General features: G+C 46.2%; 46 protein-coding genes (1 of these 46 running past the window's edge). 15 read left to right on the forward strand and 31 right to left on the reverse strand.

Annotated elements, in window-relative coordinates; genetic code table 11:
- Nucleotides 1–90: IS3 family transposase (locus KDM92_RS10725; protein WP_212683795.1), on the forward strand; the 90-nt coding region annotated here is incomplete at its 5' end.
- A 143-nt stretch (nucleotides 91–233) separates the two neighbouring features.
- Here KDM92_RS10725 and KDM92_RS10730 read toward each other — a convergent pair.
- Nucleotides 234–1,403: a tetratricopeptide repeat protein gene (locus KDM92_RS10730; RefSeq protein WP_212684357.1), complete on the reverse strand. Its 1,170-nt coding sequence runs from the start codon at nucleotides 1,401–1,403 to the stop codon at nucleotides 234–236.
- Nucleotides 1,404–1,607: 204 nt separating this feature from the next.
- The gene (locus tag KDM92_RS10735) at nucleotides 1,608–2,246 is read right to left on the reverse strand and encodes an NAD(P)-dependent oxidoreductase (RefSeq protein ID WP_212684358.1); all 639 of its coding nucleotides are present in this window, start codon (nucleotides 2,244–2,246) and stop codon (nucleotides 1,608–1,610) included.
- Between the two features lie 251 nt (nucleotides 2,247–2,497).
- Here KDM92_RS10735 and KDM92_RS10740 point away from each other — a divergent pair, with 251 nt between their 5' ends.
- Entirely contained in the window at nucleotides 2,498–3,412 is a 915-nt protein-coding gene (locus tag KDM92_RS10740; RefSeq protein ID WP_212684359.1) for a LysR family transcriptional regulator, read from the forward strand.
- Between the two features lie 109 nt (nucleotides 3,413–3,521).
- On the opposite strand, the gene KDM92_RS10745 is transcribed toward KDM92_RS10740, so the two are convergent.
- The 8 genes from KDM92_RS10745 to KDM92_RS10780 form a co-directional block, all read right to left on the reverse strand.
- A complete protein-coding gene (locus KDM92_RS10745; protein ID WP_212684360.1) occupies nucleotides 3,522–4,559 on the reverse strand; it encodes a DUF475 domain-containing protein in 1,038 nt (345 codons plus the stop codon).
- 156 nt (nucleotides 4,560–4,715) lie between these two features.
- Nucleotides 4,716–7,490 (reverse strand): nitrate reductase, encoded by a 2,775-nt coding sequence (locus KDM92_RS10750; RefSeq protein WP_212684361.1) that lies wholly within the window; start codon nucleotides 7,488–7,490, stop codon nucleotides 4,716–4,718.
- A gap of 34 nt (nucleotides 7,491–7,524) precedes the next feature.
- Nucleotides 7,525–7,869, reverse strand: coding sequence for a nitrite reductase small subunit NirD (nirD, locus tag KDM92_RS10755; RefSeq protein WP_212684362.1), 345 nt, complete (start codon nucleotides 7,867–7,869; stop codon nucleotides 7,525–7,527).
- 223 nt (nucleotides 7,870–8,092) lie between these two features.
- Nucleotides 8,093–10,522, reverse strand: a complete 2,430-nt coding sequence (gene nirB / locus KDM92_RS10760) for a nitrite reductase large subunit NirB (RefSeq protein ID WP_212684363.1) — start codon at nucleotides 10,520–10,522, stop codon at nucleotides 8,093–8,095.
- Between the two features lie 39 nt (nucleotides 10,523–10,561).
- A complete protein-coding gene (locus tag KDM92_RS10765; RefSeq protein ID WP_212684364.1) occupies nucleotides 10,562–11,392 on the reverse strand; it encodes an ABC transporter ATP-binding protein in 831 nt (276 codons plus the stop codon).
- Between the two features lie 2 nt (nucleotides 11,393–11,394).
- Nucleotides 11,395–12,123 (reverse strand): nitrate ABC transporter permease, encoded by a 729-nt coding sequence (gene ntrB / locus KDM92_RS10770; protein WP_438947465.1) that lies wholly within the window; start codon nucleotides 12,121–12,123, stop codon nucleotides 11,395–11,397.
- Between the two features lie 213 nt (nucleotides 12,124–12,336).
- Complete coding sequence (locus KDM92_RS10775; RefSeq protein WP_230408318.1) at nucleotides 12,337–13,521, reverse strand: CmpA/NrtA family ABC transporter substrate-binding protein; 1,185 nt, start codon at nucleotides 13,519–13,521, stop codon at nucleotides 12,337–12,339.
- A gap of 458 nt (nucleotides 13,522–13,979) precedes the next feature.
- On the reverse strand, nucleotides 13,980–14,627 hold the full coding sequence (locus tag KDM92_RS10780) for an ANTAR domain-containing response regulator (RefSeq protein WP_230408295.1): 648 nt from the start codon (nucleotides 14,625–14,627) through the stop codon (nucleotides 13,980–13,982).
- Nucleotides 14,628–14,858: 231 nt separating this feature from the next.
- On the opposite strand from KDM92_RS10780, the gene KDM92_RS10785 reads away from it, so the two are divergent.
- Both KDM92_RS10785 and KDM92_RS10790 read left to right on the forward strand, forming a co-directional pair.
- Nucleotides 14,859–15,251, forward strand: a complete 393-nt coding sequence (locus tag KDM92_RS10785) for a hypothetical protein (RefSeq protein ID WP_212684367.1) — start codon at nucleotides 14,859–14,861, stop codon at nucleotides 15,249–15,251.
- A 9-nt stretch (nucleotides 15,252–15,260) separates the two neighbouring features.
- Nucleotides 15,261–15,968, forward strand: a complete 708-nt coding sequence (locus KDM92_RS10790) for a transposase (RefSeq protein ID WP_212684368.1) — start codon at nucleotides 15,261–15,263, stop codon at nucleotides 15,966–15,968.
- A gap of 92 nt (nucleotides 15,969–16,060) precedes the next feature.
- On the opposite strand, the gene KDM92_RS10795 is transcribed toward KDM92_RS10790, so the two are convergent.
- From KDM92_RS10795 to KDM92_RS10810, 4 genes are all read right to left on the reverse strand, one after another.
- Nucleotides 16,061–16,771: a hypothetical protein gene (locus KDM92_RS10795; RefSeq protein WP_212684369.1), complete on the reverse strand. Its 711-nt coding sequence runs from the start codon at nucleotides 16,769–16,771 to the stop codon at nucleotides 16,061–16,063.
- Nucleotides 16,772–16,943: 172 nt separating this feature from the next.
- On the reverse strand, nucleotides 16,944–17,471 hold the full coding sequence (locus tag KDM92_RS10800) for a GNAT family N-acetyltransferase (RefSeq protein WP_212684370.1): 528 nt from the start codon (nucleotides 17,469–17,471) through the stop codon (nucleotides 16,944–16,946).
- Nucleotides 17,472–17,475: 4 nt separating this feature from the next.
- Nucleotides 17,476–18,636, reverse strand: a complete 1,161-nt coding sequence (locus KDM92_RS10805) for an MBL fold metallo-hydrolase (protein WP_212684371.1) — start codon at nucleotides 18,634–18,636, stop codon at nucleotides 17,476–17,478.
- Between the two features lie 106 nt (nucleotides 18,637–18,742).
- Nucleotides 18,743–19,333: a DUF4256 domain-containing protein gene (locus KDM92_RS10810; RefSeq protein WP_230408296.1), complete on the reverse strand. Its 591-nt coding sequence runs from the start codon at nucleotides 19,331–19,333 to the stop codon at nucleotides 18,743–18,745.
- Between the two features lie 312 nt (nucleotides 19,334–19,645).
- Between KDM92_RS10810 and KDM92_RS10815 the strand changes: the two genes are divergently transcribed.
- Nucleotides 19,646–23,287 (forward strand): hybrid sensor histidine kinase/response regulator, encoded by a 3,642-nt coding sequence (locus KDM92_RS10815; protein ID WP_212684372.1) that lies wholly within the window; start codon nucleotides 19,646–19,648, stop codon nucleotides 23,285–23,287.
- Nucleotides 23,288–23,404: 117 nt separating this feature from the next.
- Here the strand turns inward: KDM92_RS10815 and KDM92_RS10820 are convergent, their stop codons facing one another.
- Nucleotides 23,405–24,697 carry a hypothetical protein gene (locus KDM92_RS10820; RefSeq protein ID WP_212684373.1) on the reverse strand — a complete coding sequence of 431 codons (1,293 nt, stop codon included), beginning with the start codon at nucleotides 24,695–24,697 and terminating at the stop codon, nucleotides 23,405–23,407.
- A gap of 181 nt (nucleotides 24,698–24,878) precedes the next feature.
- Between KDM92_RS10820 and KDM92_RS10825 the strand changes: the two genes are divergently transcribed.
- Together KDM92_RS10825 and KDM92_RS10830 are read left to right on the forward strand one after the other, a co-directional pair.
- Complete coding sequence (locus KDM92_RS10825; RefSeq protein ID WP_212684374.1) at nucleotides 24,879–25,559, forward strand: response regulator transcription factor; 681 nt, start codon at nucleotides 24,879–24,881, stop codon at nucleotides 25,557–25,559.
- Complete coding sequence (locus KDM92_RS10830; protein WP_212684375.1) at nucleotides 25,495–27,399, forward strand: sensor histidine kinase; 1,905 nt, start codon at nucleotides 25,495–25,497, stop codon at nucleotides 27,397–27,399. Before KDM92_RS10825 ends, KDM92_RS10830 begins: the two co-directional genes overlap by 65 nt.
- A gap of 34 nt (nucleotides 27,400–27,433) precedes the next feature.
- Here the strand turns inward: KDM92_RS10830 and KDM92_RS10835 are convergent, their stop codons facing one another.
- The 7 genes from KDM92_RS10835 to KDM92_RS10865 form a co-directional block, all read right to left on the reverse strand.
- On the reverse strand, nucleotides 27,434–27,835 hold the full coding sequence (locus KDM92_RS10835; RefSeq protein ID WP_212684376.1) for a glutaredoxin family protein: 402 nt from the start codon (nucleotides 27,833–27,835) through the stop codon (nucleotides 27,434–27,436).
- 166 nt (nucleotides 27,836–28,001) lie between these two features.
- Entirely contained in the window at nucleotides 28,002–28,214 is a 213-nt protein-coding gene (locus KDM92_RS10840; protein ID WP_212684377.1) for a hypothetical protein, read from the reverse strand.
- Between the two features lie 421 nt (nucleotides 28,215–28,635).
- A complete protein-coding gene (locus KDM92_RS10845) occupies nucleotides 28,636–29,757 on the reverse strand; it encodes a DUF4214 domain-containing protein (protein ID WP_212684378.1) in 1,122 nt (373 codons plus the stop codon).
- Between the two features lie 276 nt (nucleotides 29,758–30,033).
- On the reverse strand, nucleotides 30,034–30,375 hold the full coding sequence (locus tag KDM92_RS10850; RefSeq protein WP_212684379.1) for a YciI family protein: 342 nt from the start codon (nucleotides 30,373–30,375) through the stop codon (nucleotides 30,034–30,036).
- Nucleotides 30,376–30,457: 82 nt separating this feature from the next.
- Entirely contained in the window at nucleotides 30,458–31,027 is a 570-nt protein-coding gene (locus KDM92_RS10855; protein ID WP_212684380.1) for a hypothetical protein, read from the reverse strand.
- A 100-nt stretch (nucleotides 31,028–31,127) separates the two neighbouring features.
- Nucleotides 31,128–31,799, reverse strand: a complete 672-nt coding sequence (locus tag KDM92_RS10860) for a hypothetical protein (RefSeq protein ID WP_212684381.1) — start codon at nucleotides 31,797–31,799, stop codon at nucleotides 31,128–31,130.
- A gap of 199 nt (nucleotides 31,800–31,998) precedes the next feature.
- Entirely contained in the window at nucleotides 31,999–32,367 is a 369-nt protein-coding gene (locus KDM92_RS10865) for a hypothetical protein (protein WP_212684382.1), read from the reverse strand.
- Between the two features lie 110 nt (nucleotides 32,368–32,477).
- Here KDM92_RS10865 and KDM92_RS10870 point away from each other — a divergent pair, with 110 nt between their 5' ends.
- Complete coding sequence (locus KDM92_RS10870) at nucleotides 32,478–33,560, forward strand: IS110 family RNA-guided transposase (RefSeq protein WP_212684383.1); 1,083 nt, start codon at nucleotides 32,478–32,480, stop codon at nucleotides 33,558–33,560.
- 309 nt (nucleotides 33,561–33,869) lie between these two features.
- Here the strand turns inward: KDM92_RS10870 and KDM92_RS10875 are convergent, their stop codons facing one another.
- Nucleotides 33,870–34,424, reverse strand: coding sequence for a hypothetical protein (locus tag KDM92_RS10875; protein WP_212684384.1), 555 nt, complete (start codon nucleotides 34,422–34,424; stop codon nucleotides 33,870–33,872).
- A gap of 526 nt (nucleotides 34,425–34,950) precedes the next feature.
- Between KDM92_RS10875 and KDM92_RS10880 the strand changes: the two genes are divergently transcribed.
- Complete coding sequence (locus tag KDM92_RS10880) at nucleotides 34,951–39,633, forward strand: glutamate synthase-related protein (protein WP_212684385.1); 4,683 nt, start codon at nucleotides 34,951–34,953, stop codon at nucleotides 39,631–39,633.
- A 252-nt stretch (nucleotides 39,634–39,885) separates the two neighbouring features.
- The gene (locus KDM92_RS10885) at nucleotides 39,886–41,349 is read left to right on the forward strand and encodes a glutamate synthase subunit beta (RefSeq protein WP_212684387.1); all 1,464 of its coding nucleotides are present in this window, start codon (nucleotides 39,886–39,888) and stop codon (nucleotides 41,347–41,349) included.
- A gap of 224 nt (nucleotides 41,350–41,573) precedes the next feature.
- On the opposite strand, the gene KDM92_RS18870 is transcribed toward KDM92_RS10885, so the two are convergent.
- A complete protein-coding gene (locus tag KDM92_RS18870; protein WP_212684388.1) occupies nucleotides 41,574–45,503 on the reverse strand; it encodes an ATP-binding protein in 3,930 nt (1,309 codons plus the stop codon).
- 439 nt (nucleotides 45,504–45,942) lie between these two features.
- On the opposite strand from KDM92_RS18870, the gene KDM92_RS10895 reads away from it, so the two are divergent.
- Nucleotides 45,943–46,395 carry a hypothetical protein gene (locus KDM92_RS10895; protein WP_212684390.1) on the forward strand — a complete coding sequence of 151 codons (453 nt, stop codon included), beginning with the start codon at nucleotides 45,943–45,945 and terminating at the stop codon, nucleotides 46,393–46,395.
- A 13-nt stretch (nucleotides 46,396–46,408) separates the two neighbouring features.
- On the opposite strand, the gene KDM92_RS10900 is transcribed toward KDM92_RS10895, so the two are convergent.
- The 7 genes from KDM92_RS10900 to KDM92_RS10930 form a co-directional block, all read right to left on the reverse strand.
- Nucleotides 46,409–47,755 (reverse strand): hypothetical protein, encoded by a 1,347-nt coding sequence (locus KDM92_RS10900; RefSeq protein WP_212684392.1) that lies wholly within the window; start codon nucleotides 47,753–47,755, stop codon nucleotides 46,409–46,411.
- 2 nt (nucleotides 47,756–47,757) lie between these two features.
- Nucleotides 47,758–48,711, reverse strand: coding sequence for an ABC transporter ATP-binding protein (locus KDM92_RS10905; RefSeq protein WP_212684394.1), 954 nt, complete (start codon nucleotides 48,709–48,711; stop codon nucleotides 47,758–47,760).
- Nucleotides 48,698–49,093 (reverse strand): GntR family transcriptional regulator, encoded by a 396-nt coding sequence (locus KDM92_RS10910; RefSeq protein WP_212684395.1) that lies wholly within the window; start codon nucleotides 49,091–49,093, stop codon nucleotides 48,698–48,700. Before KDM92_RS10910 ends, KDM92_RS10905 begins: the two co-directional genes overlap by 14 nt.
- 162 nt (nucleotides 49,094–49,255) lie before the next feature.
- Complete coding sequence (gene lpdA / locus KDM92_RS10915) at nucleotides 49,256–50,665, reverse strand: dihydrolipoyl dehydrogenase (protein WP_212684673.1); 1,410 nt, start codon at nucleotides 50,663–50,665, stop codon at nucleotides 49,256–49,258.
- Nucleotides 50,666–50,879: 214 nt separating this feature from the next.
- Nucleotides 50,880–52,199, reverse strand: a complete 1,320-nt coding sequence (locus tag KDM92_RS10920; protein ID WP_212684396.1) for a dihydrolipoamide acetyltransferase family protein — start codon at nucleotides 52,197–52,199, stop codon at nucleotides 50,880–50,882.
- A 1-nt stretch (nucleotide 52,200) separates the two neighbouring features.
- Nucleotides 52,201–53,238, reverse strand: a complete 1,038-nt coding sequence (locus tag KDM92_RS10925; RefSeq protein WP_212684397.1) for an alpha-ketoacid dehydrogenase subunit beta — start codon at nucleotides 53,236–53,238, stop codon at nucleotides 52,201–52,203.
- Nucleotides 53,239–53,262: 24 nt separating this feature from the next.
- Nucleotides 53,263–54,495, reverse strand: coding sequence for a 3-methyl-2-oxobutanoate dehydrogenase (2-methylpropanoyl-transferring) subunit alpha (locus KDM92_RS10930; protein ID WP_212684398.1), 1,233 nt, complete (start codon nucleotides 54,493–54,495; stop codon nucleotides 53,263–53,265).
- 429 nt (nucleotides 54,496–54,924) lie between these two features.
- Here KDM92_RS10930 and KDM92_RS10935 point away from each other — a divergent pair, with 429 nt between their 5' ends.
- From KDM92_RS10935 to mlaE, 4 genes are all read left to right on the forward strand, one after another.
- On the forward strand, nucleotides 54,925–55,557 hold the full coding sequence (locus tag KDM92_RS10935; RefSeq protein WP_212684399.1) for an immunity protein Imm33 domain-containing protein: 633 nt from the start codon (nucleotides 54,925–54,927) through the stop codon (nucleotides 55,555–55,557).
- A gap of 62 nt (nucleotides 55,558–55,619) precedes the next feature.
- Nucleotides 55,620–55,910 (forward strand): helix-hairpin-helix domain-containing protein, encoded by a 291-nt coding sequence (locus tag KDM92_RS10940; RefSeq protein ID WP_212684400.1) that lies wholly within the window; start codon nucleotides 55,620–55,622, stop codon nucleotides 55,908–55,910.
- A 522-nt stretch (nucleotides 55,911–56,432) separates the two neighbouring features.
- A complete protein-coding gene (locus KDM92_RS10945; RefSeq protein WP_212684401.1) occupies nucleotides 56,433–57,248 on the forward strand; it encodes an ABC transporter ATP-binding protein in 816 nt (271 codons plus the stop codon).
- Nucleotides 57,248–57,671, forward strand: partial view of a lipid asymmetry maintenance ABC transporter permease subunit MlaE gene (mlaE, locus tag KDM92_RS10950; protein WP_438947466.1) — the 5' portion only. The gene runs 353 nt beyond the window's last position; only the first 424 of its 777 coding nucleotides appear in the window; the start codon lies at nucleotides 57,248–57,250; its stop codon lies beyond the right edge, outside the window. The genes KDM92_RS10945 and mlaE overlap by 1 nt, the downstream gene beginning before the upstream one ends.

Below are 57,671 nucleotides of genomic sequence, written 5' to 3' on the forward strand. Positions count from 1 at the left end.
TACATTCACTACTATAATCATGAGCGAATCAAACTAAAACTAAAAGGGCTGAGTCCTGTTCAATACAGAAATCAGCCCTCCTATGCATAACTAACAAACTGTCCAACTATTTGGGGTCACTTCACAAGTTTGGCAGTTTTTTGTTTATCAACGAACACCAGCGAATACTCGAACACTAGGACACACTAAGCAATGATGGCCTAGTCTCCTGAGATAGTCAGAAGTCGAACATCCTATTGGTTCACATTGAGTGCATTCAGATAATTCAGTTTAGCGGCATATAAGGCATAGTCTTTTTGATTGATGCTATTTTGTTTAGCTAAATTCAGTTCTTTTTCCGCATCAGCTAATTCACCTAGGCGAAAGTGCGCTAAACCGAGCCAGAAATGAAACTCATGATAATCCGGCGCACGTTTTAGTTCTCTTTGAAACATCGCCTTCGCCGCGACAAAATCGTTTTTATTCATCGCCGCCAAACCTAATTGGAAGAAGTGAAACGGTGGGTGCGGTTGCAAGTCCAATAGCCGTTGGCTTAATTGCGAGGCTTCCGCCACGCGATTAAGATTATTCAGTGCTTGTACCATGTTTGACATAGTCACCAAATTCTTAGGGTTAAGGATCAACGCTGTGCTTAGCGCACGATAGCCTTGCTCGTGATAGTTGCGTTGCATGTAGATCACGCCTAGCGTGTTATAGGCCGCAGCAAATTGATCATCTGCTTGAATTGCCGCCCGCGCAGACCAATATGCTTGGTTGTAATCCTTGCGCACTAGCGCTTCCGCTGCGCGATTATTCATGAACATGGCAACGATGGTATTTTCATCGATTTCTATCGAGCGCAAATTGGCGGCCTCACCACGTTGCAAGAAATCGACCACCATGGTTTCTGGCCCAGTACTATCGTTATAGAGTTTTAGTCTTTTTTGTCCAAGCACGACGTTGACGTGTTCACTCGCAAAATAGAGTTCACCGGCACGACTCCATTCCTCCTCCAGAAATACTTTTTGATAGCTCGTCGTTAATCCCATTGCCTTCGCGAACGCCGCGGTCATAATTACTAAGGATAAGCAATTGCCAGATCGAGACTCAAAAGTGTCTGAGGCATTGCGGGTGTAACTCGCATCGTAACGTAATTGCAGTTTGCCCTCATCGTAGAGCGCCATATACAGAGCACGTTGGTCGCTGTGTATTCTTGATTGTTTACGGATTTCACGATCAAGAAATTGTTGCATCGAGGGACTAAGCTGGAAGATACTCTCGGCACTGACAAGATCGGTAGGTGCAGCGAACAGCTCGTCATGAAACAGATTGTCGTTGGTCAGTGCCACTGGCTTGGTCACACATCCACCGATCAGCAACAACTGGCTACAACACAATACGATACGTATCAAAAAACTTCGCATAATCGCCCATCCAAATTCTTGTGATGAAGATTTGCAGAATAGCTTTTGATTCTGTTACTAGCAAGTTGTTCTTGATCTGGGATGGATGTATTGCGCTTATTCTTTACTTTTATTGATTAATTCACACAGCGGGGCGAGATCGACGCAACTCGAATAGCATTGTGATGCGCAGAATCTAGCATCGTTCTCGCCCAAAGGATGTGCTTAGTAAGCTAGAGTGAATCGTTGCTTGAGGTGTTGTGGATGCTCTAATTCATCCACCATCGCCACCGCATAGTCTTCTACCGAAATATGGCTCTTGCCGTCTGCGTCGGTAAGAAGTTGATCTTTGCCGAGGCGAAATTGAGCAGTGCGTTGCCCCGGCGCGATCACGCCTGCGGGACTCAGCATAGTCCAGTTCAGTTCTGTCTCTGCGCGCAGTAAATTCAAAGCTTGACGCGCACCTTCTGCAGTTGCTTTATAAGCTGCAGGAAATTCAGGTGTATCAATTAACTGCAAACCTGGTGCGATTTCGAGTGAGCCAGCACCACCAACTACCAGCAAACGCGGCACTTTGGCCGACTTACTTGCTTGAATAATATTCTTGATGCCAGATACATAGTAATCAAGTGTATTCGCTTGCGCATGCCCGCTAAATGCGCTGATCACCGCATCGAAATTGACAAGCTGTGTGCGCAAGCTCGCTAAATCTTGTACGTCGGTCGCTTCAACGCGCAAGTTTTCTTGTGCCGCTAATTTGGCTGGCTGGCTGATGAATGCCGTGACTTGATGTCCGCGGCTAAGTAATTCTTGGCGTAATGCGGAACCAATAAAGCCTGACGCGCCGATGAGTGCGATATTCATGATGAAGTCCTTGTTAAGTCGTAGATGTATGGAGAATTTGTGCTCGTCTGTATTACAGAACTCAGCATGGGACGCAGTATGGGCGAATTAATTGACTAGATAAACCACTAAATCTACAATTAATTGTTCTCAATTTCTTATCAATGATGATTCGATTTTGAAATCTGAAACGGATGAAGTGACTTCTGTCGTTGCAATCTCCAAAGAAGCAAACATTCAAACCACAAATAAACCACAAATACGGAGCCATCATGCCGACTCTCGATCAAATTGATCTCAATGCGCTCGGAATTTTCGACGCGGTGGTCGAAGCAGGCAGCTTTACTGCAGCGGCACATCGATTGAATGTGGCGAAGGCAAAAATCAGCGTGCAAATTGCACGTCTAGAACAGCAATTGGGCACCGCTTTATTCACCCGCACCACGCGACGACTGAGTCTAACTGATGCCGGGCGTCAACTGCATGAACAATGCCAACCGGCTCTATTGGGATTGCAAGATGCGATCTTACAAGTGGGGGCAGCGAATAAGGCGCTGACGGGAGTGTTAAGAATTGCGACCAGCGTCATGCATGCCAGTCAATCCTTGGCACCAGCAGTGGCGCGCTTTGCATCCTTACATCCCGACTTGCGTATTGATTTGCGCAGTAACGACCGCATTAGTGATCTAGTCACTGATGGCATCGATTTATCGTTTCGTATGGGTTGGCTGCGTGATTCTTCACAGCGGGCGATTAAGTTGAGCGAGTTTGATCAAATCTTACTAGCTGCACCTGCCTATTTGAAAAAACATGGGCATCCTCAATTACCACAAGACTTGCGCAATCATGCCTGGATTGCTTTAAACCTTTTGCCCACGCCATTAACTTGGCAGTTCAGTCATGTCGATGGCGAGATGCAGACGGTACATATGCGGTCCCGCTTACAAGTTGATGCGCCAAGTAGTTTATTGGCTTTGTTGCAGCAAGGTGCGGGGATTTCGGTGATGGATTCAATGAGTGCAAAATCAGAAATGCAGACTGGGAAGTTACAACAGTTACTGCCCGAATGGCGGCTACCATCCGGTGGCATTTATGCAGTATTACCACCGGGTCGTCATGTGCCACACAAGGTGAGAGCATTTATTGATTTTTATCGGGAACAGCTACAAGACTATAGCGCGAGTTAATGCCCGGCCGAATTATGAATTAGTGATGCGCTTTATGTCCTCATTCTTCGTGGGCAGAGATGTGATTTGTTCTACGTCCCTGCCTCATTTTAGTGCTTAGCATCACTTTCTAGCGCGTATGCTCAAGTCGTTTATGTTTCAATGAGGACCAAAACGACGCCACGATGAATGCAACGCCAATCAATCCGGTAAAGATTTCTGGAATATGGAATTTCATACTTGCAAACATGATTAAGGCTAAAATACCAATCGCATAATGTGCACCATGTTCAAGATAAACATACTCTTCGAGTGTGCCTTGGCGCACTAAATACACAGTCATTGAACGAACAAACAAAGCACCGATTGCTAGTCCCAACATAATAATGACCACGTCGCTGGTGATAGCAAATGCACCTATCACGCCATCAAATGAGAACGACGCGTCGAGCACTTCTAAATATAAAAAGCCACCAATTCCTCCAGTTTTTACAACTGCGCCGACATTGACATCTGTTGCTTCTTCTTTTTCTAGCAAGCTGCTAATGAAGTCAACACCAACGTACACGATGATGCCCCACACTCCCGACAACAAGACAGCATATTGTTGGGAAGCTTCGACCAAACTGACGCTACTAACCACGACACCAAGTGCAATCAACACGGGGATGGAGCCGATACGACCAAAGCTGGCGATTTTGGCTTCAACATTGCCAAGCCAGTGCATTTCTTTTTCGTCATCCAACAAGAAATTGAGAAATACCAGCAATAAGAAAACACCACCAAAAGCAGCTACTTCAGCATGATGATTAATCAAATGTGTGGAGAATTCTTTAGGATTGTCGATCGCTAGGTTCCAAACTTCAGCCAGCCCCAAATCCGCAGCCACGGCCACGATCACCAGAGGGAAAACCAAGCGCATACCAAAAACCGCGATGATAATACCCACTGTTAAAAACAGAGTTTGCCAAAACGCATCCCAATTTTTTAAGACAGAAGCATTGACGACGGCATTATCAAATGACAGCGAGATTTCTAATATCGCCAAAATCATCGCAATACCAAGCGCACTGGCTGCCGCAGTGACACCGCCATGGGTGTAACCCCAATAGGTTGCGATGCCTAAGCAAATCAGAGAAATAAGAATAGATAATCGAAAATGTTGCATACTTGTTTAGTCCAAATAGAAAAGTCCGACGCATGTGAGGTCGGACAGAAAATGAACTGCGAGAGTGCCACACAATGGGATGCTGGTGCAAGCTGTAATCAACCGATGGTGGGATAAAAAAGCAGAATTTGACTTAGAAGTTTAATCATTAGAAGTTTAATCAGTAAGCGCGGCCTCGCGCACGAACTGCTTTAGTTGAGGTATGCAAGATCCGCAATTGGTACCACACGCTAAAGTTTGCTGTAAGTGACTTAGCCGTTGTTTCTCATCTCCGTTATGTGAGCTTAGCGAATGTTTGATTTGTTGCGCCTTGATATTGAAACATGTACACACGACTTGATTTTCTTGTTGAGTACTTGAGCCCCTGCCAATGGCGGGCTGAGATCGGGCGAGCAAGGTGGGAGTAATCGTTAGCGGTTCTTCATCTAATAGCAATTGTTTGAGCCAATTTTCTGCTGCAATATCGCCTGCTAAAGAAAAACCTGCAATACATTTTTGCGGAAGTGTAGTTTGTTTTGACTCAACCAAAATCTTGCGCCCAGTCCCACGTTTGATATCGTCGTATTGCAAGACAAATTCGCCATGCAAGCCAAGTAGGCGTTCAATCGCGTGTATAAGTTCCGCTGCAACCGCAATGCTATGCGCAGCACGAAATAATAGAGCTTGACGCTCGCGTCCAAATAGCACACAACTCGCGTAAGTGAAGTGGGGATAATAGCGGCGTAGCGCTTGTTGTACATTCAAGATCTGCGAGGAATCAACCCAAGCACAAGCAAGAAATTGCCATACCAAGTCAACTTTGGCGATTTTAACCGTGCTGTGTTTTAGCTCAGGCTGTTTGGAAATAGGATCAAAGCGCGGATTGCATAAGCTATTCACACCGAATAAGGCATGATTCGCTTGGCTACCCGAGACAAATTCTTCGCCCCAATGCATAGCAATAAAGCTCTGCCCAGTCTTGAGTTGCTCACTCGCTTTCGCGATCAGGATTTGTGTCCCTCGCTGATTACTGACCTCGACAAAATCACCATCATTGATGAAGCGGCGTAGCATATCTTGGCTTGCCATTTCTATGCATGGTTCGGGCGCATGCGCATACAGTTGGGCGACCAAACCGGTGCGACTCATGCCATGCCATTGATCGCGCAGGCGTCCAGTATTTAAGGCGAATGGATGACGAGGCGTGATCTTTTCTGCAGGTGCTGCATAACTGCAATTGATAAAACGCGCTTTGCCATTCGTGGTGGCAAATAGACGGTCTTGATATAGACGATTTTTACCTGCTGTGGCACCCGTAGGAAATGGCCATTGTTGCGGTCCATTTTCTTCTAACCATGCATACGATAAACCGGTGATGTCGAGATCACGCCCCGCCGTACTATCACGGTGCTCATTCCAAATGGCCTCAGGATGATCGTAAGTAAAATCGGGCTTTGTTTTATTTAATTTCTTTGCTAATTTCTGCGCAAACAGGGTGGCGATTTGCCAATCATGGCGGGCTTCGCCAAGTGCTGGTATCGCTGCACGCACACGTGAGATTCTGCGTTCAGAGTTGGTTACGGTGCCGGATTTTTCTGACCAGGTCGAAGCAGCCAAAAGTACATCGGCATACGCCACCGTCGCGGTGTTGTGATATGCCTCTTGCACGATCACCAGCTCGGCTTTTTCCAATGCTGTGCGTATTAAATTTTGATCTGGCATCGATTGCGCTGGGTTAGTGCAAACGATCCAGATGATTTTGATTTCACCAGTGCGCACAGCTTCAAATAATTCGACTGCGGTTTTGCCGGGTTGATCAGATACGCTAGGAATATTCCACAGTGCAGCGACTTCAGCTCTATGTTCGGAATTACTCAGGTCACGATGCGCTGACAGTAAATTTGCCATACCACCTACTTCACGCCCACCCATCGCATTCGGTTGTCCAGTTAACGAGAAAGGGCCTGCACCGGGTTTGCCGATTTGCCCTGTCGCCAGATGCAGATTAATCAAGGCACTGTTTTTGGCTGTACCTGCGCTCGACTGATTTAAGCCTTGGCAATACAGTGATAGCGCCGCTTTGCTTTGCCCAAACCAACGCGCAGCTTGGACCAAATCTTTTTCAGCGATGCCGCAAATTTGCGCAGTAAATGCGGGCGTAAAATCACGCACGGTTTGTTTGAGTTCAGCAAAACCTTCAGTATGTTCTGCGATAAATTGGGTATCGATTAAATCTTCCCATAAACACAAATGCAACATGCCGTGAAACAGCGCCACATCAGTGCCGGGCAAAATCGCCAGATGCAAATCAGCGTCTCGAGCGGTATCGGTACGACGCGGATCAACTACGATGACTTTGAGAGCGGGATTGTTCTCACGCGCCTGTTCTATGCGGCGATATAAAATCGGATGGGCATACGCTGTATTCGAACCAGCGATGAAAATTAAATCTGAGAGTTCAATGTCTGCATAACTGCAAGGTGGCGCATCGGCACCCAAACTTTGCTTATAGCCAGCGACTGCGCTTGACATACAGAGTCGTGAATTGCTGTCGATATTATTGGTACCTATCAGGCCCTTTGCTAGCTTGTTGAAAACGTAGTAATCCTCGGTCAGTAACTGGCCGGAGATGTAGAAGCCGACACTATCTGCACCATGCGTTTGTATGCAATCCGCAAATTTATCTGCCAACGTTTCTAAACAAACATCCCAATCCACAGGCTGTCTTTCCTGATTGCGTGCAGTACGCATTTCTGGATACAGCGCGCGTACTTGCTGTTGCAATAGTGGCTGAGCCGTCAAATGTAAATTACTACCCTTGCTGCACAGTTTGCCAAAATTCGCAGGATGCGCCGGATCGCCACGCACACCGATAACTTGAGCGCCATCGGATTCGATGATCACACCGCAACCAACGCCGCAATAGCAACAAGTAGATTTGGTTTCTAGCATCGCATTTAACCTTGATCGTGGGCGTTGATAGACGTTAAGAATCGATCGCTAAAGTGAGCAATTCCCGCGTACATAAATACACTTGATCGGCTTCCACTTTGACACTAAATTTTTGCGTACAACCTTCGTCAGGTGACACTGCGCAACCAGTTGGTAATTCGATATTCCAGTTGTGCAAAGGGCAGGCGACTTTTTCACCGAAGACGATGCCTTGCGATAAGGGGCCGCCTTTGTGTGGACACTTATCCAATAATGCGAAGACTTTGTCTTCCTTGTTTCTGAAGACGGCGACATCGGTTTGCGCTTGTCGTTTGACGATACGCGCACCGAGGACGGGAATGTCGTCTATGTGACAGATGACTTGCCATTCTTTGGACATGGGTTTTCCTTTGTTTTAGGTTCCCTTCTCCCACAAGCGGGAGAAGGGCTAGGGATGAGGGCGCTTGGAGTGCTGCAGACAAAATCACAATTCATACAGGCAACTGATGCAAGTGCTTTGAATTAAGTCTTTGCGTTGTTGAACCGCCCTCACCCCAACCCTCTCCCGCTTGCGGGAGAGGGTGCTTGTTATCGAAATCGATTCATAAATGGTATTTTGAGAATTACCCTCCTATTCGCTCAAATTGCCGCGTATCCACTTGCGCCTTCTCCGGTTCATGCCAAGGATCCACTTCACCTTCCAGCGCGAACAGCAAACGTTGATACAGTTCTTCACGTCGCACAGCATTTTCCAAAACTTGTTGTTTGACGTAGTCAAGACCAACGCGAGCGATGTAGTGCACTGTGCGCTCTAAATACCAACCTTCTTCGCGATACAGTTGTAAGAACGCGCCGGTATATTCCATGACTTCTTGGTGGGTTTTTAGCTTGACTAAGAATTGCGCGACTTCCGTTTTGATGCCGCCATTCCCGCCCACATACACTTCCCAACCAGAATCGACGCCAATCACGCCGACGTCTTTGATCCCGGCTTCAGCACAATTACGTGGGCAACCGGATACCGCGAGTTTGACTTTGTGTGGCGCGTACATGCGTGCTAATTCGCGTTCTAATTGTTGTCCCATCAACGTCGAATTTTGTGTGCCGAAGCGGCACCATTCGCTGCCCACGCAAGTTTTCACTGTACGCAATCCTTTGGCATAGGCGAGGCCGGATGGCATGCCCAGATCTTGCCAAACGGCGGGTAGATCCTCTTTTTTCACGCCGAGTAGGTCGATACGTTGACCGCCGGTGACTTTGACGGTCGGAATCTTGAATTTATCGACCACGTCGGCAATTCGGCGTAATTCGGAAGCATTGGTTTCGCCACCCCACATACGCGGAATGACCGAGTAAGTCCCATCTTTTTGGATATTCGCATGCGAGCGTTCGTTGATGTAACGCGATTGCGGATCATCGATGGCTTCTTTCGGCCAAGTCGAAATCAGATAGTAATTCAACGCAGGGCGGCAACTCGCGCAACCATTTGGTGTGCGCCATTCCATGAATTGTTGAACCGCTGCCACGGTCAATAAATGATTGGCTTTGATTGCTTCACGCACGGCATGATGCGAGTGGTCGGTACATGAGCACATGGCCTTGGCTTTCGGTGTAGCTGAATAATCGCCACCTGCCGTGAACATAATGATTTGTTCGACCAAGCCTGTGCACGAACCGCACGAGGCAGAGGCTTTAGTGTGTTTGCGTACATCTTCTAAGGTGAATAGGCCTTTTTCTTTAATCGCTTTGACGATCGTTCCTTTGCACACGCCATTGCAACCGCAGACTTCAGCATTGTCTGGCATGGCGGCTGCTTTAGTGTGACCTTCATGGCCGACGTCGCCTGTATTTGATTCGCCGAACATCAGCGAATCACGAATCTCTGCAATGTTTTTACCCTCGCGTAGCAACTTAAAATACCAACTGCCATCGACCGTATCGCCATACAAGCAGGCGCCTATGAGTTTGTCGTCTTTCAACACAAGTTTTTTGTAGACGCCGCCGATAGGGTCGGACAAGATAATTTCTTCGGTATCTTTACCACCTGAGAAGTCACCCGCAGAAAATAAGTCGATGCCAGTCACTTTCAGTTTGGTGGACGTCACAGAACCTTGATATCGACCGATGCCGAAGTTCGCCAAATGATTTGCGCAAACTTTTGCCATCTCGAATAAAGGTGCGACCAAGCCATACACAGTGCCGCGATGATTTACGCATTCACCGACAGCATAAATGCGCGGGTCGTAAGTTTGCATGGTGTCATTCACGATCAGACCGCGATTGCAATACAGCCCGGCGGATTCAGCTAAGGCAGTGTTGGGGCGTATCCCAACTGCCATGATGACGAGTTGTGTAGGAATTTCTAAGCCATCAGAAAAACGGATGGCTTTGACGCGACCGTTTTCATCACCAAGTAGAGCTTCGGTATTTTTCTCTAATAAGAAATTGAGACCGCGATCTTCTAAGGATTTTTGCAGCATCTTGCCTGCGGTTAGATCGAGCTGCCTATCCATCAGCCATGCGGGCAAATGCACGACTGATACGTTCATGCCACGCATCTTTAGGCCATTTGCAGCTTCTAGACCGAGCAGCCCGCCACCGATGACAACCGCATGGGTATGCTCGGCCGCTGCAGCGATCATGGCATTGGTGTCATGGATGTCGCGGTAGGCAATCACGCCTTGTAAATCTTTGCCCGGCACGGGCAACATGAATGGCGTAGAGCCAGTGGCGATCAGTAATCGATCGTACTCGGTTTCCATACCGTCTTCGGCGATGACCACACGTTTGTAGCGATCAATTTTGACGATTTTTTTGCCTAGATGTAGGGTGATATTGTTTTCTGCATACCAGTCGACATCATTGAGCATAATGTCTTGAATGGTTTGCTCGCCTGCTAATACGGGCGATAACAAAATGCGATTGTAGTTGGCGTAAGGTTCCGCGCCAAAGACTGTGATGTCGTACAAATCGGGCGAAATTTTCAGCAATTCTTCCAAGGTGCGTACACCTGCCATTCCATTGCCGACCACGACGAGTTTGAGTTTTTTCATGATGTTTTCTCTTGGTAATTCGGGTCTAGTGTGACTGGTTTAAGCGACTTCTTTACTAGGATGCGATTGGCGGTGATACAAAAATTCGAGCACTGCGCTGCGATATTTTGCGTATTGAGCATCGTTGGCTAGCGCGACCCGTTCACGTGGTCGTGCTAATTCCACCGATAACACTTCTCCGATAGTTGCGGCAGGGCCGTTAGTGAGCATCACGATTTTGTCCGAGAGGAGTACAGCTTCATCGACATCATGCGTGACCATCACCACCGTCGATTGCGTCTTGGCGACGATCTTGAGCAATTCGTCTTGTAGGTGCGCGCGGGTGAGTGCATCGAGCGCGCCGAAAGGCTCATCCATCAATAGAACTTTCGGTTCGATTGCCAAAGCACGGGCGATGCCAACGCGTTGTTTCATGCCACCCGAGATTTCATGTGGGCGCTTTTTATCAGCCGCAGTCAAACCTACGAGCGCTAAGGCGTTGCGGGTGCGATTGATTAATTCCGCTTTATTTTCTGTGGCTGCGAACACGCGTTCCACTGCTAAATAGACGTTTTCAAAACAGGTGAGCCAAGGAAGCAGCGAATGATTTTGAAACACCACACCGCGTTCAGGCGATGGCCCGGCGATTTCACGATGCGCGCATAACAGAGCACCAGAAGTCGCAGTAGTTAAACCCGCAATCAAATTGAGTAAAGTGGATTTGCCGCAACCAGAGTGACCAATCAGGGTAATGAATTCACCTTTCGCAATCCGCAGATTGATATCGCGTAGCGCATGAAAGCTGCCCTTCTTGGTGTCGAAACGCATCTCTACATGTTGGACTTCGATATACTTTTTATCGTTTGTCTCTGCAGTGTTTAGCTTATCCATATTCACGCTCCTGTTTCTTCATAGGTGACAGCACGCGCCATCGCCACCAGCGCTTGTTCTAATAACAGACCGACGAATCCAATCACCACAATCGCAATAATGATGTGCGGTACGTTTAAGTTATTCCATTCATCCCACACCCAGAAGCCGATACCGACGCCACCGGTGAGCATCTCCGCTGCCACGATCACCAACCACGCAGTGCCAATCGCCAGACGCACGCCGGTCAACATATAGGGCAGCACGCTAGGTAACAAAATCCGCGTCAGAATCTTCCACTCAGACAGATTTAAAACGCGTGCGACATTCATATAATCTTGTGGCACGCGTTGCACACCAATCGCGGTGTTGATGACCATAGGCCAAATCGAGCAAATAAAAATCGACCAAATCGCTGCTGGATGCGCGGCTTTGAACACCAACAGTCCTATCGGCAACCACGCCAAGGGTGAGACCGGTTTGAGCAAGCTAATAATCGGATTAAACATGCCCGCCATAAAACTAAAGCGACCAATCATGAAACCAAGTGGAATGCCAATCGCAGCGGCAAGACCAAAGCCCACCGCGACGCGTTTTAAGGACGCATAGATATTCCAACCTATGCCTTGATCATTCGGCCCATTTTGATAGAAGGGATCTGAGAAGAGCTTGATCGCTTCTTGTAAAGTAAGCAAAGGTGAGGGCAGCGAGGTATTTTTCTCTGCAATAATTTCCCAGATCAACACCAGCATTGCTAAGCCTAGAAATTGCGGTAAGAGCTTGAAGGCGAGCGCTTTGAGTTTGATCGTAAGAGTTGCGAATACTGAGGGCTTGGCCATCATTGTTTCCTTCTTGAGTGCTAGTGCGCTTGCGGTTGCAGCTTTGGGTTTCTCCACTGCGCTGGCATCTGCATTGGCGGAATCGCCAGCTGAATAAGTTGAAAGCAGAGTAGTCATCACTAATCCTTATGCTTTGATCTTAAATGCAGCGGCATACGCAGCAGGATTTTGTCCATCCCATACCGTGCCATCAATGAGCTTGCTCTTACGCATAGGGTCTTTTGGTACATTGACTTTCGCCAGTGTTGCGCCATCTTTGTAAATGTCGATACGATTGACGGCTTTTGCTACGGCTAAATAGTCGGGATCTGCTTTGAGTAAACCCCAACGTTTGTGCTGGGTTAAGAACCACATACCGTCTGATAAGTAAGGAAAATTCACCGTACCATCATTAAAGAATTTCATGTAGTGAGGATCATCCCAAGTCTTGCCTAAACCATTTTGATAGCGTCCCATAATCCGTTGGTTAATCACATCGACGGAAGTGTTGACATAGGATTTCTCAGCGATGATTTCTGCCATTCTCTGTTTATTCATGAGCGAGGCATCTATCCAGCGACTGGCATCGAGAATCGCGGCGATCAAGGCGCGTGCGGTGTTCGGATATTTTTGTGAAAATTCTGCGGTGCAACCTAAGACTTTTTCTGGATGATCGCGCCAAATATCTTGCGTAGTTGCAGCAGTAATGCCGATGCCATCTGCAACCGCACGATGATTCCAAGGCTCACCAACGCAATAGCCATCCATATTATCGACCCGCATATTCGCCACCATTTGTGGCGGTGGTACGGTGATCACTTTCGCGTCTTTCATAGGATTGACACCATGTGCCGCTAACCAGTAATACAACCACATTGCGTGAGTGCCGGTAGGGAAGGTTTGCGCGAAGGTGTATTCCCGCTTTTCACGCGCCATGAGTTTTGCAAGACCTGCACCGTCGACGGCGCCTTTGTCAGCAAGCTTTTTCGATAATGTGATCGCTTGACCATTATTGTTGAGCGTCATCAGGATACTCATATCCTTTTTCGGGCCGCCGATGCCGAGTTGTACGCCATACACGAGACCATATAAAACGTGCGCTGCATCGAGTTCGCCATTGACCAATTTATCGCGCACGCTGGCCCAAGAGGATTCTTTGCTCGGCACGATTTTGATGCCGTATTTTTTATCGAAACCCATCACGGCAGCGATCACCACCGAGGCGCAATCGGTGAGCGGAATGAAGCCAATTTTGACTTCTTCTTTTTCTGGCTTGTCTGAACCGGCTGCCCATGCGGTAGTTGCCGTGCCGATAGAACTTAGACCTAACATGCTACTTGCTCCAAGACCAACCACGCTGCTGGCACTTTGTATAAACTCACGGCGAGTTTGATTTTTGGCTGAGAATTCGGTCTTGTGTTCTGTGGCAGAGTTTTCATTGAGAGCACCTGTTTTATTCGTTTTGAGGATGGACTTATTTTGCTTATGCATGATCAGACTCCAGCGTGATGGTATTCAAATGATAAATTTCAAAGTCAGAACGAAAAAAGGCGTCTTACTACCGCACTCTGTCGAGTAGGTAGGAAGACGCCTTTGTCTTGTGAAAATTGCCGCCGTTAGCAAGTTTTCGCGGTGTACCAAAACGGTACTTAAGCTTTTCTTTGCAAGTTGTGTGCCAACTGGTTCTGTCGGAGTTTCAGCTTAAAAGGGTGCTGTTGATAAAAATTTTACTATCTTACTGCACTGCTTTGGATGCCAAATTGGTGCATTGCACCAAACTGTGTCACCGCTTATCCCAATAAATCAGCGACATCTAAGATACGTTGTGCCAACTCAACGAGCTTCAGATTTTTTTCCATCGCTTGCTTACGCAGGCGTTGATAGGCTTCGTTCTCACTGAGTTGATGGCGCGCCATCAGCAAGCCTTTGGCACGTTCTATGGTCTTGCGTTCCGCCAGTTTATTTTTGGTATCGTGCAGTTCTGTGCGTAATTTTTGATCAGCTTGAAATCTTGCAACAGCGACTTCCAGCACAGGTTTGACGCGTTCAACTTGTAGCCCTGCGACGACGTAAGCCGAGACGCCAACTGCCATTGCGGACGCCAGTTGTGAGGGATTGTCCTCTTCGGTAAATAAGACGATAGGACGTGGCGCATCGCGACTGACCAACACTAATTCTTCCAATACATCGCGTGCATCGGATTCAGCATCAATAATGATCATATCGGGTTGCAGCTGCGTTAAACGGTCAACTAAATACATATCGCCGGGGATAGACGCAATGATGTTATAACCAGCTTGTAACAAGCCTATACGCAAATCGCGCGAGCGCGTTATTTGTCTTTGTAATGCGATCGCATCTTGATCGTGTTGCTCAGATGCTGACGTTACCGTATTAATGACGACTATTTTTAAACTTGAAGTATGTGGATCAGACAAGTATGACTCCAAAGCTGGATCGAGACGGCACATTCAAAACGAGATATGCGAAGTTTGATGCAATATTCGCGCCAACTTAACTTGAGTATCTTCGCGCTCTAAGTAAGGTCTGAAAATTTAGATATATCGATTTGCAAACACAATGCAAGCTCACTCCAAGCTCACAGCAAACACATCGTTTTATCACATAGGTTTTCTATAGTTCCTGTCTATTTATCTTAAAGGTGCTTTATGAAAACAAAGATCCTATTGATTGTGCCGCCGCAAACAGAACTTGGTCAGCGCTTGTTAACATCGACAGCGTCGAATCAAGAAAGTATGTCGCTAGGCAAGTGGCGAGATTCTGCCTATGTAGTTGAGTGTTTGGATGCAGAGAAGGTACGATTAACCCTGTTTGATATCGTGCGTGAAACGCGTAGACGGGCTCCTAACTATGTGTGGATAAAGCGACCCGAGGTTGGCACTGCGAGTGCATTAACTTTTATATTGATTGCTATGTTAAGAGCGGCTTTGCCGACTATGCCTATCCTTCACGAGCAGGATGTCTTTGGCGCTGATGTTGACCCGTGGCGAGCATTTTCTACTACAATGTCCCCAATTAAATCGGCTTTACAAAATACTTAAATACTTATCATGGCAAGACTTCCGCGTCTGGTAATTCCACATCAGGCTCATCACATTACCCAAGCTGGTATCGATAATAAAATCATTTTTGTCGACACTGCGGATTACCAGGTTTTTTTAGATTGGCTCAAGTCAGGTGCGAAACAATTCGCGGTACAAGTTCATGCCTACACGATATTGCCGAATCGTTTTCATTTATTGGTGACACCCACGGATGAACTTGGCTTGGGAAAAATGATGCAGTGGTTAGGAAGATATTACGTGCCTTACTTTAATGCGAAGTATCAGCGTAGTGGTTTGCTGTGGCAGGGTAGATTTAAGGCGACGGTGTTGGAATCAAGCCAATACTTTTTACCGTGTTGTGTCATGTTGGAAGAGATGGCGGTTCGTCAGCATTTGGTGCAAGAGCCGAGCAGTTATTGGTGGTCGAGTTGCCAGCATCATTTGGGGATGCGTACCGATCCATTGTTGGCCGATCATGCGATGTATTGGGGCTTGGGGAATACGCCATTTGAACGCGAAGCGGCCTACCGTCAATTGCTTGAGAACGGTTTGTCGTCAACACTTTTGCAAGCGATTAATGATGCGACGAATAAAGCATGGGTTCTCGGTTCTGCCAACTTCAAGGCAGAAATGGCGAAACTAACTGAACGGCGCGTTGAACCGGTATCACGAGGACGGCCTAGAAAGCACGCAGTGATTTCGACATCAAGCTGATTCGCGATTGCTAGAGATACTGTCAGCGAGTGACGCTTACGCCTCTGCAGGTGCAAGAGGCGTAGATACGCTAGCGAGTCACTCACACATACTTATTCGCCGACTAATTGCACCGCGTCGATTGTTTTGTAACCGCGTTCTAAGTTATTCGCAATCGTTACTTTGACTGCTTTGACTTTGTAATCAGTTTTGTCAAAGCTACGCACGAACCAAGTACGGTTGCCGCGGCGATCTGCTTTTTGGTCGCTGATGCCATCCCAAACGGTATTCCATTTTCCATCAATGCTTTGCAATTCGATTTTGTTAATCGACTCAACCCCTTTGCCATCATCAAAGACAATCCGTACTTCAGTCGCTGCGACGGGTTTGTCGTAATTGACTTCTAGCCAGTCAAAACCAATATCTTGACGACCGTTAGTCCATGCTTTGCCATCGACACCGCCTTTGGCATTGCTCGCGACATTGTATGGCGAAGGTCCAGAGCTACCTTCTTCACCAAATGTAGAACTCGCTTTTGCACTACTCGCCCATTGCGCCTTGGCGTCATTCAAATATTGATCTTCCATCTTGGCGTAATCCATCAAGGCTTTCTTTTTTTCTTGTTCGCGTTGTTCAGCAGTTGGCTCGCTTGAAATCGGTTCGGCCTTCTTTGGCGCGGATGCTGGTACGGTTGTGCTTGCTACTGCTGCGACCTCAGTTGCCGCAACTTCGGCAGAGGCTTCGGGTGCTTTCTTGCTACAGCCTAGTGCCAGTGCGCAGCTCAATGCCATCAATAAATACGAAGCATGGGAAACTTTTTTCATAGGAAGCTCATTTTAAAAAAGATAAATGAAAAATCATGTTGAATAAACATGAAACGAAGTTGGCATTTTATGCGAGTTCGGCCAGAAGTCTGTGAGAAATTGTAAATATGATTTTTGTCTGCAATTGTGATCAACATCCAAGCGGATCTACTGCAACTGTTTTTCCTCTTCTTTATTTTTTACGGTTTGCGTATTCAAGTGCGGTGATGCGATAAATCAAGCTCGGTTCTTGATCTGGCACGTCCTTGCAAGTGTCGAATGCAAGCATTCCGACTTTTTCAAGTGTTTTGCGTGATGGCAGATTTTTGGGTCTGACCAGCCCTAATACAGCATCTCTATGCTGTTGAACAAAGGCTTGATCAAGTCCAGCTTCCGCGATGGCGGTACCAACGCCAATTCCCCAAGCTGTTGGAGACAGGCGAAAATACAAATTTAAACCGACCTGCGTTCCAACCATGGTATCCATCACGCCACCAAAGCCAATTATTTGTTTTGGCGCTTGAATTAAACTAACAGCCCAATAGCCAAAGCCGTAGTTTTCCCAATGCGAAATCCAATCATGTAAGGCTTGTTCAAAACGCTTCGGAGTCGGTGGCCCAAATGGATTAAATCGATGGGTTTCTGGATTGCAATGTATCTCCAGACCCGCTTCCAGATGGTCTTTTGTCACTGGGTGCAAAATAATAGGGGTAGTGTTCATCAATTTATGGCCTAACTTCCTCGCCCTCATTCAAGATCAACAAAGGTACTTTGCCTTCCGGTTTGTCTTGAATTCGTTGACGTACGGTTAACAAGCGTTGTAAGGCTGAATGGCTGCTGTGGTCGCCCATTTTCCAGCTAGCATTACCATAGCCCCAAGGAATCATCACTTTGCAGCCAAGCTCAACCGCGGCGCTGAGCGCATCCTCGGGTGTGGTGTGAACACTGCGGTAGCGAGCGCCGTCTTCTTTGTGATAATACGAGGCAATCGGCAACAGGCACACGTCGATAGCACCGTAACGTTGACGGATATCTTTAAAGTGCTGTGAATAACCCGTATCGCCGGCGAAGAACAATGATTTGCCGTGTGATTGAAGAAGCCAGCCATTCCAAGCGCTTTTCGCAAAATCTTCGTATACCAGCGGTACTAAAATGCGATTGCTGAAATGATGTGCGGGTACGGCATGAATTTGTAGTGATGAAAAATTTTGCTGACTATACCAAGCCATTTCATTGATTCGATATGCGCCTTTAGGGAAATGATCAGAGAAGCCAAGTGGTACCAAGTAGTCTGGCTTGTTACCGATTCGTTCGATGTCTGCTTTGTTGAAATGATCGTAGTGGATATGTGAATACAAGACTACATTCGCGTTCGATAAAATTTGATCGTTTAATCCTTGCGGCAATCCACGACTAAATCCGCGCAACAAATGAAAACCCCAATTCACTGGCCAATCAAATTGTTCAGTGACTGGATCGAGCAAAATTTGTTGACCATCGCTAGTACTGATTTGAAAACTCGCATGACCAAACCATCGTACTTTAAAACCACTGGTATTTTCTATGTTGGCTTGTGGACCAGTGTAGCGACATTGTTCAGCTGGGCTATCGCTTTGACATTGCAATGTTGCTTGCGCTTGATAACAATCCGCTTCGCAAGTGAACGGATAGTTTTGTTGGCCAGGATACGTATTTTGATAGCGTCCTTCTTTGCTGATCGGTTGTTTGTAATCAGGCGCGTGATGGATTTTGACGATGTTGGGATGTCCGCAAGCAGTCAGAAGTAAGGGCAATAAGGCTAGCGCTGGTAGTGCGATTCGCGGTATGCCGAGGAATTCTGAATTGGTTTGCGATGAATTTTTTTGTGAAGAAATTTTTGCGCGCATAAGTGTCGATTAAATTCAGTGGAGAAGTTGCAATGAGAGCTTGAGTATAAATGGCTTCTCATAATCGCGCAGGCGATGGCTTGATCAAGCTCGCCGCTATGATTTTTCACAACTTAAGCACCCCACGAAACCCGCGCGCAGCATAGTAAGATTGCGCGCCATTGTGATAAACAAAGACATGATCGTAGCGACGATCGCAAAACAGTGCGCCACCTAATTTTCTGATATTGCTAGGTGTTTGAATCCAACTAGATGTTTTTAAATCAAACTCACCGAGACTTTGCAGCAATCGATACTGTTGTTCGTTCATTAGCTCGACTCCCATCGCGGTCGCCATCTCGACCGCACTGTTATGCGGTTGATGTTCTTTGCGTGCTTGTAAGGCAGCGAGATCGTAGCAAACACTGCGACGACCAGTCGGGCTTTCAATCGAACAGTCACAAAAATAGTAAGTATCTGTCGTCGCGTCGTATGCAAATACATCAGGCTCGCCACCGGTTTTTTCCATTTCCGCCAGGCTGGCTAACTTTTCTGGAAATTGTTTTAAACGAAGTGTAATCATTTGCCAATCGATATTGGGATGGCGATGTGGGTTGGCTGCGAAACGTTTTTCTAAAATCGATAGTGTTTGTTGTGCGGCTTCTGTGTTGAGCGAATTTTTCATATTGATCAAACCAACATATGGGTAATGAAGCATTATATTGATGAACTACTTTATTAATTTTATAGCAAAGTGTGTCAATTACTCGTCGTGTTGAATACTTACTGGCGTTTTTTAGGTTGATGTAATGGGGCGCAGGAGCAACAAAGTGGTTTGTGATTATCTAAATAACCGATCAAAAAATAGATCGGTTGTTGCAAAAAAGGATGAATTTTCTTAAATCTAACAATAGCTCACATTGCCTACAATGAAAGCGGTTGACAGCGAAGATAGTGGTTGGCAAAGTGGATTTGATTGATTTAGAGGCGGATCAATCGCCTTACTTTCATGGGTGATCTATTGCAAACAATGTTGAAAAAATCGTATTGGTACTTTAGTCGTTGCGGCTTGGCGACCTTGGTGTTGGTATGCTTTTGCTACTCAGTGTACGCATCAACTAACTCTGAGTTGCGCTTTCAACGGCTGACGGCATTGGGGGCGGAGCAGCTGTCTACTTTGTCCTTGCTGCAAGATCGCCAAGGGTTTATTTGGATAGGCACCAACAACGCTGGCTTATATCGCTTTGATGGTTATCAAACTGAAAAATTTCAGAGTTCAGCAACCGATAGTACTAGCCTGCCGCATGATCGTATCTCTGCTTTGTATGAAGACGGTGATGGCCAAATCTGGGTCGGTACGCAAAATGGTCTCGCCAAATTTAATGCCGAGACCAATAATTTCACACGATATTTTCCTAGTTCTGGCGCGGCAAATCAGCGCATCATTAAATCCATTATGTCAGATGGCAAATCCGGTTTTTGGATTGCCTCTTGGGGTGGCTTACAACACTTCGATCCGGTTCAAGCAAAGTTCACTTTGTACGCTCATGAACCTGCGCGCAGTGATAGCTTAGCCACGAATGATTTGAACGCGATTGCAGTTGATACAAAAGGCGGTGTATGGGCTGGTACTTGGCCAGCTGGAATCGACTATTTAGAGCCTGGCACCGATCGCTTTCGTCATTTCCGTATTGATGATGAAAAGCAGCCCGATTCGAAGTTAAACATCGTTCGCTCTATGTATCTCGACGCGCAAGGAATGTTGTGGATAGGGACAGAAAATGGCATCGTACTTTGGCATACGGCAAGCGATTGGAGTACACGTCGGCGGGTCGATACGCCAGCTAGTCGCGTCAATCATATTTATGCCGATCGTCATGGTGTTGTTTGGGCTGCGACATTATCTGCCGGCTTGTTGCGATGGGATGCAAGCGCAAAAAAGTTTAAGCAATTCGTCAAGCAAGCAATCGATCCCTATAGTCTGCCGTCGGATGATGTGCGAGCGATATTGCATGATCGTGGCGGCATGTTGTGGGTCGCTAGCTTAACTGATGGAATCGCAATCACGAACCTGAATAGTAAGGGCTTTCGTCGAATTATTCCGTTTGATGCCGATGCGCAGAATCCGCGCCCGAATAATGCGATTGGGCGGATTGCAAGTGGCGGAGACGGGCGGATTTGGTTAGCCAATAATAATGGCGTTGCCTTGTTTGATGTAGCTACCAGCAAAGTGTTAAAGCACTTCCGTGCAAATAAAAATCAAGTCGGCGCTTTGAGTAATGATTTGGTGTACAGCATACATAAGCAAACCAATGGACCATTGTGGGTCGGAACGTCTGTTGGTTTAAATCGCCTTGATGATACAAGTGGACGCGATGCGAAATTTAAGGTGATTCATTTCGGCAGCATCGCTGATGACTATATCAATACGATTGCTGCTGGTGATGAGGGCGTACTTTGGTTGGGTACCGGAAATAGCTTAATCCGTTACGACATTCGCTCGGGTGGACATCACAAATATTTGTCAGATCCAGCCGATCCTGATAGCCGTAGCGCAAAGGGAACCACGACGATTTTGCAAGACAGTCGCGGGCGTTTATGGGCGGGTTCGGAATGGGTTGGCGGCGGTTTAGATTTATTAGATCAAAAGACCGGTAAGTTCACGCATTTTCGACATAATCCTGCAGATGCGGCTAGCATTAGTGCAGATAATATTTCCTCATTACATGAAGACGTAAAAGGCCGTATCTGGGTTGGCGCATCAAATGGTTTGAATCAGATTATTACCTCGCAAGATGGACGTACATCGTTCCGTCACTTTTTAGATAAAGACAGTATTGGGCCTGCGAAGATCGTTGCCATCGAAAGTGATTTACAAGGCAAATTGTGGCTCAGTACAGTCGATGGCCTAATCTGTTTTGATCCAGACGGTGGTATGGTTAAACGCTATTCTGCTAGTGATGGTATTTCAGATAGTTTTTCTGGCGCTTCGTATCGTGATGCTCATGGCGTACTTTATTTTGGTGGCACCAAAGGCATGACAGCGATTGAGCCAAGTGCGGTGCGCAGTTCTTCAATTCCGCCGCAGCTCGCGATTACGAATATTACGGTCTTTAATCGATCCTTAAAGTATGGTATGCCGCCAACCGGGGTGCGTCTATCGGGCCCAGTAACTGCTCCCAAAGAATTAGTCATTACGCAGCAAGAATCGGTGTTTTCGATTGAATTTGCGGCGCTTCATTTTACTAATCCATCATTAAATCGTTATGCCTATCGCTTAGAAGGATTTGATCGCGATTGGGTTGAAGTGGATGCCGAGCGTCGTAGCGCCACTTATACTAATTTGAATCCGGGTGATTATGTTTTTCAAGTTAAAGCAGCGAATGATCTTGGCGTCTGGAGTGACAGAGTGGCGAGTGTCAAAATCGCGATTCCTCCGCGTTATTGGCAGACGACTTGGTTTCGTTGGCTGATGTTGTTGCTGACGGCGGCGATCTTGTTTGGTATTTATCGTTGGCGAGTCGCACACTTAACGCGTGATCAGGCGCGCTTAGAATCTTTGGTAGCAGAACGTTTGCAAGAACTGGTCGCGCAACAGCAAGTCAATCGAGACAACGCAGAGCGTATGCAAGCGATTCTTCAAAATGCAGCGGACGCGATTTTAACCACCGACAAATATTGGAAGATAGAGTCGTGTAATCGCGCCGGCTTAGCTTTGTTTGGCTGGCAACTTGATGCAATCAAAGGTATGCCTTTTGCTCGCTTGTGTGCAGAGGATGTGAGTGAGCAATTGCAGGAAAGGATAGCCAGTGAAGATTTCGCCAAGAAGGGGCACTGCGAAATGGAGCTACAACAAGTACGCGCCGATGGTAGCCTATTTTTAGCGGAACTATCACTGAGTGGATTTGCCGACGCGGGAGAAAGAAAATTCATTCTAATCGTTCGCGACATCACCGAGCAAAAGCGAGTTGAACGGATGAAAACGCAATTTGTCTCGACCGTCAGCCATGAATTGCGCACCCCTCTAACCGCAATTCGCGGTGGTCTTGGCCTCATGGTCGGCGGTGTGGCTGGCGAATTGCCAGTTGCTGCGGCCAAATTGGGACAGATCGCTTTAAATAACGCCGAGCGCCTTGGTCGCTTAATCAATGATCTATTGGATATGCAAAAGATTGAAGCCAATATGATGGACTTCAATTTTCAGAAGTTGCCATTAGCTGGCTTGATCGCTGACGTATTAGAATCAAATCAAGCCTTTGCTCAACGTCTAGGTGTATCGCTGTTGATCGATAGCGATATTCCGAATTATGCCTTACGCGTCGACCCTGATCGCTTCGCCCAAGTGATGGCGAATCTCTTGTCAAATGCTTGCAAATATTCTCCACAAGCAGAACATGTTCGCATCCGTTTATTAACGAACAAAGAAGGTCATGTACGGATCGAAGTAATTGATCGCGGCCCCGGTATTTCAGCCAGTTTTAGCGAAAGAATTTTCCAGAAATTCTCACAAGAAGATGCCTCCGACACGCGCGCCAAAGATGGCACTGGATTAGGTTTGACGATCGCCAAAGAGCTGGTAGAACGCATGGATGGCAAGATTGGTTTTTACCCAAATCCACTTGGCGGTACGATATTTTTTGTGGAGTTTCCTATGTTCTCTGTTGTGATGTAGGAGGTTCAGTTGTTAAGTCAAACAATTTTTGCTGTATTGATGACGCGATGAATCTGTTAATCCATCGCGTTCTTCATCTAAATTGTTCTTTGAAATAGGCCAGAATAACAAGTTAGCTTATTTTGTTTTGACCACAGATTGATACTTTAGTGCGGCAGTTTTATCTATCGCCACAGGCAGTGCACTTGCAGGCAATGCGTATTCATATTGACCAGACCACCGCTCACCAAAGAAAACGCCCAACGGTGCTTTTTCAACTAAATAGAATCGATTTGTCCAATACTTGTTTTCTTGATCTTGAAACACCGCGACGTAAACTCGGCTGCGGGTAACTATCGTATCGGTATAAGTATTGTTCACCCATTGTTTTTTGTTTTGATTTTCAAATGAGGTAGCTGGATAAGCATAGATAAGTTTGAACTGACGTTTAGACTGGGTGCCGCCAACAGCCTGTGACTTGATTAAAATATTCCACTGGTTTTTCGCGGCGTCTAACTCTGGCTTCGTCGGCAAATCATTTGATGGTTCACGTAAGCTTAAATTAGGATCGGCAGTTGCTGCTGTGTCTTCTAAAGCGCTGTCGAACGCTGCATTGGCGGCACGATATTGTTTGATAATGCGTTCTACTGTCCACGCTTTTGCCGCTTCCTCTTTCCCTTCTTTAACTAATAGGGGCATTACCATTCCAGGAAGGAGCAGGTTATGGCCGTCAGCTTCGGTCTTGTTTCCAGCAAATGGCGTTTCACCAATATATAGAATTCCAGGTTCAAGCTCTAACAAATTTTTTAGTCCGGTTGGAGTTAATTTGTCCGCTACTTTATTACCTTGCAAATCCGTTTTGTGAATCATTTGTCCGTACAGCAAGTGCATTCTTGATTCGGGATTGCCCTCTGGCAGTAGAAAATGGGTAGTATTTTGTAGGGCACGTAAATTGCGATCCTTATAAGTTGAGGAGCGTGTGAATTTTGCTTTTGGCACTAGTTTAGATGGGTCGCTCGCTTCGAAACCATAGCGCGTTGAGATGGTCGCTACGCCAGTACTATCGTCATACTCAACTAAGAATTTTCCAATAGCAAAAGTTGCAGATTGATTTAGGGATACACCACCCATTGGTACGTTTGAAAAATAGATGCCACCAATTCCGCGCTTATCAGCGGTTACTGGTTTTTTGTCTAAATTATTGTCTGCTCTATCTTGCTCGAATTGTTTTCTATCAGACGCGCTGAGATCAGCGTGCGATAAGCCACCGCTTGACTGGGTAGAACTTTGTACCTTCTCAATCAATTTGTTGAATAGCCCTTGCGCGTGAATTTGTGGGGCTGTTAATGCGAATATGCTGGCGATGAGAATCGCACAGCTTTTTTTCTTATACTGATTTTTTTGACGAATTTGTTGATGAAGATTGTGCATAGATGTTTGGTTTAGAAAGGTCAATAAAGAATAGTTGATTGTTCAGACTATTAGCTAGTTGAAATATTTTATAAAATACTTATCCCGCTGAAATCACATGAAGATGTGATAGAAAGTTTCTGTAAACTCCTTACTATTTTGTTTTGGAATTTATTTCGCTTTCCTTTTTCTATTTTTATGTATGGAAATTAAGATAGGTATCGTTGAAGATGACCCGAGAACCTTGTCTCGCTTTGTAAGCACTATTCGATCACGCGCAAATTGGAGTATTGCCTTTGCATGTGGGAAATGGCACGAAGCTCGCCATGCTATCTCTCAAGATTCGATAAATGTTTTGTTGTTGGATTTGGGTTTGCCGGACGGAGATGGGATTGACCTGATTCCTTGGACCCTTGCGCACTATCCAAGTTGTCAGGTATTGATAATTTCGGTTTTTGGTGACGAGGATAATGTGATTCGTTGCGTAGAAGCTGGCGCCTCAGGATACCTATTAAAAGGACAGGGAGACGAGGAGTTAGCTGAGCATCTAGAAGATCTCATGGATGGTGGTTCGCCAATGTCACCACAAATAGCTAGACGTGTTTTAACGCAGTTGCGTGACTACACAACACCAAATCGATTCGGTAATACGACTTTTGAGCAAAAATCATCCGATAGCGGTTCTTTGCTGACTTCAAAAGAAATGCTTGTCCTTAAAGATTTGACAATCGGTTACACCTATGGGGAAGTCGCTGAGTTGAGACAGATGAGTTTGAACACAGTACGTCATCATGTTAAGAGCATTTATAGCAAACTTTATGTTAATTCACGCACTCAAGCAATTAATACGGCTACTCGTATGGGGATATTGGATCTCAAATAATTTATTGAGTTTTCTGAGAAAGAAGCCATTTCTCATTGGTATTATTTCCTCTGTGTTGGTGAGTGGACTTGCAGATGCTGAGACTTCACTAGTGAGAAATGCGGAGATAGCGCCTGGATTACAAACAAGATCAAGTTCGATAGGTGTCACTTGGTCGTCAGTTACGTTATCTGACGTATGGCGACGCCATAAGCCATGTCGAGAAGGGCATTGGACTTATCGGATTCCGGTGACGTCTTTCCCAAAAAACGATGATTCTGCTGCACTTGTATATCGAGCTGGTAATCGTGTTCATTTCTACCTCGATGACCAAATAATCGCAAGATATGGTGACTTATTTGATTCTGATTCAGACTATAGTAATCATGCAATCATCGTATCTTTTCCGAAATTAGAAACGAGAAATCTGAATTCCTTTGTTTATATTCAAGTTGCAGGTGACTGTCGACGTTACTCTGGGTTATCTCAAGTTTTAATAGGATCTCAGCAAGATCTTTCAGCTTTACATGCTGAAAAACTGCGTACGTTCTTGTGGTCAACGATTGCCATCATAGTTATTTGTGCCATCTTAGGATTTATTAGCTTATCTGCTGCCATTTTGTACAGGTCTTCCAATGCATTGCTGTTTGGGATTGCGTCAGCACTTTGGGCGTTGCGAGCATGGCTTTGGTCCATGCATGACTTGCCGATTCCATACAGTTACTGGTTTTTTCTGATCGATTTGTGTTTTGGAATTTGGATGTCTTTGATTTGTATTCTCGCGTTGAGAGTAAATCAAATTCGAAGCAAGTGGTTGGAGAAGGCACAATGGTTATCTCTTGGCATTTTTTTACTTAGTTCAATTGCCTTAATTTTTGGAGCACCATCTGTGTTAAAGGCGCTAGGAATTGATTTAATCGTTGTGGCTGGGGCATTTGCCTTGCTGTCTATAGCACGACAGAGTATACGAAAACCATCGCCTTCGAATATTGCAGTTGCTCTGGCTGGTTTGCTAATGTTGATTGTCGGTTTATACGATCATTGGAATGTTTGGATTTCCGATGCAGCTGACGCATATCAGCGCTTTTACTTCACACCTTTGATCGTTTTGTTTTTCATTCTTGCGATTGGTATCGTATTGAATTTGCGATATGTGCATGCCATACGAAGTGACGCTCAGTATAGACACGAATTGGAGGTAGAGGTCGCCAAACAACGGGAGCTATTAGAACATCATCATCAAGAAATGACGGTTCGAGCTCAGCAAGAAGCAATTAGTTTGGAGCGTGGTCGAATTATGAAAGATATGCATGATGGTTTGGGATCTCAGCTTGTGGGCTTGATGTCTTTGGTCCAAACTGCGCCTACGCAGCATACGGAAATTGAGTTTGAATTACAGCAAGTGATTGATACGCTTAGAGCGACAATTGATACCTTGAGTCCAAGTGGAGATGATTTGACTACAGTATTGGCTCAGTTTCGTTTTCGCTACGAATCTCGCTTGAAACGTTTAAAAATTCAATTGCATTGGCGGGTCAAGCCGTTTCATACGATCAACTGGACATCGAACGAATTAATTCAGTTTGAACATATGATTCGTGAAATATTCGCAAACATAATTAAACATGCACAAGCCTCGGAAATCTATGTGGAGGCCGGTGGATATGGTCTATATGATAGGTTAATCATAAGAGACAATGGGCGGGGATTCGATCCTTTGATGGTGTTGGGTGGTAGAGGGCTTCGGCATCTACATGAACGTGCAAAAGATTTAAAAATTCAATTGTCAATTGATAGCGAGATTGGTGATGGCGCAACAGTCCGTTTGCAGTGGGAAGCGGATAGCAACGGTGCAGGTTGAATGCATTCTGATTCGTCTTCAGAATTTAGAGGTTTTAATTATTTAGTTGTAAGAGCGCATCATCAATCGCTTGCAAATCAAAACCAGAAATCTTTCGATCGCCAATCAATATTAAAGGGACAACTTCTCCATTTAATTTTTCAAAGTCTTTCTGCCCTTGTTCATGTAAGTTAACATCGTAGTCTGCAAAAGAAATATTTTTACTTTTTAAGTATGAGCGTGCCTCTTTGCAGAACGGACATGTCGCCGTTCCATACAAAATAACTTGTGATTTTGCATTGACATAAAAATTCGAATAGTCACCTTCTACGTAAGAACTCTTAGCCAATTCTTTGAGATGAATTGCGGCATAACCGATCATCAATCCCAACAGTACCGTCAGAATGAATGCCAGACTTTGCTTAAAAAAATGCGTATATTTGATTGGATTTGTCATAGAAGATTCAACGATCAGATTCTGCTGTTGCGAGCTAGATTGCGATGAAGATATGGAGATTTTTATGTCGGCTGTTCCGTGACGATTAAATCATCTTGATTACGAATTGAAGATGATTTAATCGTTGAAGCAGCATACGATGAGCAAAAGATCGCTCAGCTATTTACTATTTGTGGTTACAAGACTTAGTGCATTTCGCCCAAGAGGCTGCACAAGCCTGTTTTTTTGCGTCTGTTTTAGCGCCTTGCATACATTTCCAGTAGCTGAACCCGCAGCCAGCAGAACAACCTCCACCGCCGCCACCTGAATTACCGGCGTTCGCTGAAAAAGCCATGCCTACCCCGATAGAACAAGCTAAGGCCAATAGTAATCGCTTCATAAAATCTCCTCCTATAAGAATTAAATAAGGTATGTCGATAAAGTTCGCCTAGCTGTCAGAGATTTGCTACGTGAGTTTTATCGCAGAAAGGATATGATTTTTATGATCGGCTCACTATGCGGAAAATATCTTTGTGATATGCATAAAAATACGATGAAATTAGACTATCGTATGAGTGATGACGCTAGTGAAAATGCGGGTTACTACTGATTTTTATATTGATAGTCGGAGTCCCCTGTGCAACAAAGTTAAGGGAGGTACGTCAACGCATTGAGTGGACAAATGCTTTTTGCATTTGTCTTTTCAGGACGATGCTGATTTGAAAAATAGTACGGCTGTTGACCGCTTGGCGAAAGCTGTCGACAGCCGTATATAATTTATTGACATCAAGAGTTTTGGAGATTGTTGCTAGATACTTCGCTCAATTACCCCATTCGAGATATTCAATCCCACTTTGAATTTGCCCGATGATCTGCGCTTGATTCTCTGCACTTTCACTAAAACTAACCAACACTTCGGCACGTGTCATATCGCCGCTATTGAGTTTGTAGTTCCAGAAGTCGTATCCGCCGATATCTGGCGCGCGGTGTAATACGTTTTGATACAAGGTTGTGATAAAAGTGGCGTTGCTCGTGTAACTGCCGTACTTAGTTTGGAATTCGGCAGATCGGTAGAATTCATTGGCTACTCTGGTTAGGCTGACGCCATCATCGAGTTTATCGATCCAGTAACCAAGGCCTTCTAAATCAGGTTTGCGATTGAACGCCGCTTGATACAAGCGATAAGCCTGACCTGCCGCGCCATTCACGTCAAACGCCAATGCATAGTCATCAAATAGTAAGCGTTCGATTTGCACGACTTGATCTGTGCCTTCTTCACCCAGTTTGTCTTTGACCAAAAAGTTATTGAGGCTGCCGCTAATATTGTATTCATCAATCTTACCTGCCATGACTAGAAAATCGAGGCCACTACCGCCATTGATATAGTCATTGCCAGCGCTATTGAGAATCGTATCGCTGCCGCTATAGGCTTCGATATGGTCATCGCCTTTGCTACCACGCAGATAATCATGGCTATAACTTCCATAGACGTCGACGCCAGCTACCTTCGTCGCTTCTAAGCCGATCACATAGTCAGTGGCGGCGTAAGATAAATTACTCACTTTGATAAAGTAATCGCCGCGCGAGTAGTCGCCATGGTAGTCAAAGCTGATGCGACCATCGGTAGTCAGATTTGCAAAGCCAGAATCGACTCCACTGAGTGGTGTGCCAAAGCGATCGGTGATGGTCACGCGTATGCCGCTAGCATGCTCATTCCAACTATGCGTCTTGCTGTAATTGTTGATCGGATCAGTCGATAAAAAAATTGTGTAATGTCCAGCACCGTCGAGATTCAATTGGTACCAATCCGTTAAATCATTCGCTGACAATGTACCGAACGACACCATGTCTCGTTGCACCTTAAATGTCGAACTTAAACCATTCGAATCAAACCCTTTGGTTCTTTCATCAAAATAACTACCATCACCATAGATGTAGGCCATAACAACTCTCCACTGATTCTTTAAAAATAAAATACATCTTGTATGGCAAATTGGCGTTAGAACCAGTCTGTCAAATTTAAGCAAATGATGTATTTAAAAAAGGAGAGACAATCCGCGGTTACCTCTTGGGGATTTAACGCGTGTGTTTTGAAATGCGATGACAGGATTGTTAAAAAAGTTTAAATGACTTTGATGTGTTTAGGCTGAATGAAGTGAGATGGAGCAATGTATCGATGACTGTACAAATGTACCAGACTTATGTTCTTCGTGACTTAATTACGATTGAGTATCAAGGCCAAACACCCTCAATTCTTGATCGCAACGACAAGCCTTGGCGATACGTGCCGCCCAAGCAATTGCTTCTTCATATGAGGCGAGTTCCAATACTGTGAAACCGCCATTGAGTGTAGGTGCCCAGGCATAACCACCTGCCGTGGTAGTGCCATTAGCAGTAACCAATATCGGCGTAATACTCTCATCGATGCCGCCAGCAAATACATAAACACCAGTCGCTCTCGCTTCTTCAATCACAGCATGTGCGTCGCGACCGACTTGCGCTAATTCATGCGCAGGTACTTGCATTGCTGCGGCAGGGAATGAAATTAAGTATTTTGTCATGATGACGATCTCTTGATGCGATCAAGTTGATGGTGAATTTGAGTTAGTATTTTTGCGAGAACACCGTTACATTGAATGGGGCTTATTTCGAGTTAGCTTGTTTCTTATGTTCGTCTACGGCCTCGGTGTATTGTCTCGACTTCAGAATAATCGGCATATAGCGAATCTTTCTCTTTTTATCGAGGCTGACATCGTATTTGCCTAGACTTCCTCGAGCACCACAATAGGCGCTGCAGGTGGACGCGGAAGTTTGAGTCAGTCTATCCGTAATGCGTAAAGCTTTCTCGTCAGCGGATATTTTTAACGTACAGATTCGTTGTTCTGTTTGTTCATCTCCGCTTCTATAAATAAATGTGTTTTCGCTATATTTTGCGATGCCGTATATGCCGCATGAGTGCCCATTATAAAACTGTAGTGATATTCGAAAATATATTGAATCTGCTGAATAAGGCACGATTTCAATAATGTCTTCAGATTGATACTTTTCACCCGAGACCAGCGCATTTTCAAATCTTTCTTTATAAACGCCCTCAATCTTCTTAATTACTTGAGATGAAGTAGCAGTGTTTTCGGCGCCTATACCAAAGTTGGATATGCATAAAGCAGTCGCCAAAATTGAGCTGTAAATTAGTTTCGTGAAATTGATGTGCATGGATATGTTCCGAAAATACTAGTTTGTACGTGAAAAGTTTATTTCGCAGCTTATAACCACAGACAGGTCTTCGAGTTTGGGTACAAGATTAAAGACGAGTTTAGCCGCTATAGAACTGACATCCCACTTTTTTCACCAATGCTTTCTCTCCAGCCGTACCCGACAGGAACAGGCAGTAAGTCGCGTTGTTCTCGGTTTCGGTTTCAATAATGAGGTCGAGCTTACCATCTTTATCGAGGTCGCCTGCCCACACCAGTGAGACGCCCGCACGAACTTCCTCTAAGGTCGTGCTCAACACGCCGTTATAAAGCGTAATCTTGCCGGATTTGTTCATGGTGAACCCATATTCCATACCTTTGTAGCTCATTTTGATGGTGCCAGGATCGTCTTTAAATAAACGTCTTCGCTCCCCAGAAAACTTCATATTTGGGGTATCGACTTTTCCCGGTGTAAGGCTGCGCTCGTGCAGTAGCGCAATTGCCTTGTCGTGGTTCGATGTCACCACTTGGTTCTCTATGCTGACCTTAGTTGGCATCAATTCCCAACGTCCATCTTTGACTGCCAGCGCCAGCCAGTCGTATGCTGGAAAAGTAAACTTATCAAGATCTTCATCCTGGAATTTTCCAGGGATTAGAATCGAAAATGCAATGCCGATATCTTGGGCGATTGCGCAAGTCAGTGTAGAGACAAGAACCAAGCTGGTGATCATCAATTTACGCATGAGTGAGATTGGCGTGTGATGTTGCAGTTGAACGCGAAGGAAAGTGAACATGAGTGCTGATACTTACTCAGTTCTTGCTGCGTCTGTGGAAGTTGTTGGTCTAATCCACAATGTGCCATCAGGTGGTTGAATTAGGCGAGGTGTAGGGGCTTTAACGCTGATTTGAGATGAGCCGCACAACGCCGCTCTACGAAACCAAAACAATATCACGCCGTCATCCTCGAATGTAATGTTAAGTTCGGTCATTGCCTCATTCTCCTGGTATGTAACGAATAACATTTCCATCTGAATGCAAAATCAATGTAACGTGGCCACCGGGAGAGGTTAAAGGGCGGCCATTTGAGTAGCCGCGGATAAAAATAGCAAATACTTCAAAGCCCTCGTTCGTCTGTTTAACTCTGTAGCGTGCATCGACCGACCTTTGTGCGCTCCTCTCAAGGTAGGCTTGCACGCGCAAAACAATACGTCGCTCCTCAACGGAAAAGTGTGGATCATCAGGGCTCAGCATGTCGTCAAAAGACTCGGATGTAGCATTGAACAGAAGAGGCGTGTTGGTCGATGTTTGTTCTGTACATCCTAGCAACGCAATAAAACTCAACAAAGCGAGAAGAGTACGCATAGAACTTAATGCTTGAGTGATGGGATGGACTCCCCCGCCTTTTTGCGCGATATTAAGCGCACTGGTTCACATTGGGGATGGGGGTCAGATTTCAACGTAAGGAGTCCACTATGAATACTACTACTGTGGCCGTTGATTTGGCCAAATCTGTTTTTCAACTTGCAGTTGCCGATCTGAATTGGCGAGTTATTGAACAACACCGATTGACTCGTGCACAATTCGAACGATGGTTCACTAATCGTAACGTTTCGCTGGTCATTATGGAAGCTTGTGGCTCTGCTCATCATTGGGCGCGTTCTTTGAATGCTCTCGGTATCGAAGTCAAGTTACTTTCAGCAGCATACATCAGAGCTTATGTAAAACGCAATAAAACAGATGCCGCCGATGCATGTGCATTGTTAGAAGCTGTGCGTTGTGCTGATATTCGCCCTGTTAAGATTAAATCGATTGAGCAACAAGCTTTGCAAGGTTTGCATCGCACACGTTCACTCTGGATGGGAACGCGCACCTCGCGCATCAATGCGCTGCGCGGTTTCTGTCGTGAATTCGGTATTTCCGTTGCGACTGGAAGTCGCAACGGCATAGAACAAATCTCACGCGTTCTAGCCGATCCAAATACTTCTGTTCCTCATCTGATACGCGGAACAATGAAGTTGCTGATCGAAGAAATCCATTTACTTGAAGCACGAGTCACCCAATTAGAAAAAGAACTGACCCAGCTCGCGAAGCAAAGTGCAGCATGCACAACCCTACTTTCAATACCAGGTATCGGCTTATTAACGGCGACCGCGATGATTGCTGCCACAAGTGGAAGCGTTGCTCACTTCAAAGATGCTCGTCATTTCGCGAGCTGGTTCGGACTGACGCCGAAAGAGTACTCATCTGGTAACACGCGATACCTAGGACACATTTCCAAACGCGGTGATCGCTATCTTCGTATGCTTTTAACGCACGGTGCACGCTCCGTTTTGCGAGCGGCTAGCGTCAGCTTTAGTGCGGGGCGACACTTAGACGATCTGCGAAGCTGGGCACTGAAAGTGCAAGGTCGAACTAACCACAACAAAGCGGCCTGCGCACTAGCCAACAAACTGGCCCGCATTTGCTACGCGACGCTGCGTGATGGTGAAGACTATGGAACCGTACAACGCATGAATAAAAAATTAGAAAGGACTTCGTATGCAATGCCAGCTTAAATTAACAAATTAGGAATTGAGAGCATGATTTCCCACCAGCCTTTGCGTAGAGATTGTACCCATCATGGCACAACGGAACGCAACCAGATCATTGAACGCCGATGATATTTAAACTGCGCTTCCGGCAGCTTCACGCCTGCCCGATGTTTCTTAATCTAGCGAGTGGCGCAATGATCACGCAGATTCCATGTCGGCACGGAACACAATAGATTCCACATTAGATGCCGGATATACGACTGCAGGCTTATTCTACACGCCAAATCTATTGATTAATTTCTTGTACTTTGGGGGGAGTCCATATACGATGGGTTAGGCCGCATTCAGCGCTCGTTGTGTGGCTTCAGAAGCTTGCACACAGTTCCGAGACTCCATTTCGCGCTGTAATGCGATCCGAGCATCCTTCGTAAGTGGCGACCCTGAAGACAAGAGAGTCGTTGGGTTGGTCATGCAGGAGAACCAGCTGAGCCCATCTTTGGTTATGCACTCCAGCATGAGATTCGCACATCTCTTCCAACTGACTTCTTCCGCAGTGAAATCGAAGTCATAGAGTCTGCGACCGGGCGACTCCGGATCAGGGATCCCGTCGCTGCTTGGCCCATTTAGACCGGCTGCAGGGTGGTTGTCGGACCTGACACGTACACCAAAATGGACTCGGAACGAGGCAGCGAAGGTGTACTTGTGGACGTGAATGAACTCGATGACGTACTCACCCGGGCGGGTGAAGAACGTGGGTTTCGTGCGCTCGAACCCGAGTGGCTTAAGCATTCCTGCAAGGAGGCGAAGCACCTTCTGCGCATCGCGTGACTCTTGCTTCTTCTCTGGGGATCCAGGAAGAGCCGGGCGTAAAATTTGACGTTCGTTCATGCGGCCTAACTTGTTTTAAAGTGAATGAAACCGAAGCTAACACATGCATGCATTTAATGCAATGATGTTCTAATGCCTGTGAAAAGCAGATGGGGCTTGAGGCTTCGTTGTTATACTGTATATACGTCCAGTTTAACAAAAGGAACCTATGATTTGGATGAGTTTTGTTATTTGCTCTTCGCCCTGGTGGCCTGTTTTGGATTAAAGCACGTGCCAACTTTCCCAAGCTCCACATAACCACTTCTCAAACAAATTACAGCAAAAAATCTCTCTTGATCATCGGTTTCATAGCAGTCAATGCTCATAGCTATATTCACTCCGTCCCCAATAAAAAATAATGAAAAATAAGACCAGTTTTTATAAACTCTGACCCTAATTTTTCTTGTTGTTTTTCCTGTTGCGCTGCACTATTCTTGAGCCCAAGTTTGATTTTTCATTGTCTGTTTGCGAGTTTTCAAAACTTTATTTGGAGGTTCTCGCAAAACATCAGTAGGTACTTCGGTATCACGCAAAGTAGGGGAATGTTATGCACGCACAAGGTTTATACGATCCAAGTAATGAAAAAGATGCCTGCGGTGTCGGTTTTGTTGCGCATATCAAGGGCAAGAAGTCGCATGCCATCGTTGAGCAAGGTTTGTTGATTCTGAAAAATTTGGATCACCGTGGCGCGGTCGGTGCTGATGCCTTGATGGGTGACGGTGCGGGTGTGTTGATTCAGATTCCTGATCAATACTATCGCGAAGAGATGGCGAAGCAGGGTGTGGACTTGCCGCCGCCAGGTGAGTATGGCGTGGGTATGATTTTCTTGCCGAAGGAACATGCTTCTCGTTTGGCCTGCGAACAAGAAATCGAACGTGCGGTGCGGGCTGAAGGTCAAGTAGTCTTGGGTTGGCGCGATGTGCCGGTAGATCGCGAGATGCCGATGTCGCCGACTGTGCGTGAAAAAGAGCCAGTGATACGCCAGATCTTTATCGGTCGCGGCCCAGACATCATGGTGACCGATGCTTTAGAGCGTAAGCTGTACGTGATTCGTAAATCTGCAGTACATGCGATTGAAGCTTTGCACCTCTTGCATGGTAAAGAATACTTCGTGCCGTCGATGTCGGCACGTACCATCGTCTACAAAGGTTTGCTGTTGGCTGACCAAGTCGGCGTTTACTACAAAGACTTGCAAGACGAACGTTGTGTATCAGCATTGGCTTTGGTGCATCAGCGTTTCTCCACCAATACTTTCCCAGAATGGCCATTGGCTCACCCATACCGCATGATTGCGCACAACGGCGAGATCAATACGGTGAAAGGTAACTTCAACTGGATGCGTGCACGTGAAGGTGTGATGAAGTCGGCTGTACTCGGTGATGATCTGCAAAAGCTGTATCCACTGATTTTTGAAGGCCAATCGGATACCGCAAGTTTCGATAACGCGCTTGAACTCCTGGTGATGGCAGGTTACCCAATCGCCCAAGCGATGATGATGATGATTCCTGAGGCTTGGGAAAATCATACGATGATGGACGACAACCGTCGTGCTTTCTACGAATACCATGCAGCGATGATGGAACCATGGGATGGCCCAGCGGCGATGGCATTTACCGACGGTCGTCAAATCGGTGGTACTTTGGATCGTAATGGTTTGCGTCCAGCGCGTTACATTATTACTGACGATGATTTAGTGGTGATGGCTTCGGAATCTGGCGTGTTGCCAATTCCAGAAGCACGTATCATCAAAAAATGGCGTCTACAACCAGGCAAGATGTTCTTGATCGATCTCGAAGCAGGTCGCATCATCGACGATAAAGAAATCAAAGATACCTACGCAAACGCCAAGCCTTACAAGCAATGGATTAATTCAGTGCGTATCAAGCTCAGTTCCTTGAAAGGCGAGCCAGACAATACGCCAGAAGCCGCGTCGTTATTGGATCGTCAGCAAGCGTTTGGTTACACTCAGGAAGACATTAAATTCTTGATGGAACCAATGGCGGTATCGGGTGAAGAGGCGATTGGTTCTATGGGCAATGATGCTTCCTTGGCGGTGATGTCCAACAAGCTCAAACCGCTCTACAACTATTTCAAACAGTTGTTCGCACAAGTGACGAATCCACCGATCGATCCTATCCGCGAAGCGATGGTGATGTCTTTGGTGTCTTTCATTGGTCCTAAGCCGAATCTGCTCGACACAAATAACATCAATCCACCGATGCGTTTGGAAGTATCACAACCGATCTTGAATTTCGATGACATCGCCAAGCTGCGTAATATCAGCGCGAATACCGGCGGCAAGTTCAAATCTTATGAACTCGATATTTGCTATCCAGTCGCTTGGGGCAAAGATGGTATCGAAGCACGCTTGGCATCCATCTGTGCAGAAGTGGTCGATGCGGTCAAATCTGGTCATAACATCATGATCATCACCGATCGCAAAATGGATGCGAACTTTGTCGCGATTCCAGCTTTGTTGGCGACTTCTACTGTGCATCAGCATTTGGTCAGCAAGGGTTTGCGCACTACAACCGGCTTGGTGGTAGAAACAGGTTCTGCACGTGAGACACATCACTTCGCTTTGTTGGCTGGCTATGGCGCAGAAGCAGTGCATCCGTACTTGGCGATGCAAACGCTAGCAGATATGGCGAACAAGTTGAAAGAGGTAGACGCAGAAAAAGCTATCTACAACTACACCAAAGCAGTTGGCAAAGGCTTGCATAAAGTCATGTCGAAAATGGGTATCTCGACTTATATGTCTTATTGCGGCGCGCAGATTTTTGAAGCCGTTGGTTTGAATAAATCCTTGGTCGATAAATACTTCAAAGGTACGGCATCGAATGTCGAAGGTATTGGTGTATTTGAAGTAGCAGAAGAAGCGCTGCGTTTGCACAAGGCTGCTTTCGGTAGCGATCCTGTGCTGACCAATGCTTTGGATGCGGGTGGTGAATATGCTTTCCGTATCCGCGGCGAAGATCATATGTGGACGCCAGATTCGATTGCGAAATTGCAGCATTCCACACGTTCGAATAATTTTAATTCCTACAAAGAATACGCGCAGATCATCAATGATCAATCGAAACGTCATATGACTTTGCGTGGCTTGTTTGAATTCAAAATTGATCCAAGCAAAGCAATTCCTTTGGATCAAGTCGAGCCAGCTAAAGAAATCGTCAAACGTTTTGCGACGGGCGCGATGTCTATGGGGTCTATTAGTACCGAAGCCCATGCGACTTTGGCGGTGGCGATGAATCGTATCGGTGGTAAATCGAATACCGGTGAAGGTGGTGAAGATCCTGCGCGCTACACACAAGAATTGAAGGGTATTCCGATCAAGCAGGGCGCGAGTTTGGCGTCGGTGATCGGGCGTGATCAAGTCGAGGTGGATATTGATTTGCAAGAAGGCGATTCCTTACGCTCACGCATCAAACAAGTCGCGTCTGGTCGTTTTGGTGTGACAGCAGAATACTTAAGCTCTGCCGATCAGATTCAGATCAAGATGGCACAAGGTGCGAAGCCAGGTGAAGGCGGTCAATTACCAGGTCATAAAGTATCCGAGTACATAGCGAAATTGCGTTTCTCTGTGCCAGGCGTGGGCTTGATTTCTCCGCCACCGCATCACGATATTTATTCCATCGAAGATTTGGCGCAGTTGATTCATGATTTGAAAAACGTCAATCCACGTGCATCGATTTCAGTGAAGTTGGTATCCGAAGTTGGCGTTGGTACGATTGCAGCAGGTGTGACCAAAGCAAAGTCAGATCATATCGTGATCGCTGGTCATGACGGTGGTACTGGTGCATCGCCTTTGTCATCAATTAAACATGCAGGCACGCCATGGGAACTCGGATTGTCTGAAGCGCAGCAAACTTTGGTCTTGAATGGCTTACGCGGTCGTGTCCGTGTACAAGCAGACGGCCAAATGAAAACCGGTCGTGACGTCGTTATCGCGGCGATGTTGGGCGCAGATGAAATCGGTTTTGCGACAGCACCGTTGGTGGTAGAAGGTTGCATTATGATGCGCAAGTGCCATTTGAATACTTGCCCAGTCGGTGTCGCAACACAAGACCCAGAGCTGCGTAAGAAATTCTCTGGCAAGCCAGAATACGTGGTGAACTATTTCTTCTTCGTTGCAGAAGAAGCGCGTCAAATCATGGCGCAGCTTGGTATCCGCACTTACGACGAATTGATCGGCCGCGTTGATCTCTTAGATAAGTCAAAAGCGATCTCACACTGGAAAGCCAAGGGCTTAGATTTCAGCCGCATTTTCCATCAAGTTGATGCAGGTGATGAGGCTGCGATTCGTCATGTGGAAGAACAAGACCATGGTTTGGATAAAGCGCTAGACAATAAGTTGATCGCTCAAGCCAAATTGGCCTTGGAAACCGGTGAGAAAGTTTCTTTCATCCAGCCGATTAAAAACTTGAACCGCACCGTTGGCGCTATGTTGTCGGGTGAAGTGGCGAAGCGTTACGGTCATGCTGGTTTGCCTGACGACACTATTCATGTGCAGTTGCAAGGTACAGCGGGCCAATCAGCGGGTGCGTTCCTGGCGCGCGGCGTGACATTGGATTTGGTTGGTGAAGGCAATGACTATGTTGGTAAGGGTTTATCTGGTGGCCGCATTATCATCCGTCCAAATACCGAATTCCGTGGTTGGGCAGTCGATAACATCATTTGTGGCAATACAGTGTTGTATGGCGCAATTGCCGGGGAGGCTTTTATTAACGGTGTAGCGGGCGAACGTTTTGCGGTACGTAATTCTGGTGCATTAGCGATCATCGAAGGCACGGGAGATCATGGTTGTGAATACATGACAGGCGGTACGGTGGTGGTGCTTGGTGCCACAGGTCGTAACTTCGCGGCTGGTATGTCTGGTGGTATCGCGTATGTCTACGATCCAGATGGCGAGTTTGCAGCGAAATGCAATATGGCGATGGTCAGTTTGGAATCGGTGTTGGCGGGTGACGAGCAAGAGAAAACCATAGACAAATCTCTGTGGCACGCGAAAACACGCGGCGGTGAGCGTGAAACGGATGAAGCAATTTTGCGTAGTTCAATTGAGCGTCATTTCAAACATACAGGCAGCACCCGCGCCCGCAATTTGTTGGACGACTGGGCACGTAGTCGCGCTAAATTTGTGAAGGTGTTCCCGAACGAATACAAGCGCGCTTTGGCTGAGATGTATGTGGCTGAACAGGCTGCTTTGAAATTGGAAAAAGCGGCTTAAGGATCGAGGTTCGATAAAGCCCCCTCTCCCGCAGGCGGGAGAGGGTTGGGGTGAGGGGAATTCAGATTAGCGAGATGCATGTTGCAAAGTGATTCGTCGGATTTTAAGAACTGACAGTGCAATAAAGTTTTTGCCTTATCGACCGCCCTCATCCCCAACCCTTCTCCCGCTTGCGGGAGAAGGGAGCAAAACTCGTTGAGATTTAAAAAGTTAAAACACGCGCATAGCGCCTAGCAAATTAGAGGTTTTATCATGGGAAAAGTAACCGGTTTTATGGAATACCAGCGCTTGCAAGAAGCGAGCGAAGCGCCTAAAACACGCCTGAAGCATTACAAAGAATTTTTGATGCACTTGGATGATGGCCAAGCCAAAATCCAAGCTGCACGTTGTATGGATTGTGGTATTCCGTTTTGCAATAACGGCTGCCCCGTCAATAACATCATTCCCGACTGGAATGATTTAACCTACAACGGCAATTACCAGCAGGCTTTGGAGGTGCTGCATTCAACGAATAACTTTCCAGAGTTCACTGGAAGAATTTGCCCAGCACCTTGTGAATCTGCTTGCACACTCGGCATCAATGAGCTGCCTGTCGGCATCAAATCGATAGAACATTTCATCATCGACAAGGGTTGGGAAAATGGTTGGGTTACACCACAAATTCCAGCACAGAAGACGGGGAAGAAAGTGGCGATTGTCGGCTCTGGCCCAGCAGGTCTGGCAGCAGCACAGCAATTGGCGCGTGTTGGGCATGATGTCACTGTGTTCGAAAAAAATGATCGTGTCGGTGGCTTGCTACGTTACGGCATTCCTGATTTTAAAATGGAAAAATCCCATATCGACCGTCGCGTTGAACAAATGCAAGCAGAGGGTGTGACCTTCCGCACGGGAGTTTTAGTTGGTAAAGATTTCCCTAGCAATATTACGAACTGGTCAAAAGAGACAGTGTCTCCCGACGAGTTGAAAAAAGAATTTGATGCCGTGATCGTCGCAGGTGGTGCCGAAGTGCCGCGCGATTTACCTGTGCCTGGTCGTGAGCTCAAAGGTGTGCACTTTGCAATGGAATTTTTGCCGGTGCAAAATAAGGTGAATGCAGGAGACAAATATAAAGATCAGATCATGGCAAGCGGTAAGCATGTGGTCGTGATCGGTGGTGGCGATACAGGTTCAGATTGCGTGGGAACATCGAATCGCCATGGCGCAAAATCAGTCGCTCAATTTGAACTGATGCCACAGCCACCAGAGCAGGAGAATAAGCCTTTAGTCTGGCCTTACTGGCCAACCAAATTACGCACATCCTCTTCGCACGAAGAAGGCTGTGATCGTGATTGGGCAGTCGCTACAAAACGCTTAGAAGGTAAAGGCGGCAAAGTAGAAAAACTGATCGCTTGCCGCGTTGAATGGAAAGACGGCAAGATGAGTGAAGTGCCTGATTCTGAATTTGAAATGAAGGCTGACTTAGTATTGTTGGCAATGGGCTTCGTCTCACCAGTTGGTCAAGTTTTAGAAGCCTTCGGTGTCGATAAAGATGCTCGTGGCAACGCACGTGCGACGACGGACGGCGAAGGTTGCTACAAAACCAATGTGGAGAAAGTCTACGCAGCAGGCGATATGCGTCGTGGGCAATCTTTAGTCGTGTGGGCAATTCGTGAAGGTCGTCAATGCGCGCGTGAGGTTGATGCGTTCTTGATGGGAGAATCAGTTTTGCCACGATGATTATTCTGTGGTGACCTCAGTTGCACCAAAATTTTTGAGTAGCACCATGTTGTTTAAGGCTTCCCTCCAATATGTCTTTTAACGGATGTGTTGGAGGTTTTTTTTTAGTCAACGCATCACTAATCAGCATGCATTTGAATCCAAGAAATTGTCGATCTTTGATCGATAAAGTCTTTTGATAAGCAGGTGCTGATGTAAGTTTTTATTCAGAAAATATTGATGAGTTATTGTTCATTTTCGATCTCTGTTGATGGGGTAGGCGCAATCAGTGGCAGAACTAACTCAAATATCGTGCCTTTTCCAACACGACTTTTGACTTTAATACTCCCACCCAAAATCGCGGTGACGATGTTGTAGCTGATGTGTAAGCCCAAGCCGCTTCCGCCTTGGCCCATGCGGGTGGTAAAGAAGGGATCGAAGATGCGGCTGAGATTGTCTTCACTGATACCTTTTCCATTGTCCTTTATTTGAATTCGTACTTTATCTAAATTAATGCGATTGGCAGAAATGCGAATTTCACCGCTGTGTCTTTCGTCGAACGCGTGCACGAGTGCGTTGATGATCATATTGCTGATTACTTGCCCATAGGGGCCGGGGTAGCTGTCTAATTCGATATCCGCAGGGATTTGAATTTTGAGTTGATGTAGATCTCGTCGTATCCGCCCACCTAATGTGGAGGCGACTTCGGTGGTGACGGTTTGTAAGTTAAATACGCGGCGTTTGTCGGAGGTTTGGTCAACCGCGATTTGTTTGAAACTGGTTATCAGATTGGCGGCATTTTCTAAATTTCTCATTAACAGCGTGCAAGCGGTTTTGGTTTGCGCACTGAAATTTTCTAAACGCGAGCGACGAATGCTCCCTGCGTGAATATCCTGTACTAATTGTTCGCTGAGTTCATCAAGCGAACTCGCAGTGAGTAAGCTATTGCCGATAGGCGTGTTAAGTTCATGCGCGATGCCTGCAACGAGCGACCCCAGCGCCGCTAGTTTTTCTTGTTCGACTAATTTACTTTGCGTTATCTGCAGGCGTTGATAAGAACTGGCATTCTCAAACGCTACTGCGGCATAAGAGCCGAGCGAGCGTAGGATGGTGACATCACTGTCTTGGTAGGTGTTGCTATTCTCACTTTGTACTGAGATCACTCCTATGACGCGCTGATTTAACATAATCGGCACATAGATAGCGGAGCGTGGCATTCTTACCGTTTGATGATCGCCCGGTTTGATTTGGCTGGTATTAAATTCGAGACTAATGAAGCTGTCGAGTTCTCTGGTGTCTAAAGTGAGCTCATTGAATAATAGTTCTTTACCCGAAAGCACGCATTGTGTAGCCGGTTGTTCTTTTGCCTCCAGACTGCGTTGATAAGATGGAATTGCTTGTCCATTTTCGATCACGTAGTCGAAACGAATCACACGGTGTTCCCAGTCAACAATGCCTATGCCAAAGGTGTTGCCTGGTATAAGTTCTTGGACGAAGGTGTACAGGCTCTTTTCGATTGCATGAACTTCTAATGAAGCGGTGATCTGCTTCCCCATTTCCGCTAGTAGCGCAATTTTATGTCTTGCCTGTTCTGCTGCGTCCTTTTGCAGCATAGCTTCCCGTGTGCGTTCTATGACTTCTTGTTCTAAGTGTTTTTTATTAGCACGTAAGCGCAACGTGTATAGATGTATTCCGCCAAAAATGGTGGCACTAATCATGATGATCCATAAGGCATACGCCCAATGCGTGCGATACCATGGTGGCAGAATACTGAACTGATATACGGCTTCTTCTGAAATACTTCCGTAGATATTTCTCGCTCTGACGCGAAAGTGATAATTGCCTTCGGGGATATTTGTATATTCTTTAGCGCTGATCCGACTCCATTCGCTCCACTGTGGGTCGAATCCTTCTAGTTGATATTGAAATTGTGTGCTGCCGGGCTTCTCAAAAAAGTCTGCGGCAAATTCAAACACTAAAGCATTTTGTTGATAAGCGAGTTGCGGAACATAGGATGCCGTTTGCCTTAATTGAAATGCAGTGAGGGCGCTTTCATTTGCGGTTTTCTTGCCATAACTTCCTTCAAAGATTATGTCAGAGGTATTGGCTGCCACGCGTCTTATCATTGCGAAGAATGTTTGCGTATAGTTTTTTTCTGCTTGTGTATCAATGCGATAAAGGTTTTCTCCCATCAACCATATACTTCCATCAGGATGTACATAGGCTGATTCGTCGTTGGCGCTCAAACCACGGAATGCTTGGCTACTATTTTCAAAACTACCATCTGGTTTGCGTTGGAGTAGTTGCACACCATCTGCAGTTTGTAATAGATAGGTGCCTGCTTGCACCACATTGATATCGCTTACACTGAGGCTGCCATCACTAAATCGTGTACCAAAACGTGGGTCTGCTTTAAATTGTGTTTGATCTGAAGTATCTGACCATGCCGCGATGTTTGCGCTATATAGCCCTTTGCTAGTGGTAACGAATAAAGTGTCATCAATAAACTTTGCGCGATTTCCATTCAGATGTGGCAAGCCATGTTCAAGCCCGATTCGTTGAAGTCGAATTTGACTAGGATCATCACCTGTAAAGTGCACGCGAATTAATCCTTGCACTTCGGAAGATAACCATAAATCACCGCTAGCATCGGCACTAATGCGTCGAATGTTTTCGTGGATTTGTGGGAGCCTATGAAATAACTTCCATTCTTTATTTTCGCGTTTGAAAATTTCTAATCCACCCATTTTTCCCATAAATAGATAATCAGGCCAACGTGGTGAAGTGCCAATAGCATAACCATCGGTGCCGGAATCGTTGATGCGTTGAACTTGGTTGTTCGCCAGCTTGAATAAGCCGCGACTAGAGGCAATCATCAGATCACCGGCAATTTCTTTGAACTGCCAGATCTCACTAGGGCTATTCGGGATGGTGACAAACTGTGCGGCATCTTGTGTCTGCTTATAATGAAATGGTACTTGTCGGAGTATGCCTTGATAGGTGCCGACATAAAATTCATTTTGATACGCAATACTGGAGATCGAAATTCCATCGATGCCATTGCGCGCGTTGTAGACCGTTTGTGGCACGCTCAATTCAATATGTGAAATACCAGAATTGGTGCTCGCCCATAAATTGTTGGCTTTATCAAGCATCACACTGGCAACTGTATTGTCGATCAAGCCCGCATTGCGATTGATAGCTGCATGCACTTTACCTTGACGATTGAGCAGTATGAGGCCGCCTTTGATGGTACTAATAGCAAACAGATGTTCGCCTATCGGTATCATCTTGTACAGAAACAGCTTATCGATGCTAATGTAGTCATCGATTTCTGTGCTGAATTTGCGTATTTGCGCTGCGGTTTTATCGTTGCCGAGAGGCTGATAACTTTTTTGTGTATCGCTCCAAAGTGAGCCAAGGTCTAGTACAAGAAAATCTCCCGAAGCACGTGCTGCAAGGATTTGATGCTTGCCAAAATAGCTAAGCACTACACGCTTACCGTTTCCCACTTTTGCAAAATCCGGAAGTGTAGTAATTTTGCCAGCGGCAATCATACTTAAACCTGTTTCGCTATCTACATAAAAAAGGTGGTCATTCATTACCATCGCTTGCGATGAGGCAAACTTCCCACTTAAGACGCTGATCTGACCTTGGTGGTAACGAAAAATTCTGCTACGTGTTAAGAAGTAAGTGCCGTGCGAGGTGGTCTCAATCTGCCACACATCATTAAAGTTGCGCTCGTGTGCAGGAATTTTTTCTAGTAGTGAGATTGCTTCAACTTTGCCTTTTTTATCCACCGCGAGGTAACCAAGATCACCAATAGAACCATAAAAAATTGTTTGATCTTGGGCGATGGCCAACGCACGAACAATTGGGTTTCCCGTAGTCGCAATGTTCTGCCAACGCTGACCATCAAATTCAATTAGACCTGATGAATTGCCAAAGTAAATAATGCCGCGCTGATCTTGAACGGAGATCCAATTTTGGCTGTGTGCTTTATATGTTTTGGAATCGTAATTGTGGATGATAGGCGAGCCCAGCATGGGCGCTATTGGAGGGAGTGTATTCGTTAATTGCGGTGCTTGTGCCTTAGCATACATCGCACTATACAATAGCACGATGCCAAGTAAAAAGCGGATGCTAGCGTTGAACGAACCCCCAAATAGCCGCACTGCGCATCCTCCTTCTCATTTGAAAGACATTAACGTAAATGCAAATACACTGATTTAACTTGTAATCCGATTTTGATAGGGCGATCTACAATTCGCGCTAGCACTAATTTAGCATCGAATTTTTGTGCTAAGTGCTTCACGACTGTTTAAATGTCATATAGTGATGCGAAACAGTTGCGGTACGCATACATTTGTGATGGATGAGAACAATTTAAATAATTTACTTGTCAATATGCTTTGGTATGAATTCAGCAAGTTGAATACACCTTTGACGTTAGAGGCCTATCTTCAATGGAAGTGATTTATAAATTAACGCATGCTAGTGAGCGGTGCACTCAAGCATTGCAGTATTGAACTTTGAAGCATGCCAAGGAATCTATGCTTCGATCAGAATTAAATTGAGTCGCTAAACGTCTCAAGAAATCAAGGAGTACATAAGATGAAAAAATTTCGCGTTAAATTGGGCTTGTCGATAGTCGTTTTATTTTTCACCAATATGGTGTCAGCACAACAAACCGCCTTGTTGGCTTTAGGACCTCAAGAAGCGAAATCTTTACATGCACCATATGAATTTCGAGTCGCTAATTTCTCCAAAGATGAAGGTGCATATGGCAGCGGTGACTTGGTACTCATCATTAGCAATGACACTAAAACTGCGATCATCAATTTAAACGGCACGCGAACCGAATTACGCGCCCTACAAATGAATCAAAACACCGAATGCAAGACAGGCACAAGCCGTCAGCAAGTCTACGCAAAAGAGCAATTGCGTTTGCAAGTCAAATTAACATTGAGAGCGGGCGAAGAAGCATGTTGGGCGGAAGGATTAATTTCTATCCGCACTGATAAACACACGCATCGTTATTTGGTGAAGGGTGTTAGTGGTTTGTGATGGTTTGGCGATCTTACAGATGTTTCAGTAAGTGCTTGCGTGTCCACAGCTTGTTCGCGAAACCAAGCGCGACTAGACCTAAGCAGATAACTCCAAACAAATAGGAAAAGCCCAATTCAAATAGACCGGCTGACATGGGGTTTCGATTCTGTACAAAGAAGGCCATGCCAATCAGTGCAGCAAACAATAAGCTAGATAGAAACAGATAAAAAATTACTCTAGAAGGATTGCGGCAGCCACGAATAAGAATGCCAACGCAGTAGGCAGCCAATAGTTCGATCGCGAGGATGATCACAGCGACCAAGCTTGAAAATTTGGGCAATGTAAATTCTCGTGCGAACAGCATATTGAAAGTGATGGTGATCATCAAGACCACTCCTATCCAAATTAAGTGGTAGATTACGCTTGATTTCAGAAGGTGCGTAGCGATAAATCCTTCACGTAGTGCGCCAGGGCGTAACAGATGACGCCAATGCAAATTTCTTCCTACTATGTGTGTACTGCTCAACATCGAAAAAAGTATGAATGCTAAGCAGTGTGGCAGCGATACACCTTGTCCCCACGTAAGTTTCATGTCTCTGGTAAGGATGAGAACGCCAATCAATCCTAGTATTTTTGTCCCCCAATCGATACTGGGCAGTGTCGCTGATTTTGATGATGGTTTGCGAATATTCAAGCTATAAAAACTAAGATAGAAATGTTTAATTACTTGAATAATATTCAGATTTTTGATTTCTTGATGAAACGAGATGCCTTTTGATAATGGGGCTTTTTTCCAGTGATAGTGCAGACAAAAAGCAATGATTGGCCATGCAAGAGACAATGAACCTTTTAACCACAATACAATTTCAGAATCGCTAGTTTGTAATATCTCGTGGTGGCTAACAAGACCAATAATCGTCGCGATGATCAAGCTATTCAACATTGTATTGAAGTAGCGATTTAGGAATAAGGGGATGATGAATCCCAGACTAATGCTCAGCGATGTCAGCGCTAATAAATCGAGTGTTGAGAATGATATTGAGTGACGAATTCCAATAATGCCGATCGAAGCAAGTAATAAGCCCGACCACAGTGAAGCGCGTTTGATTAGTATGTTTTGCCATGCTTGCCAAAGTGAACTTGGTGTTTGTAGTGTAGCAAAAACTTTTGCGCCAGCTAACATGCCACAACCACATCGATAGCCCGCGACAAATAAGCTCATCAGGCTGGCAGCGATAAATAGTGTAGTGAAAATTGGTGACACTACTTGATTCAATAAAAGCGTACTCCATTCGATCAATAAAAGTAGAAACCAAAGCTTACTAAAGTAGCCCGCATAGGTGTGATCGAACTGAAAATCGTATGGGAATGTTTTCATCATCATGAATTTAGTGCGATGAAAAGATCGTCGAGATTGTTTACCGATGGCATCGCCTCGATGGCGGTGTAATTGATGAACGATGTTTCTTGATTGTTCACAGCATCTCTTATCTTACGAATATCGACGATTTGTTGCTGTGAGTTTTCTGCGATACAAAGTTGCTGCGGGACTGGCGTTGTGGTTTTCGGTATGATGCGAATGAACGCTAAGACATTGTCCCATTCTTCAAATAATTGTATGCGCCCATCGCGAATAAATGCGACGTGTGAAATGACGCGCTCTAAATCGCTAAGTAAATGACTCGATATGATAATGGTTGGATGGTATTGAAATTGCTGAGTAGAAGATGTCGTATCACTTTCGAATTCTTCGTCCTCGTTTGAGTAGAAATCAAATTTGAATGCACTATCTTGAAATAGTGAACGCATGAAATCGCGTCGAGTCATTGGATCTAAACTTGAAACAGGCTCATCCATCACGATTAAATCAGGCTGATGGGCAAGTGCCAGCACGACAGCTAGCTTTTGTTGATCGCCGCTAGACAATTGATTGACTTCTCGCGTCATCGGCAAACGTAAGCGGATCGCTAATTCAAGCGCTCGCCTTTCTTGCCAGCGAGGATATGCTTGGCCTATCATTTTGATGTGTTTTTCAACAGTTAGCCATGGAAATAAATCTGCGGCTTGCGCGACAAATCCTAGTCGCTCTCGAATGGCATCATTGATCGACAAAGTTGGTGTGTTAAAAATTCGAACTTCGCCTGCTTGTGGTACTTGTAAGCCGACAATACAGCGTAGCAGACTAGATTTGCCACTTCCGTTGGCGCCAATTAAACCAACAACCGCACCTTGCGGTATCGCTAAATTGATATCGTTCAGAACAGATTTGAATCCATAAGCAAGATGTAATCGATCGCATTCGATTGCGTAGGAATGGGTATTAGTCTGCGTCATGTTTGTTTTCAATTCCTAGCGTTTTAAGCGCTTGATCAAAAAGTTTTAAAGCTTGTGAATGATCTAAACCCAGTTGCTGCGCAACTTGCGCAGCGCTGAGCATAGCGGGCATGGCCAAATTCGTTTTATCTTTTGTGCTGCGCCGTCGATCTGCAACCACCATACCGACACCACGCATACGTACTAATACACCTTCTACCTCGAGCATGTTGTAGGCCTTGCTGACAGTCATTGGATTGATTGCATATTGCAAAGCAACGCTGCGTACCGATGGTAATGTATCGCCGGCGTTCAATAGTCCGCTGACGATATAGCGCTTCACCTGATCCATGATCTGGCGAAAAATTGGCGTGCTACTAGATGGATGTATATCGTAATTCATTGCGAATTAGTGTATCACTACGATAATACGCAATGCAACTGCGAAATTTAGCTGGAAAGTGTTTTTTGGTATTGAGAGGCTCTTGCGAAGAAAATAGCAAGGAGAAAATTCGTTTAGTGCGAATTAGCGAGTTGCCCCACGAATTAGCACTAAACGATTTTACTAAATATGCAAAGCGTGTCCTAAAGCACGTAATGCAGCTTCTTGTACTGCTTCGCCCAAGGTGGGATGTGAGTGGATGGTGCCAGCGACATCTTCTAAGGTGGCACCCATTTCTAAGGACAATCCAAAAGCCGCGCTGAGTTCTGAGACGCCTTTGCCAACCGCTTGCCAACCAAGGATTAAGTGATTGTCTTTGCGAGCGACCACGCGTACGAAACCTTCGCTTGATTCTAAAGTCATGGAGCGACCATTCGCTGCAAATGGGAACATGGCGCTAATTGCTTCGATGCCAGCTGCTTGTGCTTCTTGCGGTGATTTGCCGACGACGACTAATTCTGGATCAGTAAAGCATACTGCTGGGATCGAGGCTGGCATGAAGTGACGGCGTTTACCTGCGATTATTTCTGCCACCATTTCGCCTTGTGCCATAGCGCGATGCGCCAACATAGGTTCGCCCGCCACATCGCCAATCGCCCATACATCACGCATAGACGTGCGGCATTGATCGTCGATTTTGATAGCGCGTCCGTTCATGTCTAGCATTAAGCTTTCCACGCCAAAGCCTTCGGTGCGAGGACGACGTCCAACCGCGACTAAGACTTTATCGCAAGTGAGTTCAGATTCTTCACCTGCCGCGTTTTTGATACGCACGGCGCTATGGTCGGCATTCATCCCTTGTACAGTGCAGCCCAAGTGGACTTCGATTCCCAATTGTTTGAGTGCCGTTTTGACGACCTTGGTAAGCTCTTCATCGTAGGCAGGCAAGATGCGATCGAGTGACTCCACAACAGCGACTTCTGCGCCGAGCTTGCGATACGCGATGCCGAGTTCGAGACCGATGTAGCCGCCACCAACGACTACTAGTTTCTTAGGAACTTCAGTTGGGGAGAGGGCTTCGGTCGAGCTGATGACTTTGCCATTGCTGGAACCAAAGGGCATGAAAGGCAATTCGACCGGTGTGGAGCCCGATGCGATCAGCAAGTGTTGGCAAGTAATGCGCTGAACTTCTTTGCCATCTTGTATGACGGCGACCGTTTTGCCATCAATAATTTGCGCCCAGCCTTTAATGACTTGCGCGCCGTTTTTTTTCAGTAAAGCGCCGACCCCGCTGGTTAAGCGTTTGACGATGCCATCTTTCCAGCTAACAGTTTGCTCGATGTTGATGCTGGGATCGCTGACTTGGATGCCGATAGATGAACCATGCGCATAATGCTTGGCCTTCTCAAATTCTTCAGCGGCATGGATCATGGCTTTGGATGGAATACAGCCGATGTTGAGGCAAGTACCGCCGAGCTGATCGCCTTCGATCAGGATGGTCGGAATTTTAAGCTGTGCAGCGCGAATCGCTGCGATATAACCGCCGGGGCCACCGCCGATCACGACTAGAGTTGTGGATGTTGTTTGCATGATTTGTTCCGAAATTAGTATTGTCTGAATTCTGTTATGTCACATTCCCGTCTCCCGCAGGCGGGAGAAGGGCTAGGGATGAGGGTGCTTGGACGTGCCGTAAACTGCGGAAAAATTTCTGGTAGTGCGACGACGTTTTTTATTGCCCTAAAGAGCGAAGTACATTTCTGAATCACCCTCACCCTAACCCTCTCCCGCTTGCGGGAGAGGGAGCTATTTACTCAATAAACAACGTAGCCGGACACTCCAAATAGCCACGAATCGTCTGAATAAACTGCGCCGCATCCATACCATCAACTACGCGATGATCAAATGACGAGGACAAATTCATCATCTTGCGCGCCACCACTTGGCCATTGCGTATCATCGGACGTTCCACCATTTTATTGACACCAATGATGGCAACCTCGGGAGAATTGATGACGGGTGTTGATACGATGCCGCCCAAAGCACCCAAGCTAGAAATTGTGATCGTCGAGCCAGACAATTCTTCACGCGTCGCTTTGCCAGTACGCGCTGCTTCAGCGAGACGTCCCATTTCATTGGCGTTACTCCAGAGGTCACGCGCTTCGGCATGACGTACGACCGGCACCATCAAACCCGCAGGCGTTTGTGCCGCAATGCCTAGATGAACCGCAGCAAATTGGGTGACGACACCGGCTTCATCATCGTAACGCGCATTAATTTGTGGATAGTCGCGTACTGCTAACACTACTGCACGCATCAGCAGAGGTAGCAAACTGAGCTTACCGCGTTCTTTGCCCCACTTTTGATTGAGTTGTGTGCGCAAAGCTTCAAGTTCAGTGACGTCAACTTCCTCGACATAAGAGAAATGCGGAATACGACGTTTAGCGTCTTGCATTTTTTGTGCAATTTTTCGACGTAGACCAATCACTGGAATTGCCGTTTCTTCGTGCAACTCGCGATAAGTGCTACCGCCCGATCCTGCAGAAACCGGACCACGCGCAAGGTATGCTTCAAGATCTTCATGCGTGATGCGACCTGCGGTTCCTGTGCCCGGCACAAATTGCAACTCAATACCTAAATCCCAAGCACGGCGACGCACGGCGGGCGAGGCGATTGGTTTTTCACCATCGGCGCGAGCCGCACCTGGTAAGTTGCTGCTAGATTTGGCTGCCACTGGCGCTGTGGTTGCTGGTGTTATTGGCGTTGGAGTAGGTGCAACTGGAGCTGGTTTTTCGACTACGGACGGCGCTGCAGTTGCCGCTGCAGGTGCAGGCGTTGTTGGTGCGGCCGCCACTGGCGTAGCTGCGTTGGCATCCACGTTGCCTGCACCTTCCACTTCAATGCGTATCAACTCAGAGCCTACCGCCATCACCTGACCAGCAGCACCACCAAGTGCCAAAACCTTGCCGTGCACAGGGCTAGGAATTTCAATGGTCGCTTTATCGGTCATGACATCCGCCATGACTTGATCTTCGACGATCATGTCGCCCACTTTGACATTCCACGCAACCAACTCAACTTCTGCAATACCTTCACCGATATCCGGCATTTTAATGACATGAATACCCATCTTATTTCTCCATCGCACGTTTAAATGCCGCGGCAACGCGGGCTGGACCAGGGAAGTAATCCCATTCTTGCGCATGTGGGTAAGGCGTATCCCAACCTGTCACGCGTTCGATGGGTGCTTCCAGATGGTAGAAACAATGCTCTTGAACTAGTGCAGTGAGTTCGGCGCCGAAGCCGCTGGTGCGGGTCGCTTCATGCACAATCACACAACGTCCAGTCTTCTTTACAGATTTCAAAATAGTGGATAAATCGAGTGGCCATAAGCTGCGCAGATCGATGATTTCAGCATCGATGCCACTTTCTTGCGTTGCTGCTTCAGAGACCCATACCATCGTTCCATAAGTCAGTACAGTTAAGTCTTTGCCTTCGCGGAAAACGGCTGCCGATTCAAGCGGCACAGTGTAATAACCCTCGGGCACATCGCCCATAGGATGTTTAGACCATGGTACTACCGGTTGATCATGATGGCCATTGAATGGGCCGTTATAAATCCGCTTAGGCTCTAAGAAAATTACCGGGTCATTGTTTTCGATAGAAGCGATCAACAAGCCTTTGGCATCGTAAGGATTAGATGGCATCACTGTGCGCAAACCGCAGACATGGGTAAATACCGCTTCAGGGCTTTGACTATGGGTTTGACCACCGTAGATACCGCCACCACAAGGTGTACGTATCGTCAACGGTGCGGTGAAGTCACCAGCAGAGCGGAAACGCAAACGCGCTGCTTCAGAGACGATTTGATCGTACGCAGGGTAGATGTAGTCGGCAAATTGAATCTCGATACAAGGACGCAAGCCATATGCGCCCATACCAATTGCTGCACCCACGATACCACTTTCGGAAATCGGCGCATCAAACACACGCGATTTGCCATATTTCTTTTGTAAACCTTCGGTACAGCGAAATACACCACCGAAGTAGCCAACGTCTTGTCCAAAGACGACGACATTGTCATCACGCTCTAACATCACATCCATCGCTGATCGTAGCGCCTGAATCATGGTCATCGGCGTGGATTTACCTTTTAGATCTTCACTCATTACATGGTTCCTTTAGCTACCTGATTAGATGCCCAATTGTTGACGTTGTTGACGCAGATGCTCAGGCATATGCTCATAGATGTCCTCAAACATCTCCGCCGGACTAAACACATGGTTATCCGCCAGACTGCCAAGTGTTTCGGCTTCTTTCTGGGCAGCGATCACCATCGCTTCTAGTTCTTTCTGGGTATCTTCATGTTCTTGTTCAGACCATGCTCCTTGATTGATTAAATATTGTTTGAGGCGCGCAATCGGATCACCGAGTGGGAAATGGCTGGCATCATCAAGTGGACGATATTTAGATGGATCGTCTGATGTGGAATGGGGGCCCGCACGATAAGTAACCCATTCAATCAAAGTAGGGCCAAGATTGTTACGCGCACGTTCCGCTGCCCATTTCGAGGCCGCATACACCGCGAGGAAATCATTACCATCGACACGCAAGGCAGCGATACCGCAGCCTACACCACGTGCAGCAAAGGTCGTGTTCTCACCGCCAGCGATCGCTTGAAAAGTCGAAATCGCCCATTGATTATTCACCACATTCAAGATCACCGGAGCGTGATACACATGCGCGAAAGTGAGTGCCGTATCGAAGTCTGCTTCCGCGGTAGCGCCGTCGCCTATCCACGCCGAGGCGATCTTTGTATCACCCTTGATTGCAGATGCCATCGCCCAACCAACCGCTTGTATGTATTGGGTAGCGAGGTTGCCAGAAATCGAAAAGAAGCCTGCTTCCTTAATCGAATACATCACCGGTAATTGACGACCCTTGAGTGGATCACCTTCGTTGGACAGCAATTGGCAAATCAGACCTTTGAGTGGTACGTCACGCACCATCAGAATACTTTGCTGGCGATAGGTCGGGAAGCACATATCGTCTCGGTTTAAAGCCATCGCTTGTGCCGCACCAATTGCCTCTTCGCCCAGACTTTGCATGTAGAAGGACATTTTCTTTTGGCGTTGTGCGATCAGCATGCGCGAATCAAAAATGCGTGTCTTCATCATCGCTCGCATCCCAGCGCGCAAGGTCTCAATACTAATATCGGGAACCCAAGGGCCGACGGCATTTCCTTGTTCATCGAGCACGCGAATCAGTGAATAAGCGATGTCACGCGTATCAACTGGTGTCACATCAACCGGCGGGCGACGAATCTCACCTGCAGCGGATAAACGTAGATAGGAAAAGTCTGTCTTTTGGCCAGGACGGCCAGTGGGTTCCGGTACGTGTAAACGTAACGGGTCTGTGTGTGGCATGGTTTGTCTCCTTGCTCAATTGTGTCGAGCAAAAGTGGTGATATTTCACTACACCTATGTTGTGGTGCAGCATTTTTCTTTGTTTGTGGTGTTGAATTCTTATGGAATAAAACACCGCGAAAGCCTTCAATCTTTCTGGCCCAAAGTATCCACAAATCGTCTGTGATTGGCAAGTAAAGTTAGCTTGTTTCTTGACCTAATTTAAGAAATTTATTGTTTGATTTTTGGTGTAAGTATGGTGTCACGTTTGGCGTTTGGTATTTGCCGTTTGTCTTTGTTTTACTTGAACATCGAGATAATTTGAGAGTTTCTAGCTCGTCTAGAGTGTCCGTCAAAAACTAAATTCTAAGCGCCCAATATCCTTCATCCGAATTATTGTGGAATATTCGAGTAGACTGATCGCTTCTTATTTTTATTTGTAAGATAAATATGTCGAGAACTTGGGAATTAGAGGATGTGTCTGGTCGAGCAATTGAGGCTCCCTATACTTTTTACTTGCCATCCGCACAGTTGATTGCGCAATTGCAAGTTGGGGATCTGGTGAAATTGATCTTTCAATGCGAGATTGAAAACGAAGATGGTTATTCAGCTGAGCGTATGTGGGTGGAAATCACTTCTCGCGTAGGCGATGAGTTTGTTGGTAGGTTAGATAACTCACCGCGATTTATCGCTGATTTGCAAGTCAATGACGAGATTCGTTTTTCTGCTTGCCATATCATTCAATCACAAAGAGATGATCCTGTTCCTAGCTTGGCTGATCAGTACACCGAGCGTTGTTTTGTAACTAGTGCAGTATGGAAGGACAGACGTCCGGTGCGTGTCTTGTATCGCGAGACTTTGGATGAGGAAGACATTGCGCGTCGATATAGTGGCTGGACTTTGGCTGCGGGTGATGAAACTGACGAATATTGCGATAACCCTGATAATTGGCATTTCGTGTCTCTTGGTGCAGTGTTGAATTTGGACGATCAGTATAGAGCCCTGATTGATCTGCCATTCACGCATGAAGTTGAATATGTGTGGAACCCGCAAACCGAGACCTTTGACGAGCAAAGCACTTAATCAACGCACTCGATCAATGATACCGATATCTCCAATTCACTCATTTGCTAAGGTGTCTGAAAATGCATCCGGAAAAAGTTTGTCGTGAGCGCCTGCGGGTATTGACTGACTTACCTAATATTGGGAAGGAGGGGGCTGCAGATCTGGTGTTGCTTGGCATTACCCATCCAGACCAGATAGTCGGCCGTGATCCATTGCAGATGTATCATGACTTGTGTCGATTGACTCAACAAAGGCACGATCCTTGTGTGATAGATGTATTTATGTCGATTACACGGTTTATGGATGGTGAGCCAGCGCGCGCATGGTGGTGTTTTACAGAGGAGCGCAAACGTCTGGTCGCAAGTGCTTAATTTGAATTCCTAGTCGTTGGTATTTGCGTGAGAGAGCAAATTGCGATGTCAATAAGCTTCATTGCCACAGTGATTGTGGGCTGGCATTCGAGGGCTGGTAGTTGTCTGGATCGAAATTTCTTTCTACACGTCTAATCGAAAAATCATTTTGGTCTTGTTTAATAATACCTTTGGGATTGTTAAATGCGCCTATCAAAATAAATTCGGCTTAGTTTTCGCTTGGTTTCAAACTTTCGCCTGAATTTCGAGTCTAAAACCGACAATTTCGTGTCTTATGCCATTTTTTATATCGCAAAAAGCGATTTTTATCATCGTTGCTGACTCTAAGTTCATTTATTTTGCATGATTTTGTGCGGCGCAAAAGAATTTAATTTGATTATTTGTGGTTTTGTTGAATTAAATTCCAACATTTTAACAATGTATCAAATTTAATTATTTCGTTACATTTTTCATAGCACGGGAAGACAACTCGATTTCTCGTTCTGGTTTACAATCTCACCTTTATTTCAGAAATTGATCGTCGTGCCCAATCTAGTTGAAATTCGTGATTTGCAGTTTGGCTATGGCAACCGGAATATTTTGTCCGGTTTGAACATGGATTTTCCGCGCGGCAAAGTGATTGCCGTCATGGGTGGTTCTGGTTCAGGTAAGACCACTATCCTGCGTTTGATTGGCGGACAGATCGCGCCTCAGCGTGGTCATGTGTCCGTCAATGGTGAAATTGTTCATCATCTCAAAACAGAGGGGCTGTATGCCCTGCGTCGTAAGATGGGCATGCTGTTTCAGCATGGCGCTTTGTTCACTGATCTGAGTGTGTTTGATAATGTCGCCTTCCCACTGCGAGAGCATGCCAAGTTATCAGACAGCATGATTCAGGATTTGGTGATGATGAAGCTGAACGCAGTTGGTTTGCGTAACGCGGCGAAGTTAAAGCCATCGGAAATTTCTGGTGGGATGGCGCGCCGTGTCGCTTTAGCGCGAGCAGTTGCACTTGATCCGCAGTTGATTATGTATGACGAACCATTTGCAGGACTAGATCCCATTTCTATGGGGGTGACGGCCACTTTGATTCGCAATTTAAATAACGCGCTTGGCTCCACAAGTATTTTGGTGTCTCATGATGTGCATGAGACTTTTATTATTGCCGATTACGTGTATTTTTTATCGCAAGGAAAAATTGTCGCGCAAGGCACGCCAAAGGAAATGTTGGAATCAACCGATCCATACGTCAAACAATTCGTGCATGCAGAAAGCGATGGTCCTGTTCCTTTCCACTACCCAGGCAAATCGATGGCTGACGAGCTTGGCCTGAAGCGACATTCTGGAGATGCGACATGATGACACAGTTAATTAGTCGCCTCGGTCAATTCACCCGCGAGACCATCGAAAATCTCGGCCATGCTAGCCGCAGTTTTGTCAGCATCGTGATTAATTCTCCTAGCCTATGGCGTCGGCCGCAATTGATCGCTGATCAGGTGCATTTCATCGGCAACTATTCATTGGTGATCATCGCGATTTCGGGTCTGTTTGTTGGTTTCGTACTCGGCTATCAAGGTTATTACACCTTGAATCGTTATGGTTCAGAAGAAGCATTGGGTTTGCTGGTTGCCTTGTCCCTTGTACGCGAGCTTGGACCAGTCGTTACAGCTTTGCTGTTTGCTGGTCGGGCAGGTACTTCATTAACTGCGGAAATCGGTTTAATGAAGGCTGGTGAGCAATTGGCGGCGATGGAGATGATGGCGGTCAATCCGCTGCAACGTG

It is taken from the genome of Affinundibacterium baiyunense, assembly GCF_018139645.1.
GTDB lineage: Bacteria > Pseudomonadota > Gammaproteobacteria > Burkholderiales > Burkholderiaceae_D > Undibacterium > Undibacterium baiyunense.

Coding starts and splice junctions, on each gene's coding strand:
- KDM92_RS10730 (WP_212684357.1), bottom strand. CDS start 1,403: ATGCGAAGTTTTTTGATACGTATCGTATTGTGTTGTAGCCAGTTGTTG.
- KDM92_RS10735 (WP_212684358.1), bottom strand. CDS start 2,246: ATGAATATCGCACTCATCGGCGCGTCAGGCTTTATTGGTTCCGCATTA.
- KDM92_RS10740 (WP_212684359.1), top strand. CDS start 2,498: ATGCCGACTCTCGATCAAATTGATCTCAATGCGCTCGGAATTTTCGAC.
- KDM92_RS10745 (WP_212684360.1), bottom strand. CDS start 4,559: ATGCAACATTTTCGATTATCTATTCTTATTTCTCTGATTTGCTTAGGC.
- KDM92_RS10750 (WP_212684361.1), bottom strand. CDS start 7,490: ATGCTAGAAACCAAATCTACTTGTTGCTATTGCGGCGTTGGTTGCGGT.
- nirD (WP_212684362.1), bottom strand. CDS start 7,869: ATGTCCAAAGAATGGCAAGTCATCTGTCACATAGACGACATTCCCGTC.
- nirB (WP_212684363.1), bottom strand. CDS start 10,522: ATGAAAAAACTCAAACTCGTCGTGGTCGGCAATGGAATGGCAGGTGTA.
- KDM92_RS10765 (WP_212684364.1), bottom strand. CDS start 11,392: ATGGATAAGCTAAACACTGCAGAGACAAACGATAAAAAGTATATCGAA.
- ntrB (WP_438947465.1), bottom strand. CDS start 12,123: ATGCTGGTGTTGATCTGGGAAATTATTGCAGAGAAAAATACCTCGCTG.
- KDM92_RS10775 (WP_230408318.1), bottom strand. CDS start 13,521: ATGTTAGGTCTAAGTTCTATCGGCACGGCAACTACCGCATGGGCAGCC.
- KDM92_RS10785 (WP_212684367.1), top strand. CDS start 14,859: ATGAAAACAAAGATCCTATTGATTGTGCCGCCGCAAACAGAACTTGGT.
- KDM92_RS10790 (WP_212684368.1), top strand. CDS start 15,261: ATGGCAAGACTTCCGCGTCTGGTAATTCCACATCAGGCTCATCACATT.
- KDM92_RS10795 (WP_212684369.1), bottom strand. CDS start 16,771: ATGAAAAAAGTTTCCCATGCTTCGTATTTATTGATGGCATTGAGCTGC.
- KDM92_RS10800 (WP_212684370.1), bottom strand. CDS start 17,471: ATGAACACTACCCCTATTATTTTGCACCCAGTGACAAAAGACCATCTG.
- KDM92_RS10805 (WP_212684371.1), bottom strand. CDS start 18,636: ATGCGCGCAAAAATTTCTTCACAAAAAAATTCATCGCAAACCAATTCA.
- KDM92_RS10810 (WP_230408296.1), bottom strand. CDS start 19,333: ATGCTTCATTACCCATATGTTGGTTTGATCAATATGAAAAATTCGCTC.
- KDM92_RS10815 (WP_212684372.1), top strand. CDS start 19,646: ATGTTGAAAAAATCGTATTGGTACTTTAGTCGTTGCGGCTTGGCGACC.
- KDM92_RS10820 (WP_212684373.1), bottom strand. CDS start 24,697: ATGCACAATCTTCATCAACAAATTCGTCAAAAAAATCAGTATAAGAAA.
- KDM92_RS10825 (WP_212684374.1), top strand. CDS start 24,879: ATGGAAATTAAGATAGGTATCGTTGAAGATGACCCGAGAACCTTGTCT.
- KDM92_RS10830 (WP_212684375.1), top strand. CDS start 25,495: ATGTTAATTCACGCACTCAAGCAATTAATACGGCTACTCGTATGGGGA.
- KDM92_RS10835 (WP_212684376.1), bottom strand. CDS start 27,835: ATGACAAATCCAATCAAATATACGCATTTTTTTAAGCAAAGTCTGGCA.
- KDM92_RS10840 (WP_212684377.1), bottom strand. CDS start 28,214: ATGAAGCGATTACTATTGGCCTTAGCTTGTTCTATCGGGGTAGGCATG.
- KDM92_RS10845 (WP_212684378.1), bottom strand. CDS start 29,757: ATGGCCTACATCTATGGTGATGGTAGTTATTTTGATGAAAGAACCAAA.
- KDM92_RS10850 (WP_212684379.1), bottom strand. CDS start 30,375: ATGACAAAATACTTAATTTCATTCCCTGCCGCAGCAATGCAAGTACCT.
- KDM92_RS10855 (WP_212684380.1), bottom strand. CDS start 31,027: ATGCACATCAATTTCACGAAACTAATTTACAGCTCAATTTTGGCGACT.
- KDM92_RS10860 (WP_212684381.1), bottom strand. CDS start 31,799: ATGTTCACTTTCCTTCGCGTTCAACTGCAACATCACACGCCAATCTCA.
- KDM92_RS10865 (WP_212684382.1), bottom strand. CDS start 32,367: ATGCGTACTCTTCTCGCTTTGTTGAGTTTTATTGCGTTGCTAGGATGT.
- KDM92_RS10870 (WP_212684383.1), top strand. CDS start 32,478: ATGAATACTACTACTGTGGCCGTTGATTTGGCCAAATCTGTTTTTCAA.
- KDM92_RS10875 (WP_212684384.1), bottom strand. CDS start 34,424: ATGAACGAACGTCAAATTTTACGCCCGGCTCTTCCTGGATCCCCAGAG.
- KDM92_RS10880 (WP_212684385.1), top strand. CDS start 34,951: ATGCACGCACAAGGTTTATACGATCCAAGTAATGAAAAAGATGCCTGC.
- KDM92_RS10885 (WP_212684387.1), top strand. CDS start 39,886: ATGGGAAAAGTAACCGGTTTTATGGAATACCAGCGCTTGCAAGAAGCG.
- KDM92_RS10895 (WP_212684390.1), top strand. CDS start 45,943: ATGAAAAAATTTCGCGTTAAATTGGGCTTGTCGATAGTCGTTTTATTT.
- KDM92_RS10900 (WP_212684392.1), bottom strand. CDS start 47,755: ATGAAAACATTCCCATACGATTTTCAGTTCGATCACACCTATGCGGGC.
- KDM92_RS10905 (WP_212684394.1), bottom strand. CDS start 48,711: ATGACGCAGACTAATACCCATTCCTACGCAATCGAATGCGATCGATTA.
- KDM92_RS10910 (WP_212684395.1), bottom strand. CDS start 49,093: ATGAATTACGATATACATCCATCTAGTAGCACGCCAATTTTTCGCCAG.
- KDM92_RS10920 (WP_212684396.1), bottom strand. CDS start 52,199: ATGGGTATTCATGTCATTAAAATGCCGGATATCGGTGAAGGTATTGCA.
- KDM92_RS10925 (WP_212684397.1), bottom strand. CDS start 53,238: ATGAGTGAAGATCTAAAAGGTAAATCCACGCCGATGACCATGATTCAG.
- KDM92_RS10930 (WP_212684398.1), bottom strand. CDS start 54,495: ATGCCACACACAGACCCGTTACGTTTACACGTACCGGAACCCACTGGC.
- KDM92_RS10935 (WP_212684399.1), top strand. CDS start 54,925: ATGTCGAGAACTTGGGAATTAGAGGATGTGTCTGGTCGAGCAATTGAG.
- KDM92_RS10940 (WP_212684400.1), top strand. CDS start 55,620: ATGCATCCGGAAAAAGTTTGTCGTGAGCGCCTGCGGGTATTGACTGAC.